This window comes from Photobacterium sanctipauli, assembly GCF_003026495.1.
Classification (GTDB): domain Bacteria; phylum Pseudomonadota; class Gammaproteobacteria; order Enterobacterales; family Vibrionaceae; genus Photobacterium; species Photobacterium sanctipauli.
In genome coordinates this window covers 346,029-403,699 of sequence record NZ_PYMA01000002.1, presented here as the reverse complement: position 1 = coordinate 403,699, position 57,671 = coordinate 346,029, and the positions used below count along the sequence as shown (strand labels likewise).

52 protein-coding genes and 2 tRNA genes (2 of these 54 cut by a window edge) are annotated in these 57,671 nt (G+C 45.9%); 27 read left to right on the top strand and 27 right to left on the bottom strand.

Going from position 1 to position 57,671, the window contains the following annotated elements; translation table 11 throughout:
* Window positions 1–735, bottom strand: the 5' portion of a protein-coding gene (gene punR / locus C9I98_RS05000; RefSeq protein ID WP_107271656.1) for a DNA-binding transcriptional activator PunR. 168 nt of this gene lie to the left of the window's left edge; the window shows 735 of its 903 coding nt (coding positions 1–735); it begins with the start codon at window positions 733–735; its stop codon lies off the left edge, out of view.
* 106 nt (window positions 736–841) lie between these two features.
* Between punR and punC the strand changes: the two genes are divergently transcribed.
* The 5 genes from punC (at window position 842) to artM (ending at window position 5,260) form a co-directional block, all read left to right on the top strand.
* Complete coding sequence (gene punC, locus C9I98_RS04995) at window positions 842–2,053, top strand: purine nucleoside transporter PunC (protein ID WP_036830082.1); 1,212 nt, start codon at window positions 842–844, stop codon at window positions 2,051–2,053.
* 312 nt (window positions 2,054–2,365) lie between these two features.
* Window positions 2,366–3,094 carry an arginine ABC transporter ATP-binding protein ArtP gene (gene artP / locus C9I98_RS04990; protein WP_107271655.1) on the top strand — a complete coding sequence of 243 codons (729 nt, stop codon included), beginning with the start codon at window positions 2,366–2,368 and terminating at the stop codon, window positions 3,092–3,094.
* A 73-nt stretch (window positions 3,095–3,167) separates the two neighbouring features.
* Window positions 3,168–3,899 (top strand): arginine ABC transporter substrate-binding protein, encoded by a 732-nt coding sequence (locus tag C9I98_RS04985; protein ID WP_107271654.1) that lies wholly within the window; start codon window positions 3,168–3,170, stop codon window positions 3,897–3,899.
* 3 nt (window positions 3,900–3,902) lie between these two features.
* Window positions 3,903–4,592, top strand: coding sequence for an arginine ABC transporter permease ArtQ (artQ, locus tag C9I98_RS04980; protein ID WP_107271653.1), 690 nt, complete (start codon window positions 3,903–3,905; stop codon window positions 4,590–4,592).
* Window positions 4,589–5,260, top strand: coding sequence for an arginine ABC transporter permease ArtM (artM, locus tag C9I98_RS04975; RefSeq protein WP_107271652.1), 672 nt, complete (start codon window positions 4,589–4,591; stop codon window positions 5,258–5,260). The genes artQ and artM overlap by 4 nt, the downstream gene beginning before the upstream one ends.
* Before the next feature lie 81 nt (window positions 5,261–5,341).
* Here the strand turns inward: artM and C9I98_RS04970 are convergent, their stop codons facing one another.
* Complete coding sequence (locus C9I98_RS04970) at window positions 5,342–5,674, bottom strand: tRNA-binding protein (RefSeq protein WP_036828611.1); 333 nt, start codon at window positions 5,672–5,674, stop codon at window positions 5,342–5,344.
* 206 nt (window positions 5,675–5,880) lie between these two features.
* Between C9I98_RS04970 and C9I98_RS04965 the strand changes: the two genes are divergently transcribed.
* Both C9I98_RS04965 and C9I98_RS04960 read left to right on the top strand, forming a co-directional pair.
* Window positions 5,881–6,879 carry a substrate-binding domain-containing protein gene (locus C9I98_RS04965; protein ID WP_107271651.1) on the top strand — a complete coding sequence of 333 codons (999 nt, stop codon included), beginning with the start codon at window positions 5,881–5,883 and terminating at the stop codon, window positions 6,877–6,879.
* Between the two features lie 80 nt (window positions 6,880–6,959).
* Entirely contained in the window at window positions 6,960–7,553 is a 594-nt protein-coding gene (locus tag C9I98_RS04960; protein ID WP_107271650.1) for an HD domain-containing protein, read from the top strand.
* A 131-nt stretch (window positions 7,554–7,684) separates the two neighbouring features.
* Here C9I98_RS04960 and C9I98_RS04955 read toward each other — a convergent pair whose 3' ends face one another.
* Window positions 7,685–8,551, bottom strand: coding sequence for a DMT family transporter (locus tag C9I98_RS04955; RefSeq protein WP_051902275.1), 867 nt, complete (start codon window positions 8,549–8,551; stop codon window positions 7,685–7,687).
* Window positions 8,552–8,993: 442 nt separating this feature from the next.
* On the opposite strand from C9I98_RS04955, the gene C9I98_RS04950 reads away from it, so the two are divergent.
* Both C9I98_RS04950 and soxR read left to right on the top strand, forming a co-directional pair.
* Entirely contained in the window at window positions 8,994–9,608 is a 615-nt protein-coding gene (locus tag C9I98_RS04950; RefSeq protein WP_036824099.1) for a LysE family translocator, read from the top strand.
* Window positions 9,609–9,690: 82 nt separating this feature from the next.
* A complete protein-coding gene (gene soxR, locus C9I98_RS04945; protein ID WP_036827721.1) occupies window positions 9,691–10,164 on the top strand; it encodes a redox-sensitive transcriptional activator SoxR in 474 nt (157 codons plus the stop codon).
* Between the two features lie 84 nt (window positions 10,165–10,248).
* Here soxR and C9I98_RS04940 read toward each other — a convergent pair whose 3' ends face one another.
* From C9I98_RS04940 to galE, 5 genes are all read right to left on the bottom strand, one after another.
* Complete coding sequence (locus tag C9I98_RS04940) at window positions 10,249–11,013, bottom strand: DUF481 domain-containing protein (RefSeq protein WP_107271649.1); 765 nt, start codon at window positions 11,011–11,013, stop codon at window positions 10,249–10,251.
* A 199-nt stretch (window positions 11,014–11,212) separates the two neighbouring features.
* The gene (galM, locus tag C9I98_RS04935) at window positions 11,213–12,280 is read right to left on the bottom strand and encodes a galactose-1-epimerase (protein ID WP_036823458.1); all 1,068 of its coding nucleotides are present in this window, start codon (window positions 12,278–12,280) and stop codon (window positions 11,213–11,215) included.
* Between the two features lie 24 nt (window positions 12,281–12,304).
* The gene (gene galK / locus C9I98_RS04930) at window positions 12,305–13,480 is read right to left on the bottom strand and encodes a galactokinase (RefSeq protein WP_036823456.1); all 1,176 of its coding nucleotides are present in this window, start codon (window positions 13,478–13,480) and stop codon (window positions 12,305–12,307) included.
* A 24-nt stretch (window positions 13,481–13,504) separates the two neighbouring features.
* Window positions 13,505–14,560: a UDP-glucose--hexose-1-phosphate uridylyltransferase gene (locus C9I98_RS04925; protein ID WP_107271648.1), complete on the bottom strand. Its 1,056-nt coding sequence runs from the start codon at window positions 14,558–14,560 to the stop codon at window positions 13,505–13,507.
* A gap of 101 nt (window positions 14,561–14,661) precedes the next feature.
* Window positions 14,662–15,672, bottom strand: a complete 1,011-nt coding sequence (gene galE / locus C9I98_RS04920; RefSeq protein WP_036825656.1) for a UDP-glucose 4-epimerase GalE — start codon at window positions 15,670–15,672, stop codon at window positions 14,662–14,664.
* A 688-nt stretch (window positions 15,673–16,360) separates the two neighbouring features.
* Here galE and ebgR point away from each other — a divergent pair.
* The 7 genes from ebgR (at window position 16,361) to C9I98_RS04885 (ending at window position 26,677) form a co-directional block, all read left to right on the top strand.
* Window positions 16,361–17,350, top strand: coding sequence for a transcriptional regulator EbgR (ebgR, locus tag C9I98_RS04915; RefSeq protein WP_036826007.1), 990 nt, complete (start codon window positions 16,361–16,363; stop codon window positions 17,348–17,350).
* Window positions 17,351–17,685: 335 nt separating this feature from the next.
* Window positions 17,686–19,107, top strand: coding sequence for an amino acid permease (locus C9I98_RS04910; RefSeq protein ID WP_036826009.1), 1,422 nt, complete (start codon window positions 17,686–17,688; stop codon window positions 19,105–19,107).
* Between the two features lie 187 nt (window positions 19,108–19,294).
* A complete protein-coding gene (locus tag C9I98_RS04905) occupies window positions 19,295–22,444 on the top strand; it encodes a bifunctional diguanylate cyclase/phosphodiesterase (protein WP_036825840.1) in 3,150 nt (1,049 codons plus the stop codon).
* A 110-nt stretch (window positions 22,445–22,554) separates the two neighbouring features.
* Window positions 22,555–22,890 (top strand): hypothetical protein, encoded by a 336-nt coding sequence (locus C9I98_RS04900; protein WP_036825842.1) that lies wholly within the window; start codon window positions 22,555–22,557, stop codon window positions 22,888–22,890.
* A 610-nt stretch (window positions 22,891–23,500) separates the two neighbouring features.
* Window positions 23,501–24,724 carry a sodium/glutamate symporter gene (gene gltS / locus C9I98_RS04895; RefSeq protein ID WP_036816973.1) on the top strand — a complete coding sequence of 408 codons (1,224 nt, stop codon included), beginning with the start codon at window positions 23,501–23,503 and terminating at the stop codon, window positions 24,722–24,724.
* A 155-nt stretch (window positions 24,725–24,879) separates the two neighbouring features.
* Window positions 24,880–25,119 (top strand): HP1242/YdcH family protein, encoded by a 240-nt coding sequence (locus C9I98_RS04890; protein ID WP_245907087.1) that lies wholly within the window; start codon window positions 24,880–24,882, stop codon window positions 25,117–25,119.
* A gap of 334 nt (window positions 25,120–25,453) precedes the next feature.
* Complete coding sequence (locus C9I98_RS04885) at window positions 25,454–26,677, top strand: L-lactate MFS transporter (protein ID WP_036816967.1); 1,224 nt, start codon at window positions 25,454–25,456, stop codon at window positions 26,675–26,677.
* A gap of 130 nt (window positions 26,678–26,807) precedes the next feature.
* Here the strand turns inward: C9I98_RS04885 and C9I98_RS04880 are convergent, their stop codons facing one another.
* From C9I98_RS04880 to C9I98_RS04865, 4 genes are all read right to left on the bottom strand, one after another.
* Entirely contained in the window at window positions 26,808–27,782 is a 975-nt protein-coding gene (locus C9I98_RS04880) for an alpha/beta fold hydrolase (RefSeq protein WP_036816965.1), read from the bottom strand.
* Window positions 27,779–28,756: a patatin-like phospholipase family protein gene (locus C9I98_RS04875; RefSeq protein ID WP_051901847.1), complete on the bottom strand. Its 978-nt coding sequence runs from the start codon at window positions 28,754–28,756 to the stop codon at window positions 27,779–27,781. Before C9I98_RS04875 ends, C9I98_RS04880 begins: the two co-directional genes overlap by 4 nt.
* Before the next feature lie 296 nt (window positions 28,757–29,052).
* Window positions 29,053–29,129, bottom strand: a tRNA-Asp gene (locus C9I98_RS04870).
* Window positions 29,130–29,171: 42 nt separating this feature from the next.
* Window positions 29,172–29,262, bottom strand: a tRNA-Ser gene (locus C9I98_RS04865).
* A gap of 267 nt (window positions 29,263–29,529) precedes the next feature.
* Here C9I98_RS04865 and C9I98_RS04860 point away from each other — a divergent pair.
* The 7 genes from C9I98_RS04860 to tusE all read left to right on the top strand — a co-directional run bounded on the left by C9I98_RS04860 (window position 29,530) and on the right by tusE (window position 36,460).
* Complete coding sequence (locus C9I98_RS04860; RefSeq protein WP_245907086.1) at window positions 29,530–30,465, top strand: SPOR domain-containing protein; 936 nt, start codon at window positions 29,530–29,532, stop codon at window positions 30,463–30,465.
* Between the two features lie 228 nt (window positions 30,466–30,693).
* The gene (locus C9I98_RS04855) at window positions 30,694–31,911 is read left to right on the top strand and encodes an amino acid ABC transporter substrate-binding protein (RefSeq protein WP_245907085.1); all 1,218 of its coding nucleotides are present in this window, start codon (window positions 30,694–30,696) and stop codon (window positions 31,909–31,911) included.
* A 76-nt stretch (window positions 31,912–31,987) separates the two neighbouring features.
* Window positions 31,988–33,154, top strand: a complete 1,167-nt coding sequence (locus C9I98_RS04850) for an amino acid ABC transporter permease (protein WP_051902010.1) — start codon at window positions 31,988–31,990, stop codon at window positions 33,152–33,154.
* A gap of 13 nt (window positions 33,155–33,167) precedes the next feature.
* Entirely contained in the window at window positions 33,168–34,265 is a 1,098-nt protein-coding gene (locus tag C9I98_RS04845) for an amino acid ABC transporter permease (RefSeq protein WP_107271647.1), read from the top strand.
* Between the two features lie 24 nt (window positions 34,266–34,289).
* On the top strand, window positions 34,290–35,039 hold the full coding sequence (locus C9I98_RS04840; protein ID WP_036818385.1) for an amino acid ABC transporter ATP-binding protein: 750 nt from the start codon (window positions 34,290–34,292) through the stop codon (window positions 35,037–35,039).
* Window positions 35,040–35,331: 292 nt separating this feature from the next.
* A complete protein-coding gene (locus tag C9I98_RS04835; protein WP_036818387.1) occupies window positions 35,332–35,997 on the top strand; it encodes a Bax inhibitor-1/YccA family protein in 666 nt (221 codons plus the stop codon).
* A 133-nt stretch (window positions 35,998–36,130) separates the two neighbouring features.
* Window positions 36,131–36,460, top strand: a complete 330-nt coding sequence (gene tusE / locus C9I98_RS04830; protein WP_036818390.1) for a sulfurtransferase TusE — start codon at window positions 36,131–36,133, stop codon at window positions 36,458–36,460.
* Between the two features lie 54 nt (window positions 36,461–36,514).
* On the opposite strand, the gene yccX is transcribed toward tusE, so the two are convergent.
* Window positions 36,515–36,787 (bottom strand): acylphosphatase, encoded by a 273-nt coding sequence (gene yccX, locus C9I98_RS04825; RefSeq protein WP_036818392.1) that lies wholly within the window; start codon window positions 36,785–36,787, stop codon window positions 36,515–36,517.
* A gap of 217 nt (window positions 36,788–37,004) precedes the next feature.
* Between yccX and C9I98_RS04820 the strand changes: the two genes are divergently transcribed.
* A complete protein-coding gene (locus C9I98_RS04820; RefSeq protein WP_036818394.1) occupies window positions 37,005–38,195 on the top strand; it encodes a class I SAM-dependent methyltransferase in 1,191 nt (396 codons plus the stop codon).
* A gap of 89 nt (window positions 38,196–38,284) precedes the next feature.
* Here the strand turns inward: C9I98_RS04820 and C9I98_RS04815 are convergent, their stop codons facing one another.
* Complete coding sequence (locus C9I98_RS04815; protein WP_107271646.1) at window positions 38,285–39,043, bottom strand: sulfite exporter TauE/SafE family protein; 759 nt, start codon at window positions 39,041–39,043, stop codon at window positions 38,285–38,287.
* Window positions 39,044–39,219: 176 nt separating this feature from the next.
* On the opposite strand from C9I98_RS04815, the gene C9I98_RS04810 reads away from it, so the two are divergent.
* Window positions 39,220–39,900: a YccT family protein gene (locus tag C9I98_RS04810; protein WP_036828287.1), complete on the top strand. Its 681-nt coding sequence runs from the start codon at window positions 39,220–39,222 to the stop codon at window positions 39,898–39,900.
* Window positions 39,901–40,016: 116 nt separating this feature from the next.
* Here C9I98_RS04810 and C9I98_RS04805 read toward each other — a convergent pair whose 3' ends face one another.
* Entirely contained in the window at window positions 40,017–41,249 is a 1,233-nt protein-coding gene (locus C9I98_RS04805) for an EAL and HDOD domain-containing protein (protein ID WP_107271645.1), read from the bottom strand.
* A 906-nt stretch (window positions 41,250–42,155) separates the two neighbouring features.
* Between C9I98_RS04805 and C9I98_RS04800 the strand changes: the two genes are divergently transcribed.
* A complete protein-coding gene (locus C9I98_RS04800; protein WP_036826315.1) occupies window positions 42,156–42,803 on the top strand; it encodes a murein L,D-transpeptidase catalytic domain family protein in 648 nt (215 codons plus the stop codon).
* Between the two features lie 637 nt (window positions 42,804–43,440).
* Here the strand turns inward: C9I98_RS04800 and ald are convergent.
* The 9 genes from ald to C9I98_RS04755 form a co-directional block, all read right to left on the bottom strand.
* Entirely contained in the window at window positions 43,441–44,556 is a 1,116-nt protein-coding gene (ald, locus tag C9I98_RS04795; RefSeq protein WP_036823073.1) for an alanine dehydrogenase, read from the bottom strand.
* A gap of 526 nt (window positions 44,557–45,082) precedes the next feature.
* Window positions 45,083–45,349 (bottom strand): hypothetical protein, encoded by a 267-nt coding sequence (locus C9I98_RS04790; RefSeq protein ID WP_036823076.1) that lies wholly within the window; start codon window positions 45,347–45,349, stop codon window positions 45,083–45,085.
* Window positions 45,350–45,451: 102 nt separating this feature from the next.
* Entirely contained in the window at window positions 45,452–46,099 is a 648-nt protein-coding gene (locus tag C9I98_RS04785; RefSeq protein ID WP_036823081.1) for an HAD family hydrolase, read from the bottom strand.
* A gap of 66 nt (window positions 46,100–46,165) precedes the next feature.
* Window positions 46,166–47,398: an organoarsenical effux MFS transporter ArsJ gene (arsJ, locus tag C9I98_RS04780; RefSeq protein ID WP_107271644.1), complete on the bottom strand. Its 1,233-nt coding sequence runs from the start codon at window positions 47,396–47,398 to the stop codon at window positions 46,166–46,168.
* 87 nt (window positions 47,399–47,485) lie between these two features.
* The gene (locus C9I98_RS04775) at window positions 47,486–48,487 is read right to left on the bottom strand and encodes an ArsJ-associated glyceraldehyde-3-phosphate dehydrogenase (protein WP_107271643.1); all 1,002 of its coding nucleotides are present in this window, start codon (window positions 48,485–48,487) and stop codon (window positions 47,486–47,488) included.
* A 221-nt stretch (window positions 48,488–48,708) separates the two neighbouring features.
* Window positions 48,709–49,203 (bottom strand): phosphatase domain-containing putative toxin, encoded by a 495-nt coding sequence (locus C9I98_RS04770; RefSeq protein WP_036823850.1) that lies wholly within the window; start codon window positions 49,201–49,203, stop codon window positions 48,709–48,711.
* Window positions 49,204–49,258: 55 nt separating this feature from the next.
* The gene (locus C9I98_RS04765; RefSeq protein ID WP_036823852.1) at window positions 49,259–50,017 is read right to left on the bottom strand and encodes a metalloregulator ArsR/SmtB family transcription factor; all 759 of its coding nucleotides are present in this window, start codon (window positions 50,015–50,017) and stop codon (window positions 49,259–49,261) included.
* Between the two features lie 108 nt (window positions 50,018–50,125).
* Window positions 50,126–51,235, bottom strand: coding sequence for an esterase/lipase family protein (locus tag C9I98_RS04760; RefSeq protein WP_107271642.1), 1,110 nt, complete (start codon window positions 51,233–51,235; stop codon window positions 50,126–50,128).
* Between the two features lie 210 nt (window positions 51,236–51,445).
* Window positions 51,446–53,083 (bottom strand): GMC family oxidoreductase, encoded by a 1,638-nt coding sequence (locus C9I98_RS04755; protein ID WP_107271641.1) that lies wholly within the window; start codon window positions 53,081–53,083, stop codon window positions 51,446–51,448.
* A gap of 355 nt (window positions 53,084–53,438) precedes the next feature.
* On the opposite strand from C9I98_RS04755, the gene C9I98_RS04750 reads away from it, so the two are divergent.
* Window positions 53,439–53,705, top strand: coding sequence for an acyl-CoA-binding protein (locus C9I98_RS04750; RefSeq protein WP_036829861.1), 267 nt, complete (start codon window positions 53,439–53,441; stop codon window positions 53,703–53,705).
* 77 nt (window positions 53,706–53,782) lie between these two features.
* Here the strand turns inward: C9I98_RS04750 and C9I98_RS04745 are convergent, their stop codons facing one another.
* The 3 genes from C9I98_RS04745 to C9I98_RS04735 all read right to left on the bottom strand — a co-directional run.
* Window positions 53,783–55,426 carry a hypothetical protein gene (locus C9I98_RS04745; protein ID WP_107271640.1) on the bottom strand — a complete coding sequence of 548 codons (1,644 nt, stop codon included), beginning with the start codon at window positions 55,424–55,426 and terminating at the stop codon, window positions 53,783–53,785.
* Between the two features lie 227 nt (window positions 55,427–55,653).
* Entirely contained in the window at window positions 55,654–57,321 is a 1,668-nt protein-coding gene (locus tag C9I98_RS04740) for a wax ester/triacylglycerol synthase family O-acyltransferase (protein ID WP_036818747.1), read from the bottom strand.
* Window positions 57,322–57,396: 75 nt separating this feature from the next.
* Window positions 57,397–57,671, bottom strand: the 3' portion of a protein-coding gene (locus tag C9I98_RS04735; RefSeq protein ID WP_051901999.1) for a phasin-related domain-containing protein. 76 nt of this gene lie beyond the right edge of the window; the window shows 275 of its 351 coding nt (coding positions 77–351); its start codon lies off the right edge, out of view; its stop codon occupies window positions 57,397–57,399.

Sequence of the window (57,671 nt, the reverse complement as noted above, 5' to 3'; positions counted from 1 at the left end):
TGCCATGTGTTCAGGTACCACACTAATCCCCAACCCTGATTTCAGGCACTGCATCGCACTGTGCCAATTCGGTACCATAATCCGCCGTTGGTTATCCATCAACCATGTGACCCTTTTCGGTAGCACGCGGGACGTATCTTCAAGGCAAATAGCCGGGTAATTGGCTAATTCCTCCGCTGGAATAGGATAATCACACTTAGCCAGCGGATGCTCAGGCGATACCACAAACTTCCATTCGAGAACCCCCATGTCACGGTAATCAAACTGACCGATAACAGGAATAGCCGCCGTTGCCCCAATTGCAATATCCGCCCGACCATCGGAAAGTGCATCCCACACCCCATTAAACACTTCCATGGTCAGGTGCAATTCGATATCAGGAAAATGGCGATAGAAATCTCGCACCATGGTGTTTACTCGGCTTTCGCGCACCACGGTATCTAATGCAACCGAGACACTTTGCTGCCATCCATTTGCCACTCGCTGGGTTTGCTGGCGCAACTGTTCCATTTGTTTAAGCAAACCGCGCGCTTCTTCAACAAAATACTCACCGGCTGGTGTTAATTTCACCTGGCGATGCAAGCGAACAAATAATTCGACAGCTAATCGCTCTTCTATTACACGAACTGTGTAACTGATTGCACTTGGTACTTTGTGCAATTCTTCAGCAGCTGCAGAAAAACTGCCCCGCCGAGCGACAACATCAATAACTTGCAGATCATTGTATGAAAACATATCACATCAAATTTTTTGAAAGTATGTGTTAAATTTTACCGTTTCACAGCGATTAAATCCATCTATACACTTGGCGGCATAGCAAAACAGCAAGTAGATAGTATTTATGAATAACCAACCTTCAAAAATCACCATTTTATGGTTTGCATGTTTAAGTATGCTAGGTTTCCTAGCAACAGACATGTACCTACCAGCATTTGAAGTTATCCGTTCAGATTTTGAAACTTCACAATCACTTATCGGACTTACTTTAAGTATTTTCCTATTGGGTATGGCGCTTGGCCAACTTGTCTACGGACCATTATCTGATCGTATTGGCCGTATAAAAGTATTGATGGGTGGTATGACCCTGTTCAGTGTTGCCTCTCTATTGTGTGCTTTCGCACCAAACGTAGAGCTGATGCTGGCAGCCCGCTTTGCACAAGCTCTAGGCGCATGTAGTGCAACTGTCATCTGGCAAGCAGTGGTAATCGACCGTTACGAAGGCAAAGTGTCTGAGCGTGTTTTCGCCACCATCATGCCATTGGTAGCACTATCGCCGGCGCTGGCACCACTAGCAGGTGCAGCACTGGAAAACCATTTTGGCTGGCGTAGTATTTTCATCTCCCTTGTTGCCTTTGGTGCTGTTTTAGCCGTTATGACGCTAAAAGAAACTGAAAGTGCAGATTTGAATAAAAAACAAGAGAAATTAAGCGTACAACTACGTCGCGATTACCGCCAAATCTTAAGTTCAAAAAAATTCGTGGGTAACATGATTATCTTCGCTGCTTGTTCGGCTGCATTCTTTGCATACCTAACAGGTTCACCCTTTGTCATGTCGGCAATGGGTTACACCGGCGCAGATATTGGCATGAGCTTTGTGCCACAAACTATCGCCTTTATTGTTGGCGGCTACGGTTGTCGTATTCTACTGAACAAGTTTGATAGCCAGCAGCTACTACCTTGGATTCTAAAACTGTTCTTTGCCAGCGTGACTATCATGTTCCTGATTTCGCTGAACACTGAACCTAAAACGATTTGGCCGATCCTTGTACCATTCTGTTTCCTAGCGGTTGCAAACGGTGCTATCTACCCAATCATCATCAGCAAAGCGTTAGAAGACTTTAAGAACTGTAGTGCTACGGCAGCTGGCCTGCTTAACTTCCTGCAAACATCTGTATGTTTCGCGGCAAGTGGTCTTGTATCGGCATTTGCACTGTACGGCTTGATGACGGTGACTACCGCAATGTTCATCACTGGCTTCTTGGCACTGGTTGGCTACGCATTCGTTGTGAAAGCACGTAACGAAGCTAACGACGTTGTTGCCCAAGCGGCATAAAGCCCCAAACAATACCGCTTCTTGCGGCAATGATTGAATACTTATTAGGCTACCTTCGGGTAGCCTTTTTTATGAAAATCCAATAGTAACATTGCTTAACTTTTCACCATGAAATTATCTCCCTAACGACATCCGTTACATATCCCACTACCTCACCGCCATATATCAGGCCATTACACGCAAAAACCACCCAAAAACCGAACAAACATTAAACAAAAATGCAACGCGATAGATTTTTTATACATTTTTCTTGCATAAGGTCTCACTACGGGTAATATACCAATCAAGCGGTGATTAATGCAGTAATTAAGCATGAGTATTCAAGTAAAGAGTGTTAATAAATTCTATGGTGATACGCAGGTTCTACACGACGTGGACTTTACCTGCAACGAAGGTGAAACCTTGGTGCTACTTGGCCCAAGCGGTGCCGGTAAAAGCTCTTTACTAAGGGTACTTAACTTACTGGAAACGGCTTCCAGCGGTGAACTGCATATTGCTAACGAATCGTTCGATTTCAGTCAGTCAATCAACGAAAAGCAAGGGCTGCAGCTAAGACGTAAAGTCGGCATGGTTTTCCAGCAATATAACCTATGGCCTCACCTAACCGTGCTTGAAAACCTCATAGAAGCCCCCGTCAAAGTGGCTGGTATGGAAAAAGAAAGCGCGAAACAAGAAGCCATTGCTATTTTGACCAAGCTGCAACTTGCTGACAAAGCTGACGCTTGGCCGCTACAGCTCTCAGGTGGACAGCAACAGCGTGTTGCCATCGCCAGGGCACTAATGATGAAACCGGAAGTACTGCTATTCGATGAACCAACGGCAGCACTCGACCCAGAGATCACGAACCAAGTAGTCAACATCATTAAAGATTTAAGCGAAACCGGCATTACTCAAATTGTGGTGACCCACGAAGTCGATTTCGCCAAGAAAATTGCCAGCCATGTGCTTTACCTTGAACAAGGGCGCATGGTTGAACACGGAACACATGAGGCGTTTACCAACCCTGCAACCCCAGAGTTTGCTGAATACCTCACTCACTAATTAACACTATTTTGAACCACCAGCATCACAATGCTCACGTGATGCTGCACATAACGACGCACGGAGTATCGCGATGAAAAAGATTTTACTAGCTTCAATCATTGGTTTGGCTGCCACTCAAGCAATGGCGCAAGAAGAAATTAAGTTCGCAATGGAAGCGACTTATGCCCCATTTGAATATATTGACGAGAACAACGAAATCCAGGGTTTCGACGTTGATCTTGCCAATGCGCTGTGTGACGTAATGGAAGCAAAATGTACCTTCCACAACCAACCGTTTGATAGCCTAATTCCTGCACTAAAATTCCGTCGTTATGATGCAGCTATCTCAGGTATGGACATTACTGAACAACGTCTGCAAGCCGTTAACTTCACTGATGCTTACTATGACAACTCCGCTGCTTTCGTATCGGTAAAAGACAAAGTAGAAAGCCAAGAAGCACTGGAAGGCAAACGTGTTGGCGTTCAGAACGGTTCTACCCACCAAAGCTACCTGACTGAGCAAATGGACGGTGTTACCGCTGTACCATACGCGAGCTACCAGGATGCTTTCATTGACATGCAAAATGGCCGTATCGACTCTGTGTTCGGTGACACAGCGGTGGTGGCAGAATGGTTCAAGAAGAATGACAACCTTGCCTATGTTGGTGAGCAAGTGACCAACGCCAAGTACTTCGGTAACGGTTTTGGCATTGCGGTTAACAAAGACAACCAAGAGCTAGTCGACAAGCTGAACACTGCCCTAAAAACAGTGAAAGCAAACGGCCAGTACCAAGCAATTTTTGACAAGTACTTCGGTGAGTAAAGAATGGCGTTATCAGGTTATGCTCTGACGCTTATGGAAGCTGGATGGGTCACCATCCAGCTCAGTCTGGTTAGCGTCGTCGTCGGTTTAGTATTGGCAGTTGCCTTTGCCGCTGGTGAGATGTCGCGCTACCGCGTTATTTCATGGCCGACCACTACATTGGTTACCCTGCTTCGCGGCTTGCCTGAGTTGTTAGTGGTGCTGTTTATTTTCTTCGGCTCAACGCACGTGTTGTTCCTGATCACCGGTGACTTTATAGAAGTTAGCCCGTTCCTATCAGGAGTTATTGCCCTCTCGTTGATCTTTGCCTCTTACGCGTCACAAACTATCCGCGGTGCTCTGAAGGCGGTGCCCAATGGGCAACGTGAAGCGGCAAGCGCATTGGGGATCAGCAAGGTTTCTGCGTTTTTTCGAATTGTCATGCCCCAAGCGGTCCGCCACGCCATCCCAGGCTTAACCAACCAATGGCTGGTTTTGCTGAAAGACACAGCGTTGGTTTCACTGATTGGCGTCACCGACTTGCTAAAACAGGCTCAGTTAACCGCAGCTGCCACCCATGAAAGTTTTACTTGGTATGCTTCTGCCGCTGCAATTTACTTGATCATCACCTTGATCACCCAGCGCGCCGTGAAGGTCTTCGAGAAAAAGTATAGCATCCAAGATGCCGGCCATAGTCAAGGAGCAACCGCATGAATGAACAACATGTCTGGCAATTACTCGATGGCCTAATTGTCAGTATCGAGCTGACTCTGGTATCGCTGCTGGTTGGTTGTCTGTTGGCATTGCTGATGACCCTCACGCTGATCTTACGAACGCCGGTATTGCATTGGCTAAGCCGCGGGATCATCACACTGTTTACTGGCACGCCGCTACTGGTTCAGATCTTCTTGATCTATTACGGTCCAGGGCAATTCGAAGCCGTAAGAGAAAGTGTATTGTGGCACTGGTTTAGCCAGCCTTGGTTCTGTGCGATGCTAGCCCTCGCCTTGAATACGGCAGCCTACAGTACTCAGTTATTCAAAGGTGCATTCAACGCGATTCCGTCAGGTCAGTGGCAAGCTTGCCGGGCACTCGGTATGGGTACCAAGCCAACACTTGGAGTATTGCTACCTTATGCTATCAGGCGTGCGATTCCAGCCTATTCAAATGAAGTTATCTTGGTCTTCAAGGGAACGTCACTGGCTAGCACCATCACCATTATGGACATCATGGGGTATGCCCAGCGCATCAACGCCCAAACCTACGATACATTAATGGTATTCAGTGTGGCCGGCGCCTTCTATCTCGCCGTAAACGGTATTTTAACCTTGGTCTTCCGCCAAGTTGAAAAACGCGCATTGGCATTTGAAACCGCCCGCTAGTCACTCGCGACACAGACAACAAGGCCTGCTTAAAAGCAGGCCTTGTTGTCTGTCATCATACCAATTCCATCAATGATCGAATCAAACGATCTTCACGCCGGCTGGCATTACACGTTCAGGTGTTAGCAGCACGCTTTCAGACTCATCATCCGTTTCGGCACAAAGCAGCATACACTCTGAGGTTTCGCCGCGCATTTTTGCTTTGGCAAGATTACACAGTACCACTACCTGCTTACCCATCAGTTCTTCTTCAGTATAGTAAGGAACAAGACTGGTAACGGTCTGTAGTGTTTTCTCGCCCACATCTATCTGAACAATATACAGTTTATCGGCATTTTGGTGGCGAACGACTTCAATAATTTTACCCACGCGGATATCGAGTTTGGCAAAATCGCCGTAAGAAATGGTGTCCATCTTTTTCCTCACATAGTCTGTATTAGTTAAATATTTACTAAAATTTACTGTCAACGATTACACTATCACCAAAGCCACGTTTTTAAAGGGATCTACCTCTCATTACGGCCGAATTAATTGAAAGATGATTGCGCTAATTACACCCGCATAGTTTAATAGCGGCAATATTTTGTAGATGGACACCAAGGGCATATAGGACAAGACATATGGCTACCATTAAAGATGTCGCGAAACTATCAGGGGTCTCTGTTGCCACGGTTTCACGCGTGATAAACAAGTCACCTAAAGCGAGTAAAGCATCGATTGAATCCGTAACGAAAGCGATGCGTGAATTAGGTTACCGTCCTAATGCCAATGCCCGTGCACTCGTTAGCCAATCAACCAATACCGTCGGTGTAGTTGTTGGTGATGTTTCCGACCCGTTTTTTGGTGTCATGCTCAAAGCTGTTGATAAAGTTGCCCGCCAGCATAACAAGCACATGCTGATCGGTAACGGCTTCCACGAGGCAAAAACAGAACGCGAAGCGATTGAATTGCTGATTAACAGCCGCTGTGAGTCGTTGATCATTCACAGCAAAGGACTGAGCAACCAAGAATTGATCGACTTTGCCGACGAAGTACCGGGCATGGTTGTAATCAACCGCTATATCCCGCAAATTGCCAACCGCTGTATCGCACTCGATAACCACAAGGGCTCTTACCTTGCCACCGAGTACTTGATCAAGCATGGTCATACCCGTATCGGTTACATCAGTTCAACTTACGATATCGAAGATACCCAGCAACGTCGGGCCGGTTACATCGACGCACTTGTGGCAAACGGTATCGAGGTGGATGAGAATTTCATTGAATACGGCACCCCGGATGAAGAAGGGGGTGAAAAAGCCATGACCAACTTGCTGTCAAAAAACTTAGATATGACAGCTATCGCGACATATAACGACTACATGGCTGCTGGCTGTTTGTCGATCATGGACGAAAATGGCATTGCTTCCCCTCAAGATGTTTCAGTCATCGGCTTCGATGACGGTATCATTGCCAAATACCTGAGCCCAAAACTGACCACCGTGCGCTACCCGATCAACATCATGGCCGAGCAAGCGGCGCAACTTTCCGTTCAACTTGCCAAGGGTGAGAAAAGCAACGAATACCCACGCATGTTTGTACCGACGCTGGTAAGGCGACGTTCTGTTTTGGCAAAATAATTATATTAATAATCAATGATTAAAATATAATATGTCGATATGAAAGATGTCATATCAATAACCAAGGAAGAAAGACCCCAATGACCGAGTTAAGCCAACAGCTGAACTTCATTCTTGAGCTTGACCGCTTAAAAGCCGTTTACCGCAAAACAACGGTGAAGCCCGATGGCGACCGCCATGAAAACAGTGCCGAGCATAGCTGGCATATTGCGCTGATGGCGCAAGTGCTAAAAGACTATGTTGAAGAAGAAGTCGATATCACTCGGTCAGTTAATATGTTGCTTATCCATGACATCGTTGAAATCGATGCAGGCGACATGTTTGCCTTTGCCGAGCAGACTGACCACGATGCTCAAGAGCAAAAAGAGTTGGCAGCGGCAAACCGCTTATTTGGCTTGCTACCAGAGCAGCAGTTTGAAGCCATGAAGGCGCTATGGATTGAATTTGAGCAAGCGCAAACAGCCGATGCCCGCTTTGCCAAGGGGATGGACCGTATCCTGCCACTGATTCAAAACATGGCCAACGGCGGCGGCAGCTGGGTGAAGCACAATGTCTCAAAGTCCCAGGTGCTCAAGCGTAACGCCTACCTTGAGCAAGTCACGCCAAAACTTTGGGATTACGCCTGCCAGCAAATCGATCTTGCGGTCAAAAATGGCTGGCTAAGAGACGAATAATCGTCCCCGTCTATCTTAGTCTATTCCTAAAATAGTCTAGCCCTAAAATAGGTTGGCGCTTTTTACGTAGCCAGTAGGCATTCCCTACTGGCTTTTCTATTTACGGTCAATGATATGCTATCAGCACGTGCTTATTTTTTGTTGATGCAATAGACCGAGTAAACCACCAGCACCATCCCTACCCCGTGGTACAGAGTGAACACTTCGCCTAGCACCAAAACGGCTGCCACAGCGGTGATCACCGGGCCGATATTGGCCGTCAAACTAAACTGGGTTGGCGATAGTTCAGCCATCGCCGCGGCCATAAAGTATGACGGGATCACGGTACAAAATATCCCAAGCGTAATACCCAGTATCACCAGCGAATAGCTCCACTCACTCAGCTGGGTGTCTGACAGCAATAAATGACATAAAATCGCGATACCCGCACTGCCCATCCCAATACTGGTAAATAGCTGGCTGCCCATTTTGGCTATATAGCCCTTACTTAAGATCAGGTAACACGCAAACACAAGTGCTGATGCAATCGCCAATGCACTGCCGACCCAAACCTTGCTCCCCATTGATGTCACATCGTGGGCAACAATCAGTGCAATACCGCCATAGCCAATTGCCACAGCTTTCACTGTCGCTTGCGTTGGCTTTTGCCCCGACTTCAACCAGGTGATCAACACCACCAAGCTTGGGAATAAGAAAATCAATAAACGCTCAAGTTGCGCCGAAATATAATCTAGCGCCACAATATCGAGAAAGCTTGCTAGGTAGTACCCCAACACTCCCACCAATGCCGCCTGCCAGCCGTATTGCCTTACCTTCCCCCGCGCCTCAGCACTTTTACATAACCAAACCAGCATAACGAGATAGACCGGCAGCGAACTAAATGCCCTGAGCGTCATAATCGAAGTGGCATCACCACCATATTGATAAGCCAGCTTGATTAAGATTGGCTTGAGTGAAAACAGCAATGCGCCAATAAGGGCATACACAATGCCGCGCATGTACCGAGGTGTGTGCCGCTGATCTTCACTGCTACTTTGGCTCCCACCTTGGCTTTCACCATCTATGGGGACGTCTTGTTGAGAGGCCGCTGGTTGAGAGGCATCTAGTTGAGATTGGTGCGAGGTGTTCATTAACTCATATCCCTGTTAATCGATTTTAAATTGGGCTACGAGTAAAACAGTACGACGAACTGGCTACGTTAACTCGCAGCCAGATACAGTGTTACCTACCGGGCTACAGGCATGTTTTCGAGAAGCCAGAGGTAGATAACAGAAATTTGCATGATGCTCTCCTTGAATGGATAAGAAATAAAATATATAACTTTTTGTTAACAGGCAACAATAATATTGGCAATAGCGTCGATTAGTTGAACAGCGATAACTCAACCAAATCGTGCCCCTTCTGCCAATTCAAGACACATGAAATATAAGGATATTCTTAATGAGCATAGATACTTGGCTTGCTTTCGTCGCAGCCTCACTGGTTCTGACTGCCACGCCGGGACCAAGCATTTTTCTTGGTATCGTGCATGCCATCAATTATGGTGAAAAACGGGTTATTTATACCGCCCTTGGCGATATCTGTGCCAACTTCATCCAAATGGTATTAGTGGCTGTGGGCCTTGGCGTCATTATTGCGAGCTCTGAGCTCGCTTTCACTGTTATCAAATGGCTTGGTGCTGTTACCCTGTTCTACATGGGGATCAAAATGATCCTGGGCGCGAACAAACAAATCAGCAATGACTCGTGCCTGCCAGCAGTCTCGAACGGAAAGTTATTTACCTCAGGCTTTTTGGTTGCAGCTGGCAACCCTAAAGCCATTGTCTTTTTCACCGCTTTCTTCCCACAGTTTATTGACCCGGCACAGCCCCTATTTCCACAAATGGCCATCATGTGCCCAACCATGGCGTTGCTGGACTTTACCTTGGTGCTTATTTACGCCTTTTCGGCAAACAAGGTGGTTAAGCTAGGTGGTGCAAAGCTTATCTTGGTCAACAAAATCAGCGGTGGGCTGCTCGTCGGGCTATCCGGAGCACTTGCAACCACCAGCCGATAGTGGCTAAAAGCCAGCGGAAGATATACAAACCCCGTTTACAGGATTAAACTTAACGTTAAGTTTAAGTAATTAAGTTAAAAAAATGGCCGTTAAGAAGAAATTTTTCACCATCGGAGAAGCGGCGGAGCGCTGCGGCGTTGCCACATCTGCACTGCGTTTCTACGAACAACGGGGTTTAATCCACGCCATCCGCACCAGCGGCAACCAACGTCGTTATCAAGCAGCCACACTCCGCGTTATCTCGATAATCAAAGCTGCGCAACAACTTGGCATCACCCTGGATGAAATTCAAACCGCCATCTCATCCCTACCCGACAACCGCTCACCAACCAAGCGTGATTGGGAGCGACTCTCAAAGAAATGGGCCAGTAGCCTAGATCAGAAAATATTAGAACTTCAGCGCCTGCGTGATAATTTAGGCCAATGCATCGGCTGCGGTTGCCTATCGCTCAAGAGCTGCCGCCTGTTTAACCCTGACGATCAAATCTCGTCACATGGTAGCGGGCCTCGCTATTTAATTGAGGGAAGCCCAGAGGTTGAAGACAAAGCCGAGTAAGTAAGTAGATACTCACCAGCCACTTCCCCACTGACCGTGGCTTCTTTCCCCCAAACTTTAACGCGTCAGCATCAGGCGCTTTGGCTAGAAGTCATAGTTTAGGCTGATGGTGCTATAGATTTCGTCATTGCTTTGATCGGAAGCGACTTCGGTATTGTAGATATACTCTAAATCTAACTGTAACGAGACGGCTTGCATCAGTTGGTTTTTCACGTAGCCTTTAACATTGGTTGAAGTGTTGGCCTCACCGTAATCGGTACTCAGCTTGCCGCCCAGTTCAAATCTGTCATTGATTTTCGCCATGCCTTCGACAAACGCGTTGGCAATTATTTCATCTTCTTTCTTTCCGGGAAAATCAGGATCAAAGTCTTGCCGTTGTGAAAAACGGTAACCCGGACCAGCACCTATCGATAGCTTTCTTCGCTCCAGATCAAGCAAGGTGGCACCAAAACCCGTTGCAATGGTCATTTGCTGACGATAAGTCGCGTACTGGTCATGCTCGTACTTGTTGTTGCCATAAACAAACCATTCACCGTTCACTTGGTGCTTCACGCCGTAGGTCAGGTTATATTTATTCGTACCATCCTCCCCTTCCGGGGCATTCGTATAATAAGTGGAAAACTCTCCCCGCTGCTGCCAGTCCTCTTTATCATGAACCACGGTTGCCCCGGTGTTCACCGACAACGAGCTGGTTGTGGTTTGGGTAAATATAAAACCTAGCTTGGTATTGCCCCGCCATGGGCTTTCGCTGAGCTCTTCCTCGGCTGACACCCACGGTGTGGCAAACAACAAACATAACGCAATAGTGGCAGCCAATTCTGATGTCGGCTTAACAATCAATCTTTTCAATGTGTCACTCTGTCGGTATCAGTACACCCAGTAATTTGGGTATAAAACGGTGTATGAATAGCCAACATTTTAAGAAGCATAAAAATGCAATTGTCAGTGTATTGTTAAACAAAGTGATGAATAACTGTTATTAATTCCATAAAAAAAGCCTGTTAGCATTCGCTAACAGGCCTCTTGAATATTAATCACTTAGAATCAGTTAAAAGGTAAACTGATAAATCGTTTGGTGCTGGTACTGCTCACCCGGTTTCAGGATGCTGTCACCCGGCCACTCTGGGTGATTTGGAGCATCAGGCAGAAACTCTGTTTCCAAACAAAAACCTTGGTGTTTCACTTGCTCACCGTGACGAGCTGGCTCGCCTGCCAGGTAGTTACCCGTGTATAGCTGTACCGCTGGCTTGGTTGTTTTCACTTCAAGCTCAACACGGTTATCAGGTGATACCGCACGTACTGCCACGGCTTTACCATCAGTCACCGAGGTGTTTAGCAAGAAGGCATGGTCATAACCTAACGCCAACTTCTGCTCTTCATCAGTTAAGAAATCTTGCTTTAGGGTTTTGATTTCGCGGAAATCGAAGCCTGTCCCTTCAACCGACTTCAACTCGCCCGTCGGGATACCGTTGGCATCCGTCGGAACAAACTGATCAGCGCTAATGCTTAGGCGATGCGCAAGGCAATCTTCACCTGTGGTGTCACCCATCAAGTTGAAGTAAGCATGGTTGGTGAAATTCACCGGACACGCTTTATCGCACTCGGCAACATACTGAATATCCAGTGCATTCGCGTCAGTTAGCTCGAAACGAACTGTCGCTTTTAGCTCACCAGGAAAACCTTGGTCGCCATCAGCAGACACTAAACCAAACACGATAACCGTGTCAGTTTGCTCTTGTACCGTCCAGCGACGCTTGTCAAAGCCGTCTGGCCCGCCATGCAAGGTGTGTTCGCCTTGGTTGGCTTCAACCTTGTGCTCGCCACCGTCGATAACAAAACGGCCATTGGCAATACGGTTGGCATAGCGGCCAACGGTCGCGCCAAAGTAGGCGGTTTGCATCAGATGCTGTGGCATGGTTGCGTAGCTTAGCAATACTTCGCGATCGGTATTGTCTACCGGCAGTGTACAGCTCAGCCAAGTTGCACCGATATCCATGAAAGTTGCTGTCATACCTGATGCATTACGCAAGGTAAACAGCTTTGCCGGGCGACCATCATAGGCCGCCTCTTGCGTCATGGTTTCGTACAACGAAGCAATATGTGTAGGCAACGTCATCGAATCATTCCTTATAACAGGCTATTACGCCAACACTAGCTCGCCAGCACCTGGCATTGCTTTACATACGTAGATGGTCTCTTTCAGACCCGTCTCTGCTTCGTACTTCGCTGCGATTACCGCTTTCACGTCATCAACAAGTGCAGGTGGTACGATAGAAACAACACAGCCGCCAAAGCCACCGCCAGTCATGCGAACGCCGCCCTGATCGCCAATCACTTCTTTCACTGTTTCAACAATGAAGTCGATCTCGCGTACCGTGATTTCGAAGTCGTCACGCATAGATGCGTGAGATTCTGCCATCAGCTCGCCCATGCGCTTCATGTCACCATTGCTTAGGGCAACCGCTGCTTCTTCAGTACGATCGTTTTCAGTGATTACGTGACGTGCACGCTTCGCAACCATTTCGTCAAGCTCAGCAACGCGATCGTTGAATTGCTCAATGGTCACATCACGCAGTGCCTTAACACCGAAGATACGTGCCGCTTCTTCACACTGCTCGCGGCGAGTGTTGTACTCACTGTCTACTAGACCGCGTTTCTTGTTCGAGTTGATGATCACAACTGCCATGTCTTCAGGCATTGAAACCGCTTTGGTTTCCAGTGAGCGACAGTCGATAAGCAGTGCGTGGTTTTCTTCACCTTCAGCCGAGATTAGCTGATCCATGATGCCACAGTTACAGCCGACAAATTCGTTTTCAGCTTGCTGGCCGTTTAGCGCGATTTCCTGCTGAGAAATAGACAGGTTGTACAGTGTCTTGAATGTCTGGCCAATAACCACTTCAAGCGCAGCCGATGAACTTAGGCCAGCACCTTGAGGTACGTTACCGCTCACTGAGATATCAGCACCACCGAACTCGTAACCACGACCGCGTAGGCACTTCACAACACCCTTGATGTAGTTGATCCACATGCAGTCATTGTCGAAAGTGATTTCTTCAGTTAGGTCAAATTCTTTTGTTTCGTTAGCGTAATCAACAGAAACAACACGAACGATGTTGTCATCACGGCGTGCAGCAGCAACGATTGTTTGGTAGTCAATCGCACATGGAAGCACAAAACCGTCATTGTAGTCAGTGTGCTCACCGATAAGGTTTACGCGGCCTGGCGCTTGAACGATGTGTGTTGCTTTGTAGCCAAGTACAGATTCAAATGATGTGTTTACTGCATCGATCAGTGCTTGTGATTTAGGGTTAGTCATTATTCTATTCCTACTAATTACTGCTTATTGTTCACGGAAGTGGATATCGCTTAGTGCGCGTAGTTTGTCTGCTGCCTGCTCTGCAGTCAGGTCACGCTGGCTTTCCGCCAACATTTCGTAGCCCACCATAAACTTACGTACTGTCGCAGAGCGAAGTAGTGGCGGGTAGAACAATGCGTGTAACTGCCAGTGGTCAGTCGAAGTGTCGCCTTCTTTGAAGAATGGCGCATAGTGCCAACCCATTGAGTATGGGAAAGAACACTTGAATAGGTTGTCGTAACGGCTCGTTAGTTTTTTGATTGCCAGTGCAAGATCGTCACGCTGCTCATCCGTCAAATCGTTCATGCGGCGGATATGCGTTTTTGGCATTAGCATGGTCTCAAATGGCCATGCAGCCCAGTAAGGAACAACAGCAATCCAGTGCTCCGTTTCAACCACGGTGCGAGAGCCGTCTTCCATTTCCGCTTTCGCGTAATCAACCAGCAAGTTGGTACCGTTCTCTTGGTAGTACTTACGTAGGTTTTCATCCTTACGAGAAATTTCGTTTGGCAGGAAGCTATTCGCCCAAATCTGACCGTGTGGGTGAGGCTGTGAACAACCCATGGTCGAGCCTTTGTTCTCGAACGCCTGAACCCAAACGTAATCCTGGCCCAGCTCTTCGATTTGCTCGTTCCAAGTATCAATCACACCACGGATAGCAGGTAGCGGAAGCTCTGGTAGCGTTTTGCTGTGATCTGGCGAGAAACAGATCACTCGGCTTAGGCCACGTGCACTTTCACAACGGAACAACGGGTTGTCAGATTCAGGTGCGTCTGGGGTATCAACCGTCAGTGCCGCATGGTCGTTATTGAATACGTAAGTACCTTTATAATCCGGGTTTGCATCACCAGACACACGGGTGTTAGTCGGACAAAGGAAACAACCGCTATCGTACTGAGTATCATCAGCCACTTCAGGTGTTTCATCAGCACCTTGCCAAGGACGCTTGGCACGGTGAGGAGACACAAGAATGTACTGGCCTGTTAGCGGGTTATAACGACGATGCGGGTGGTCAATCGGGTTGAATGTGTTATCAGACATAAAGCTCTCGATTTATCTCGCTCTAGTTAGAGCACTATTGTTTGGGGTTAAACCGGGAAAGTAAGCGGGGTGAGCCTAACTTTCCCAGTTTAAAATTTGTGTTAGTAACCTTTCGGGTTAGCAGACTGCCAACGCCACGTGTCAGCGGCCATCGCCTTCACATCAAACTTGGCTTCCCAGTTCAGTTCTTTGGTTGCTTTTGATGTGTCAGCCCAGCACTCTGCAATGTCACCAGGGCGACGAGGGCAAAGCTTGTAAGCAATGTCATGACCACATGCATCGCTGAATGCATCAACCATTTCCAATACACTGCTACCTTTACCTGTGCCTAGGTTGAAGATGTGCAGACCATCTTTCTTACCTACCGCGTTCAGTGCTGCGATATGGCCATCAGCCAGATCCATTACGTGGATGTAATCGCGCACACCGGTACCGTCAGGGGTTGGGTAGTCATTGCCAAATACGGATAGGAATTCACGGCGGCCTACCGCTACCTGAGCAATGAACGGCATTAGGTTGTTTGGAATGCCTTGCGGGTCTTCACCCATGGTGCCTGATGGGTGTGCGCCTACTGGGTTGAAGTAGCGAAGCAATGTGATGCTCATTTCCGGCGCTGCGTATTGGATATCACGCAGGCATTCTTCAACCATGTACTTACTACGGCCGTAAGGGTTAGTCACGTTACCCGTTGGGGTGTTTTCGTTAATTGGCACTTCTGCAGGATCGCCATAAACAGTAGCAGAAGAACTAAATACAAGGCTGTTAACACCTGCGCTCTTCATCGCATCAACCAACATCAAGGTGCCGTGGACGTTGTTGTCGTAGTATTCAAGTGGCTTCTCTACCGACTCGCCCACCGCTTTAAGACCAGCAAAGTGGATTACAGAATCAATGCTCTGCTCGCTGAAAATCTGATCTAGGATTTCGCGGTCGCGAATATCACCTTGGTAAAACACGGGCGTTTTGCCCGTCAATTGGTTGATACGCTCTAATACCGCTTCTTTACTGTTACACAGGTTATCTAGGATGACTGGCTCAAGACCGGCTTCAATCATTTGCACGCAGGTATGGCTACCGATATACCCCATACCGCCTGTCACTAATACTTTCATGTCTTTCTCCTGAATGCTCGGCCAACAAACCCAGCATCCGTCTATTCATTTGAACTAAACAGTAGCCTGATGGCGATTCTCTAACTGGCAGTGAGTTTAACAATGGATCCGGATGAATTTCCGTGATCGAACGCACACAAGTGTAAACGTTTTCACATTTTTCATAATAACACCGCGTGAAAAATTTGTGACCCAATTATCAAAATCCATGTATTCGAGAGTGTAAAAGCAAGCAGGAAAAACACACAAGCAATTGATTATTATCATAATAAACTCTGAAGTTACAGATTAAACACTTATCAGGACTAATAATTAACCAAATAGAAAGTCGACCAGTGTAAACGATTTACCTAAATTCATATTTACAATGCTTCTAGAGAAAGACATTGCATATTTTAATGAAAGGAATATAACTGGCGAGATGTTAGTCATTTCAATATGAGCTCACTTGATATACAACCAACCATTAGGGGTGAATATGAAATAGAGACTTAATATTCATTAATTTAATTAAGCTACTATTTTGAACTACGCTCTCGATAATTTTACTAAAACATCATAAAATAGGTATGTTATTTTATTGAATTATCTGCACTCTATAGCCGAGTACCTATCGTAAAGACTGGAGGGCAGACACCGTTAACTTGCGTTTAAGCCCAAGCAGTTAGCGTATTCCCCTGGAGGTACAGTGGCCACATTAAAAGAAATTGCAAACGAGGCAGGCGTATCACTTGCAACTGTTTCACGGGTTCTTAATGATGATCCGACTTTAAGCGTTAAAGAAGAAACCAAGCGCCGTATTTTTGAAATTGCTGAAAAGCTGGAATACAAAGGCGGCACGAACTCTCGTAAAGCCCCGCAAAAGCAGAAGCTTCACTTTATGGCGATCTACAATTATCGCCAAGATATTGAAGTGAACGATCCATACTACCTTTCTATTCGCCACGGTATTGAAACCCAATGTGAGCGTTTAGGTATTCAGCTAACTAATAGCTACGAAGGTAATATTAGTAAAAAAGTAAAACACGTTGATGGTATTTTACTTATTGGCCGTATGGAAGAGGCTAAACTGGCTGATGTTACAGCGCTTAGCAGCAACATTGTTTATGTTGATTACACTGACTATCAAAACAACTTCGACTGTGTTGATATCGATCTAGCACGGATCAGTAAAGAGGTGATTAACTTTTTTACTGAGCAAGGCTTTGATCGTATCGGCTATATAGGTGGTCAAGATGACGCCAGCAAACCGGATATTCGCGAGCAAGCCTTCAGTGAATATGGCATGTTAAAAGGCGTGGTAAGCAACAAGGATATTTACCGAGGCGACTTCACCAGCTCATCAGGCTACAAACTGGCAAAACAGATGCTTGAAGGCGATCACCCTAATGCGCTATTTATCGCCTCTGACTCTATCGCTATTGGTGTACTCCGTGCAATTCATGAAAAGGGACTATCTATCCCGGGTGATATCACACTAATCAGTGTCAATGATATTCCAACAGCGAAATTTACATTCCCTTCTTTGTCGACTTTCCGCATTCACTCCGAGCTTATGGGCTCACAGGGCGTTAACTTATTGCAAGAACGAAGCAGAGACGGGCGCTCAATCCCAATCAGAGTTTACGTACCGAGCGAGTTAAAACTCAGAGACACGACAGTGCAAGAAACGCTATAAATGTAAGCTAATGACTAAAAAGGAAATCGTAGAGTTACTTTTTCCTTTTTCCTTTTTCCTTTTTCCTTTTTCCTTCCAGCTAACGTCTGTATCACCTCACATTTTTTCTAGACTTCCCTTCGTTTTCTGTTACTCCGTTCACAGTTCCATTTACTGAATGTGATCGAGTTAATACAAACCAATTTTTGCGATTTGTTTTACTAAATTTTTAACTAATATAGTGCACAACAAACCGCACATAGAGGCGGTGTGGATATAAACAGAACCAATAACAAATAAGAAGGCTGAAGCGGCTTTCACTCAATAACAAAAAACGTGATACATCGGAGAACCCTATGTCTGGATCTGCACGTGGTACGATAGGCAAGTTTGCCCTGTTGTCGATGACCTTTGCAGCTGTTTACAGCTTTAATAACATCATCAATAACAACATTGAAATCGGGCTGTCCTCTGCCCCTATGTTCCTTCTGGCGACAATCTTCTATTTTGTCCCTTTCTGCTTGATTGTTGCGGAATTTGTATCCCTCAATAAAGATTCTGAGGCAGGCGTATATGCTTGGGTAAAAAGCTCACTGGGTGGGCGATGGGCCTTTATCTCGGCCTATACCTATTGGTTTGTAAACCTTTTCTTCTTTACTTCTTTACTGCCTCGCATTATCGCCTATGCGTCTTATGCCTTCCTCGGCTTTGAATATATCTTCACCCCACTCACCACAGCGGTACTTAGTACTATCTTGTTTGCTATCGCAACACATATTTCTAATCGTGGTGCAAAGCTACTAGGCCCTATTACATCATTAACCTCCTCTTTAATGCTCTTGCTGACTTTCTCTTATATTGCGTTATCTGGGGCGGCAGTGCTTGGCGGTATTCAACCGGCAGACCCAATCACGATTGAAGCTATGACACCAAGCCTGAACTGGACGTTCTTAGGTGTTACAACTTGGATCTTCATGGCAGCCGGAGGTGCAGAATCGGTAGCGGTGTACGTTAATGACATCAAAGGCGGTCAAAAGTCATTTGTTAAGGTCATCATCATTGCGGGTATCTTCATCGGTGCGCTGTACTGCGTGGGTTCAATCTTGGCCAATGTCTTCGTCAGCCGTGAGGCATTGAAGTTCACCGGAGGCTCGGTGCAAGTTTTCGAAGGGCTAGCAGCCTACTACGGCCTACCTGAAATAATGATGAACCGCTTCGTTGGTATCGTATCGTTCACCGCGATGCTAGGTTCACTACTAATGTGGACGGCCACCCCAGTCAAAATTTTCTTCTCCGAAATTCCAAAAGGCATTTTTGGTGAGAAGACAGTGAAACTGAACAAGCAAGGTGTACCAGAACGAGCGGCCTGGGTGCAGTTCTTCATTGTCATACCGCTAATGTTCATTCCAACGCTGGCATCAGACACCGTACAAGATTTAATGAGCACCATCATCAACATGACCGCTGCGGCCTCTATGCTGCCGCCGCTATTTATCATGATTGCTTATTTAAACCTCCGTTTGAAGCTCGACCACTTGCCACGTGACTTCAAAATGGGTTCACGCACAACTGGCTTAGTTGCAGTGTCTATTCTGATTGCCATTTTCACTGTTGGCTTCTTCGCTTCAATGTTCCCAACAGGTGCAGATATCATGACTATCATCTTCTACAACGTGGGCGGTATTGTGATTTTCTTAGGCTATGCATGGTGGAAGTACAACCAATACGAAAAAAGCCTTGGCAAACAAGAGTCGACATTAAAGGCAGTAACAGAGTAAACCCTTCTCCTACAACCCAATAAATGAATCGCCGCAATAGTGCAAAATTCTATTGCGGCGATTCCAATTCTAGCGTCCCGAAATCCCCCATTTCACAAATACCACTAAGGTAGTAAAAAATATATGCAATTAATTGTATTGCATAACTATACTTACCCTTGGGGAGACAGAGTCACATGGATTGAGTATGAGAGCAGCGGTATTCCGTTTTTTTGCATTATTGCTTCCGCTGCTTTTGATAGCAGCGACAACGACATTCTATATTTACAATGAAGACACGAAGCAGATAAAGCGCCAGCTCCAGTCGCGAGAGGCTAATCTTCACCAATCGCTGCTAAATATCACCCGCCTTCACTTTAATCCCGTGATCAACGATTTAGATTACTTAGCTGATATCACCCAAACCATTGCCCTCTCCGGGCTCACGCTTCAAGCGCAAAAAGCGTGGCTCATTGAACAATTCTCTGCTCTTTCTGCCAACCGGCAATATTATGATCAAATCCGGCTAATCGATGAAAGTGGCGATGAGGCCATACGAGTGAACAACCTCAATGGCATCGTTACGGTTGTTGATGACAGTTTGCTGCAAGATAAAAGCCAGAGAGCCTATTTCAAAAAAGCATTCAAGCAAACGGCCGGGCAGATCACCACATCGCACTTTAATCTCAACATCGAAAATGGCGAAGTCGAAGTACCCCATAAGCCAACAATCCGATTCAGCCAGCGTATTGACGTTAATGGGTCCAGTTGGGTGATTACTATCAATTACTTAGGGTTGGGCTACCTGACTGAACTCCACCAGCAATTCAACTGGACGAGCACACAAAACTGGCTAATAGACAATGACGGCCAGTGGTTGATGAACTCAGAGGATCAAGCGACGCTGACTTCTTTGCCATTCCAAGCCGGCATTAACAACAAAGCGTTAAGCTTTAAACAACGTCACCCTACTTTATGGGCCGATCTTCAAAACAACAGTAATAACCAAATCAGATTAGGTGACTACCTCTATACCTATACTCGATTATTTTCACCGCCACAAAATCAGCACAGCGTTAACTCCCCGTACTTAGGCGGGATTGAATTACCCTGGGCGATTGTCACACGCGTTAATCTCACCGATGCGGTGATGAACCTCACCTTTAGCCAACAAAGCCTGATTAAAATTATCATCCTCAGTGTACTGATTTTGACACTGGTATCTGGCTGCATTGTGTTGTCCTGGTATTTACTCCACAACCTCACCAGGCAAAAGCTACTGACTCAGGAGGTTCGAGATAGCGCCCTAAAGTATGAAACCGTCCTCAAGCACGCCCCAGATGGCCTGTTAACGATCCAAAATGACATGACCATCATTACGATTAACCGTGCCGCTATCCAGATCCTTAACTTGCCAGACCAAGATCTAAAAGGCAGGAACCTCCTTAAGCTAATCAAAGGACAGCATACCCGGCAACAGATCGAATCTTTGGTTAACAGGCTGAGTGCAGATCCTCATGAAAGCAACCAAAAAGCATTAAAAGCACGAATAGAGCTAAAGAATATTTCAATGAAGTACATAGAGGTTCTCGCAGCCTCCACTTCTTACAGTACGAATCATGAGATTTTACTCAACCTTCGCGATGTGACCTATTGGATAAAGCGGGAGGAGACCCTCAAAAGCATGTCACGTGCCCTTGAGCAAAGTGACGATGCCATTCTTATTACAGATAGTCGCGGGGTGATAGAGTATGTGAACCAATCCTTTGAGCAAGTCAATCGTGTCAAATCTAAAGACATTCTCGGCACACACTCCAACACCCTTCTCAGAGAAGCATTGGCCAATAGAAATGAAATGCGGGCGGTTCAATCCCAATTGAAGAGTGGGAAAACCGTACAGCGGGTTATCGCGCACCAGCAATGTGATGACAGCATTAAGTACGAAGAGAAAACCATTGCACCAATACGAAACAATAGAGGTAATATCAGCCACTACATTTCTACAGGCAAAGACATTACCGAACGTGTTTTATTTGAGAGCCGGCTTCACAAGCTTGCCCACTACGACTTACTCACCGAGCTACCAAACCGGACGCTATTGCAGCAAAAAATTGATACCTTGACCCAAGGTAAGCACCAGACCAGTTTGGCTTTGATGTCCCTTGATTTAGACCAATTTAAGCAGATCAATGACTCACTGGGCCATGACACCGGCGACAAGGTACTAAAAACAGTGGCGGGGCGATTACTTCACGTTATCCGCTCCAATGATTTTTTGGCGCGGTTAGGTGGTGATGAATTTGCCGTATTGATCTCCCAAAATGCTGAACCCAACGTGATTGCCAATCTTGCTAATCGGATTATTCGCCAACTTAGCTACCCCATGATGGTTGATGGTAACGAACTGTTCCTGACGGCTAGCATCGGGATAAGCCTTTTCCCTGATGACACAGCACAAGCAGAAAACCTCTCCAATTTTGCTGACATTGCCTTGGCAAGGGCCAAAGGAAAAGGTCGCAACCGCTTTTGCTTCTACACCCATGAAATGGGCAAGGAGAGCATCAAGCAAGTACAGCTTGAATCTGAACTGCGAAAGTCCGTCGGCAGTAGCCGTTATGAGCTGTATTATCAGCCCAAGGTCAACTCCATTACCCATGATATCTGTGGCGTTGAAGCGCTACTGCGCTGGAAAGATGAAGACGGCCTCATACAATCGCCAATGACCGTCATTCCGGTGCTGGAGCGCTCAGGGCTAATTATTGAAGTAGGCGAACATTTGATCTACCGAGCATGCGAGCAACTGAGAACATGGCAGGACAAAGGCATTTACCTTAACTTTGCTATCAATATCTCCGCCCGCCAGTTGCTCAACTCAAGCCTGGTTGAAACAACACAAAAGGCCATCATCGAAACGGGCTGCGATCCAAAGCATCTCGAATTCGAAATTACCGAAACAGTGCTCATGTCGGACGTAGAAACCGCATTGGACAGGTTGGTTAAGCTGGAATCATTGGGGATTAAAATAGCCGTTGACGACTTCGGTACAGGCTACTCATCACTGGCCTACCTAAGCCGATTCCCTATTCATATCCTCAAGGTAGACAGAGAGTTTGTGAAGGATCTCCCTTGGCATAAAGACAACATTACCATTACACGCTCTATTGTTGAGCTTGCCCATAACCTTAACATGCATGTCGTCGCGGAAGGGGTTGAATCAGAGTCTCAAGAAACCTTCTTAGCCAGCCTTGGCGTCGAGGAGTTTCAAGGCTACTACTTCAGTAAGCCATTGCCCATTGAAGCCTTCAACAAACAGTACCTCAATGAAAATACTGAAGAGGTTCTCACGGATAATATCTAGCTTATGTGTATTTCAGCATCATCTATTTCCATTTAGAGTGTTGTTCAGATTGCAATTCTAGACATACCGCTATACCGTTAATACAGAGCAAGCATTCCACAGGTACTACTATGAGCTTTAGTGACCACTTAGATAACTTCATCAAACAACGTGATAAGCAATCGCAAGGTCAAAGCCCAAGCTTTAAGCGTAAACACGTTGTACACGATCCGACGAACCAAAGCCTTGCAAGAGAAGCAATGGCAAAGGCGCAGGAAGAAGCTTCTATGCAAGCAACGGTTGAAACCAAGCAAACTCACTATCGTTTGAATGGTCGTTGTGTGACAGAAACCGAAGCATACGCGCAAGAGCAGTTGAAATCTGAGAGTGCGCCAGCCAACCCAGAACGAATTGCCTATATTAATGAGCTAAGAAAGTCCCTTAGGCTTAAAAAACGCTCAAATTAACCCCTCATTTCCTTGTCGCCTATATGAAAGCGTCACATAGGCGACAAACTCTCTCATTTTTTAATCTTTTTCTTATTTTTAATTCAATTTTCCTGGTTGAATTTCGTCCAACACTTAATATTCCACTCTTTTTTAGAGATGTTTACACATAAAAAATTAAATAATTCAAAAAAAATCAGCACAAAAGACGAACAAAATGTGCAACTGAACATCAATTACTGTCAGCTGTATATTTTGCAATCAAGGGAATCTCGCGTGCAACAAATTAATTACATGTATCATTAGTGATAATATTGTAATAAATAAGCATTACAGTATTAAATAGCCTTTGTAAGTCATTGAAGTTAATCACCCTCGCTCACCCCTTCAGTATTCGCTTTAAGCACTTTAAATATTGCTAAACATCAAACACCGCCAACCAATTACAAACAACATCCCAACAACAGAAAACAAACCTTTATCAATTTAGATAATTGGCATCATTTAAATCCATAATACGCACATAACCACAACCCGAGGTCTACACTATTATGATTCTATTGGCAATATAGGCAGCCGTGTTTTTAGGGAGTAAAATTACCTTCTAAAAAAACAATGAAAAGACATAATCATGAACACACTAATTCAAGTAAACGAACTAGAATCGTTTCTAATTGCGATTATTGTGCTTTTTCTTGGCTACTTCATTAATAGCAAAGTTAAGGTATTGCGAAAGTACAATATCCCTGAGCCTATTGTTGGCGGGTTAATTGTCGCGGCAATCATTGCCGTTCTGCACAAGCAAGGTTTCGATATCGAGTTTAAGCTAAGCCTTAAAGACACATTGATGCAGATGTTCTTTGCCACTGTGGGCCTTGCTGCCAGCTTCAAATTGCTCGCTAAAGGCGGCTCACGCGTATTTCTATTCTTAGCTATCGCGACACTCTATATCATTATTCAAAATGCCGTAGGTGTAAGCCTAAGCACGTTACTGGGCCTTGATCCGCTACTTGGCCTTATGGTGGGCTCAATTACGCTCTCCGGTGGCCACGGTACCGGTGCCGCTTGGTCTCAAACCTTTGCTGACATGTATGGCTTGCAAACGCTAGAGCTGGCTTTGGCCTCAGCAACATTCGGCCTGGTGATGGGTGGCATCATCGGTGGTCCAGTTGCCCAGCGCCTGATCAACAAGTTCAGCCTTAAGTCTGAGTTTGGCACGGGTGAAAAGCACCACATTGAACACCCTGACCTGATCACATACAGCGATCATGAAGAAGATCGCATTACCTCGAAAAACACCATCGAAGTTCTGTTTATTCTGCTTCTGTGTGTAGCTGGCGCTTCCTATGTGAAAGTACTGATCGATGGCCTTGGTATTAACTGGCTTCGTATCCCAGATTTTGTTTATGCCCTCTTCATCGGCGTATTCATTACCAACATCTGTGAAACCAGCAAGATCTACAAGATCAATAAAGAGACAGTGGATGCCCTAGGTACGATCTCACTCTCACTATTCCTAGCCATGGCATTAATGAGCCTGAAACTGTGGGAGCTGCTTGAGCTGGCATTGCCAATGCTCCTGATCTTGTCGGTGCAAACAGTGACGCTCGCCGCATTTGCTTACTTCGTGACGTTCCGCCTTATGGGTAAAACCTACGATGCTGCCATTATTGCAGGCGGCCACTGTGGCTTTGGTATGGGGGCAACCCCAACGGCAGTCATGAACATGGGCTCGCTGGTGTCACGCAATGGTCCATCACCGCAAGCTTTCATGGTAGTGCCAATCGTTGGTGCATTCTTTATCGATATTGCCAACTTGGTTGTGCTGCAGACTTACATCAGTTTTATCCAATAAAACCGCTGTAACGCAACACACAACAGAAAAGGCTAGGGAAAACCCCTAGCCTTTTCTGTTTTTGGCATCCCAGCTATTATTAAATATAAAATGACTTGGGTAATTGCCCGGCAACGATTTGTTCACCCCCGTAACGATAAACTATACGGAGTAATATGATGTTAGGTGAAAATCACGCACTCTTCCTTGAGTACCCTGAAATGCACGGTAAGATCAGAGAGCTTAAACAGTCAGATGAAAACTTTAAGCAAATGTCTGACAGGTACCACCAACTAGACCATAAAATCAGAGGCTTAGAAGTCAGCAATATCCCCACCGACGACCACCACTTCAACCAGTTAAAACTCGAACGCCTTCAGCTTAAAGACAAACTCTACAGCATACTCTCTAACTGATCCCTGAAACGTCAGTCTTTATTGCATTTCACTCCACTGCATTTTTGCAGTGGAGTGTGCCGCTATTAACAATATTACAATATCTCTTACACCACCCAAACATCCATACTAAACACTTGATAATAATAAACTTATCAACATTTCAACTTATGAATTAGATTAGAAGCAACAGAAACATTTGTAACAGAGTGTTTCTAACCATTCCTTATTAAAAAAATATTGATAGAATCCGCGCACCTTTAGCAACAATGCAATTTTTGTTGATAAAGACAAAAATTTTTTAAGCTCTGCAGTAACCACTTGAAACTGCACACCTTTAGTGACTGAGACAACAATGACTAAATTCGATAAAGCTAAACAGATCCTGCTTGCAGGCTTCTGTATCAACCTATGTATGGGCATCTTGTATGCTTGGAGTGTTTTCAAGCAAGCGCTAGTTCTTGATATGGGTTGGTCTGATGCAGATGCATCAATGCCTTACTCAGTTGCCGTAATCACTTTTGCTCTTTCTCTACTGGTTGCTGGCGTACTTCAGGACCGTATGGGTCCACGTAAAATTCTTATCTTGGGTACTGTGCTTGTTGGTTCGGGCATGATCATCTCAAGCTTTGCAACCACCCCTCTGCTGCTGCTTATCACTTTCGGCCTAATGACGGGTGCTGGTATCGGTTTCGGCTATGCATGTTTGGCGCCTTCAGCAATGAAATGGTTCCACCCATCGAAAAAAGGCTTGGTTAATGGTCTGATTGCAGCAGGCTTCGGCTTGGCTGCGGTATACCTTGCACCGCTGACGTCGATGCTAATCGAATCTTTCGGTATCAGCATGAGCTTCATGATCCTAGGTGTTGCTATCCTGCTTATTGCTGTTCCACTAGCAAGCACGATCACTAACCCACCTGAGGGTTACCAGCCACAAACACCTGCTAACTACAAAGCAAAAGCAGCTAAGCCAGTAGATATCCAATGGCGTGCAATGTTGAAAACACCTCAGTTCTACTCTCTATGGGTAATGTTTGCACTTGCATCATCTGCGGGCCTGATGGTGATTGGTAACATCACCCTAATTGCTGCACAGCAAGCAAACATCACAGAAGCTGCTTTCTTGGTTGTTGTTCTGTCTATCTTTAACTCTGGTGGTCGTGTTGCTGCAGGTATCCTGGCTGACAAAATCGGCGGACTACGCACCCTAACCATTGCATTCATCATGCAAGGTATCAACATGGCGCTATTTGCAAGCTTCGACTCTAGCTTCACGCTAATGGTTGGTGCTGCTCTGGCGGGTGTTGGCTATGGTACGCTTCTAGCAGTATTCCCAACGCTAACTGCCGAGTTCTACGGCCTGAAAAACTACGGTGCAAACTTCGGTGTGCTATACACGGCTTGGGGTGTGAGTGGTTTCATCGGCTCAGCCATCACAGCTATCGCAATGGGCGCATCAGGTAACTACACCCTTGCATACACAATCTGTGCGGTAATGATGGGGCTTAACGTAGCACTTTCACTTATCACTAAGCCGGTTGATGCAGAAGCACTAGAGAAGAAACTAGCTCACGCTTAATTCTCGACGCGCGCTTACGACATTCAAGCCCCTGCCGTTATGCTGGGGCTTTTGTTTATGGGGTGCGTAAAGTAAAACAACGGCCGACAGCCAATTCGAATTGACCTTTGATTCTGGTATGCCTTCAGGTTTAGGTATGTCGCTGAAAAAATGCCATGGTCTCATTGAGCACTTGATTGCGAAATTCATCCTTTTCCATCAGCAGTTCATGGCGTGCATCTGCTATCACCCTCATTTCACAACCCTCAAGCTTTCTAGCAAAGCGGTATTGGGCGCGATTATCAACCAATGAGTCGCACCCTGCCTGTAGCAACAGTACTGGTACTTTAACCCGGGCAGCATTGCTTAAGCACTGGTTACCCGCCTTCAACGCTTGCCATACCCAGCGAGAGCTTGGGCCGCCCAGTCGAAGTTCAGGATACTCGTTATACAGCCGCTTAGACCAAGAAAATCGAACCGTGCTCTGCGATACCTCATTAGCTTCGAATGGTTCTTCACTATATGGGTGCTGACCAAAGGCGTAGGTGGGTTTAGTTTGATAACGATCGATCAATTTTGTCATTGATACCGCCATCCGCTTCAATGGCATGGGCAGTTGGATACCAAACATCGGCGCGTTTAGGACAACAGCATGGAAGCTGGGGGTAAATCGCGCAAGATACAGGGTAGTAACCGCACCTCCCATAGAATGGGCCATAAGGTAGCGCCGAGGATAACGCTCAGGTTTTACGACATCGCTAATGAAAGTGTTGAGATCGAGTATATAGTTATCAAAATTTCCAATATGCCCTAACTCAGGATCAGACGTTAAGCGTCCCGAAGCCCCCTGCCCTCGATGATCAAATGCATAAACATCAAAACCTTGATGACTCAATTCATAAATCAGCTCTTGGTACTTCCAGAACGATTCATTGCGCCCATTAACTAACACCACACAGGCTTGATTCCCAGCATCAGTCACACTGATCCATCGGATGGGCACACCTTCTGCTCCAGCAAACACCCCTTGGTTGCGCTGTAACCACATATGGTGAATTGCCCCAGTGATCAATTGGGGGAAATTTGCCTCTTGGGTATGAAAAGTAGCACTTATTACCGACTTCATTCCCCTCCCCCCTGCGCATAAGGCTGATATTGATTTGAGTCCTGTACACACTCATTATTCAAATGCCGCCCAATCGTATTCAAAAAATAGCGCCCCGATCGATGCCCTTTTTGGTAGTCAGTATCCAATGCTTCAATATCGCTACCAATCAGTTTGGAAGACAAGGGCTTACGAGGGTGTATCTCATAAATCGTGGCGTCATCAGGTGGGTTGTTCAGAAATTCTTGCGTCTGTCGGTAATTTTTCTCGTGCTCTAGCAACAGGGCTATCATGCTGGCAGCCTTAGTTTTACCCAGCATACGTTGAATATTGGTCATCCAACAATGATCAAAACGCTGCTCAATCGGCACGGTACGCACCACAACAATATGCCGATAGCCTCGGTTATAAGCTTCCTGCACTGGAATTGGCGCACATAGTCCACCATCAACCCATTGTTCCTCGTTGGCGACTACGTGCTGATGGCTAAGCCCAGGAATAGAGCAAGAGGCCTTTAGCGACAGTGTTCTATCGTCACTGGCAAGATCAAAATAAGATGCTTGATGAAAAGCCATGTTACTTGCCGTGGCCAACACTGTTCGGTGACGCATATTTTGGCAACCTCGTTGCCAATCCAGCAATAGCTCGGTTTTAGTCTGTTCTATCAGCCAATCTAAATCCAAGCCTCCGCGCCGAGAAAGATACCGGTAAATATCAAAAAACTTGGCTGTTGTTGTCGCCTCTGTAATCACCCGATAAGCATGATGATGCTGCCCACAAATGAACGAGGCAAGATTCAATGCACCGGAAGAAGTACCAATCAATAATGAAAATGGATTAAAACCATGCTCGAGAAAGGCATCTAATACGCCAGCTGTAAAAATGCCTCTCTGTCCCCCGCCCTCAGTAACCAGAGCGACCTTAGACACCCCGCCGGGGCTGTAAGACAAACCTTCTACATTTTGTACTGCGTATGAAATATGTTTACCCGTCATACGCTCCTCTCTATCGCGAACTGTGTGGCAGAGAAGATAACCCAACCCGATGATAAGTTAAATTTAATCATCATAGACATAAGGTTAAGAACAACTTAACATCAAATTTCACGCATACAAAAAAGCCCCAACTACGCGTCCCGGTCTTTCTGACGAGGCTTCGTTGTAGTGGCGGAACGGCCGGGCTGGCGCTCCATCGGACTCGCGCACGAGCGGGACTCATTCGACCGAAGGGCGAACATCAAATTTAATAAAGACAAAAAAGCCCCGTCATTTCTGACGAGGCTTCGTTGTAGTGGCGGAGCGGACGGGACTCGAACCCGCGACCCCCGGCGTGACAGGCCGGTATTCTAACCAACTGAACTACCGCTCCAATTCTTTGCCAAGCTCGGTAACTAACCCAACTTGTAGAATGTGGCGGAGAGATAGGGATTTGAACCCTAGATACGCTACAAACGTATGCCGGTTTTCAAGACCGGTGCTTTCAACCACTCAGCCATCTCTCCGTAAGTGCGATGCATGATACGGCCTTCACTTTTCCCTGTAAAGACTTTTTTGTCAAATAAACACCAACAGAACAAAATTATACCAAAGCGACTAGCTACCATTCAGGTTTGACATCTATGATGTTGTTTTATAAACAAAAGTGTTCAGTATAAAAAGCAAAACCAATACGTTTACGTTTTTGTGATTCAAGTCAACTTTAACAATGAACATTATTGGCATTTTTATGTTCTTATAACGAAGTTACGGCCTATTGAGTATCTGAATAAATGTTGAATAAGTTGAACGCCACTGCTGTATGCACTGTGTTGCTAATGGCTTCTGCTTCCCCTTCGATTGCAGCTGAACCGCAAACCAATGTAACTGGCTGTACTGCATCGTCACTCCCTTCTGGCTGGCAACGGCTAAACAGCCAATGTGACACAGGCACAGGCTTATGGGGACGTGACCCCCAGCCACATCAGAGTCACTTTTGGCTGCAGTGTAACTACAGCCAAGCCATTCCGGCCAGAAAGTTTTCTAACATCGTCACTCAGGCTTTCCCTTCAGCCAGTTACCTTATTCATGACGGCAAAAGTTATCGTTGCTTGATTGGCCCTTTTGATTCGGTTGAACAAGCAAAAGACGCAAAAGTAAAACTTGCAGCAGCCAAGATCGAAAAAACATTTATACGTCAAACCAAACAGCCGATCGCGATCTCCAGTGCCGGTAAAACTTTGCAGCCAATACTTGCTGCTGTTGAGAATGAACAGGCTCAAACGAAGCCAAGCCAACGTGCTAACGCAGAGCCACCCAAAGAGACACTTATCGAAAATCGTACAGTGTTGGACTCAGCGATTTACTCATTCACCTTTGACAACATTAAGTATTATCAGCCGAAGAATATTCAATCGTCAAAAGACATGCCTCCCGCATTTGTGAAAGAGCATAACCAATACTGGTCACGAGTCAGCATCCAGAACGCAGGCCAATGGTGCCAACGATTTGGCCTACGCCTACCAACCTATGATGAACTCAAACATCTTCAAACATACGGCCAACGCTTCCTGCTTCGTAATCATTGGCCTGTTTCAAACAGTTATTGGTCTGACACCATCAATAGTTACACCGGCGAGATCAAGACACTGAACCTTCGCAATGGCCATTATGATGAGTACCGCCCACGCGCGTTGCTCTATACCACTTGTGTCACTGAAGCGAGTTAATTCCCCCAGCAAATACGGCTTTCCAAACACTTTATTCCCATAAAATGGCACTTCCCGTGCCATTTATCTATCCTGACAACGCCTCACCAAAACCAAGTTGCAAAACTGTTAACTAGAAGTATTTCAAAGTGTTTCTATACTTTTATCAAACCAAAATATTAATGCGCCATTTGGTTTGTACCCATTTTGGGGTTTTCCTCTTTGAATTAAGAACGACAGGACGTAGCTATGAGCAAACCCATAACATACTCTCTCGCTGTTTCATCTCTTGTTCTTGCAATATCTGGCTGTGGTGATTCCGGCAGCAGCCAAGACAAAGAAATGATCCAATCACTACAAACAAAAATCGAATCATTGGAACAACAACTCGCCAGCGCAGGTAGTACCGTAACAACCGAAGCTTCAAGTGATGTAAAAGCATTAGAAGACAAAATCGCCTCACTAGAAAAACAACTCGCTGACAAACCATCCACCAGCTCCTCCTCCACCTCAGCCACACTCGATAAAGTCAAAAACCAAGGTTACGTCCAATGTGGTGTAAGTACCGGCTTACCTGGTTTCTCGAACCCGAACGAGAAAGGCGAATGGGAAGGGCTTGATGTCGAATTCTGCCAGGCTGTTGCAGCGGCAACACTGGGTGATAAAACCAAAGTGAAATACATTCCACTCACCGCCAAGGAACGCTTTACCGCGCTGCAATCCGGTGAAATTGATGTTCTCTCGCGTAACACCACTTGGACGCTACACCGTGATACTGCGCTAGGCATTAACTTTGCAGGTGTTAACTACTACGACGGCCAAGGCTTTATGATCAACAAAGAGTTGGCGAAAGAAGTCGAGAGCGCCACCCAGCTCGATGGCGCAGACATCTGTGTTCAGTCAGGTACCACCACCGAGTTGAACTTGGCTGACTACTTCCGCTATCGCGAAATGGAATATAACCCAGTCGTCTTCGATACCGCTGCTCAAACCGTTAAAGGGTTTGAAGCTGGCCGTTGTGATGCACTCACCACAGACCAATCCGGCCTATATGCTTTGCGCCTAAATCTACAAGACCCATCGTTAGCTGTCGTTTTACCAGAGATTATTTCTAAAGAGCCGCTAGGACCAGTTGTCCGCCAAGGTGACGACCAGTGGTTCAACATTGTGAAATGGACCCACAACACCATGGTTCATGCCGAAGAGCTGGGTGTGTCTTCCCATAATGTGGATGACATGAAAAAGTCGAACGACCCCAACATTCGCCGCTTGATAGGTGAAGATGGCCCTAAAGGCAAAGGGCTGGGACTCAATGATGATTGGGGTTACCAGATCCTCAAACAAGTGGGTAACTACGGCGAAAGCTTCGAACGCACCGTAGGTATGAGCTCACCGCTTGAAATCAAGCGTGGTGTCAATGCACTTTGGGTTGATGGCGGTCTGCAGTACGCGCCTCCTATCCGCTAATAGCAACAAACTGCGGGGATAACCTCCCCGCAGCACTATCGCTCTATTTTGCTTGGCCACAACAGGATGTGATGTTTTGTCTGCTAAGAAAGCAAACCTCTTGTACAACCCGACGTTTCGCTCATTTGTTTTTCAGTTAATTGCCGTTATTACGCTGTTCTTCTTCGTCTATACCATTGTGAATAACGCGCTGACTAACCTAGAGCAACGTGGGATAGCCACTGGGCTTGGCTTTTTATCGCAAGAAGCAGGGTTTGGCATTGGCCTCACCTTGATTGATTACGATGAAACCTACAGCTACGGCCGTACTTTTTTTGTCGGCTTGCTCAACACCGCCCTGGTTTCGGTGCTCGGTATCATTTTCGCCACGATTGTAGGCTTCATTATTGGCATAGCCCGCCTATCATCTAACTGGCTGGTCAGTCGCTGTGCCGCTGTCTATATCGAGGTATTCCGTAATATTCCCCTGCTTTTGCAAATTTTCTTTTGGTACTTTGCGGTACTGCAAGCCCTGCCATCACCTCGAAATAGCATGTCGCTAGGCGAAAGTATTTTCCTTAATGTGCGGGGCTTGTACTTTGCCAAACCCATTTTTGAGCCAGGGGCTGGCTGGATAGCTATCGGGCTAATGTGTGCTATTGCCCTTTCCATAGCTTATGCCATTTACGCCAAGCGCCAGCAAAGGCTGAGTGGCAAGCAATACCCTATATTGTGGGTCTCATTAAGCCTGCTGATCAGCTTGCCAACCATTGCCTTTTTCCTCACCGGTCAGCCGCTTCATTTCGAAGCTCCCGTGCTAAAAGGGTTTAATTTTCGGGGAGGCATTAGCATTATTCCCGAGCTTGCAGCCCTGCTATTGGCGTTGAGCATCTATACCGCCTCATTCATTGCTGAAATCGTCCGTTCAGGGATCAACGCTGTTAGCCTCGGGCAATCCGAAGCCGCTTTGTCTCTGGGCTTATCACCACGAAAAACACTTCGTCTGGTAGTGATCCCGCAAGCACTTAGGATCATCATCCCGCCGTTAACCAGCCAATACCTTAACCTGACCAAAAACTCTTCATTGGCGATGGCTATCGGTTACCCCGATCTGGTGTCGGTATTTGCCGGTACGACCTTGAATCAAACAGGGCAAGCAATAGAGATCATTGCAATGACGATGGCGGTCTATCTTGCACTTAGCTTGTTCACCTCGCTACTGATGAATATCTACAACAAGAAGGTGGCACTCGTTGAACGATAAAGAAGGAACGCCAATGCGCAAGCATGAATTCCAGCCAGACCAACCGCCACCGCCCAACACGGTAGGTTTTGTCGGGTGGCTTAAGAAAAACTTGTTCTCCAGCGTGTTGAACAGCCTTGTCACACTCACCCTCGGGTATTTTGCCATCATGGTGGTTTGGCAAATCATCGATTGGTCATTCATTAAAGCCGATTGGGTTGGCGCAACGCGTGATGCTTGCTCACGGGAAGGAGCCTGCTGGGTGTTTATCAAAGTGCGCTTTGAACAATTCATGTTTGGCTTTTACCCCAAAGAAGAGTTGTGGCGACCGCAGCTGTTTTATTTCAGTCTCGCGGTATTTCTCCCACTCATCGCCTATGAAAAGACGCCCGGCCGTAAGTGGATATGGTTGTTTTTCGTCAATATCTACCCATTTATTATTGCCGCTTTGCTCTATGGCGGTTTCTGGGGGCTCACCGTGGTCGAAACCCACCTGTGGGGCGGCTTGTTGGTAACGCTAATTATCGCCATTGTTGGTATCGTGGTGTCCTTACCCATCGGCGTGGTGCTTGCCCTTGGCCGGCGCTCAGAAATGCCAATAATTCGCAGCCTATGCACGGTCTATATCGAGATTTGGCGCGGTGTACCGCTTATCACGGTATTGTTTATGGCCTCTGTCATGCTGCCTCTGTTTCTCAACGCCGAAGCAGAGACTGACAAGCTGTTCCGCGCCCTTATCGGGGTTGTGCTCTTCAGTGCGGCCTACATGGCCGAGGTTGTGCGGGGTGGCTTGCAAGCCATCCCGCAGGGCCAATATGAAGCAGCCGATGCCCTCGGCCTCACCTACTGGAAAAAGATGTACCTGATCGTGCTTCCCCAAGCATTGAAAATCACCATCCCTTCTATCGTTAATACCTTCATTGGATTGTTCAAAGACACCAGTTTAGTTCTGATCATTGGGATGTTTGATGTGCTCGGTATCGGCCAAGCTGCCAACACCGATCCGAAATGGCTGGGCTTCGCCACTGAGAGCTATGTTTTTGTCGCCTTGGTGTTTTGGGTGTTCTGCTTCGGTATGTCGCGCTACAGCATCTATCTAGAAAACAAACTCCACACCGGGCACAAGCATTAATACCACTAGGGCTAAGGAATCGTTATGAACCAATCATCGGCTAAAGCAATGATCACCATGGATGATGTCAACAAGTGGTATGGGCAATTCCATGTGTTGAAAAATATAAACCTGCACGTGAACAAAGGGGAGAAAATCGTCATCTGCGGCCCATCGGGGTCGGGAAAATCAACCTTAATACGCTGCATCAACCGATTAGAAGAACACCAAAAAGGCAGTATTATCGTGGCGGGGAACGAGCTAACCAGCGACTTAAAAAACATTGAGCTGGTGCGAAAAGAAGTGGGGATGTGCTTCCAACACTTCAACTTGTTTCCCCACCTCACGGTGCTTGAGAACTGCACCCTAGCGCCGATATGGGTGAAGAAGATGCCGAAAAAAGAGGCTACAGAGATTGCCATGCAGTACCTTGAGCGAGTGAAAATCCCCGAACAGGCGAACAAATACCCCGGCCAGCTCTCAGGCGGACAGCAACAACGTGTCGCCATTGCCCGATCGCTCTGCATGACACCGCAAGTCATGTTATTTGATGAACCGACATCAGCATTGGATCCGGAGATGGTCAGGGAGGTCCTGGACGTCATGGTTGAACTTGCCAATGAGGGGATGACGATGATTTGCGTCACCCACGAAATGGGGTTTGCCCGTCAGGTTGCCGACAGGGTCATCTTTATGGATATGGGGGAAATCATAGAAGAAAACACGCCACAGGCCTTCTTCGATAACCCTCAGTCGGATCGTACCCAATTGTTCTTAAATCAGATTCTTCATTGAGGTTTAGCACTAAATGACATGAGACACAGCAACGACGTGCTGTTACATTCGTTTACAACTTAAGCCACAAAGATAATGAATTGTTAAGTATCATTCAGGTCACATAGTTAAACTTAAAGCTAAGCTATCTCGTAAGAATCATTGAGGCTCACAATGATTATTTAAGAGGTAATGGAAATACAAATTGTTTGGGGCTAGCAGCAATATGCTAACGGTTAACTTGCATTTCGGATGGAATGCCCCAATATATGGATCATCAGCAATCACATAACTAACCCCAAGGGGACTATTTATGAACGATCGTATTGTCAATCGTGGCGCAAGTTACGAAAGCGTACTGTCTACTAACAAAGTTTTACGCAACACGTACTTTCTACTTTCACTAACTTTGGTATGGTCAGCTGTTGTCGCAGGTTTTGCGATGGCAATGAACCTACCTCACCCAGGTTTGATCATTACTCTGGTTGGCTTCTACGGTTTGATGTTCTTAACTGAAAAGAACCGTGACAGCGGTCTGGGTCTTGTATTCACCTTCGCGTTAACAGGTTTCATGGGCTATACCCTTGGACCAATTTTGAACATGTACATCGGCGCAGGCATGGGTCATGCCATTGTTCCGGCACTAGGCGGCACAGCGTTGACCTTCATGGCATGTTCTGCATACGCACTAACGACCAAGCGTGACCTGTCTTTCCTAGGCGGCATGCTACTAGCTGGCTTTATCGCGATTATCGTGGCAGTGATTGCAAACATCTTCCTACAGATGCCAATGCTTTCTCTGGCAATTAGCGGCATGTTCGTACTGTTCTCGTCTGCAGCTATCCTACTGACAACACAGAGCATCGTACGTGGCGGCGAGACTAACTACATCTCTGCTACTGTGACGCTATACGTATCTATCTACAACCTATTCCTGAGCCTACTTCAAATCCTAGGCATCATGGGTGGTGACGACTAATCGCTCGTCAAGACTGATATAGCCCAAAAGCGCCGCAAGGCGCTTTTTTGTTTTTGGCTGCTAATAGCCCGAGGGCTTGCAGCTTTTCCCGATAATCTCTATCCTTTGCCCGTTACATACACCGAGGCTTATCATGCTTGAATTCAACGGCAAACAAATAGATACCGATGCCCACGGTTATCTTAAAAATATTGATGATTGGAGTGAGGAGCTGGTTCCGATCCTAGCGGAAGAGGAAGCTATCACCCTGACCGAAGCACATTGGGAAGTGGTTCACTTCGTGCGTGATTTCTACAAAGAGTTCAATACCTCTCCGGCCATACGTATGCTGGTCAAAGCCATGGCGAAAAAATATGGCGAAGAAAAAGGTAACTCTCGCTACCTTTACAAGCTATTTCCGAAAGGTCCGGCAAAGCAGGCCACCAAGCTTGCAGGGCTACCGAAACCAGTTAAGTGCATTTAATGCCACTTCAAAAGCGAGCGCTATGCTCGCTTTTTCATACCTTAAAGGTATAGGCTACATAATCTCGAAACCATCGATATGCCGCCACTCGACTTCTTCTGACTCCACGCTATCTACTCTGGAAGTCTTCGGTCCGGTATTAAGCCAGCGTAAAAGTTGTTCGACTTGCTCTTCATGGCCACACATCAAGACCTCAACACTGCCATCAGGCAAGTTTTTAGCATATCCCGCTAATCCATGCTTCAAACCTTCATGTGCGGTATGAAACCTAAACCCCACACCTTGTACCATTCCTTTTATCAATGCTTTTACGCAAATATGTGACATATCTCTTCCTAAGCCTCAATCTAAGCCATTGGCAGCAGCGCTTTCTACTCAACATCCAAGTTTATTCTAGCCCTCAGCCAATATTAACAGCGTATTGAAATCACGACATCGTAAGCATCCCCTACTACATACCCTCGATCAGGTCATACAGCGGTTGCTTTTCCTCGTTATCATCAACATAATACGCGACCATTCCTACATCCATACTGGGCATGTCATGACAGCTTCAATTTATCTGGTTAAAGGCCGTGAAAAATCTCTTCGCCGCCGTCACCCTTGGGTTTTTTCTCGTGGTATTCAACGCGTAGAAGGCAAACCATCGCTTGGCGATACCGTCGATGTTTTCGATCACAAAGGTGAATGGCTAGCTCGTGGTGCATTTTCACCGCAATCTCAGATCCGCGTTCGTGTATGGACGTTTGACCGTAACGAGTCTATTGATGTCGACTTCTTTGTTAAGCGCCTCAAGGCCGCTCAGGGCTTGCGTGACATTCTGGCTGAACGCGACGGACTGACGGGCTACCGCCTGATTGCCGCAGAGTCCGATGGCCTACCGGGTATCACCATCGACCGCTACCAAGACTTTCTGGTGTGCCAATTGCTAAGCGCTGGCGCAGAAGCTCAGAAAGAGGCGTTAGTAGAAGCGCTTAACATCTGTTACCCAGAATGCAATGTCTACGAGCGTTCCGATGTATCCGTTCGTAAGAAAGAAGGTCTGAAACAACGCACTGGCGTGCTTTCAGGTGAAGAGCCACCTAAGTTTGTCACCATCGAAGAAAACGGCGTTAAAATCAATGTTGATATCGTCGGCGGCCACAAGACAGGCTTCTACCTTGACCAACGCGATAGCCGCGAAGCCGCTGTTAAGTACGTTAACGGTAAGCGCGTTCTAAACTGCTTCTGTTACACCGGCGGCTTTGGCCTTTACGCCCTAAAAGGCAATGCAAGCAAAGTGGTCAATGTGGACGTATCACAGCCAGCGCTTGATACTGCCCGCCTAAATGCAGAAATGAACGGCTACCCGCTCGAAAACGCCGAGTTCCTTAATGCTGATGTGTTTAAGTTGCTTCGCGAATACCGAGACCGTGGTGAGTTATTCGATGTGGTGATCATGGATCCGCCAAAATTTGCTGAAAGCAAAGCGCAACTAACTGGTGCTTGCCGTGGTTACAAAGACATCAACATGCTGGCGATGCAAATCCTTAAGCCTGGAGGCACCTTACTAACATACTCTTGCTCTGGCCTGATGGACAACAACCTGTTCCAGAAGATCATTGCCGATGCCGCACTTGATGCCCACCGTGAAGTACAGTTTATTGAGCGATTCGGCCAAGCGGCTGATCACCCACTAGACAGTGCCTACCCTGAAGGCTTCTACCTAAAAGGCTTTGCTTGCTACGTTAAGTAACGTCCTAGCACTGCAAATGCTCTAAAGACAAAAACCAGCCATTTAGGCTGGTTTTTTCTATCATCACGTATTTTCTACCGTATCGGCCTCTACATCAGCATTGCCGCCGCACTGCCGAACAACGTCATCACAAATAGGAACCACTTTAATGTCTCAGGCTTGGCACTGATGGCAAACTTAACCGCTAGGTGCGACCCCGTCATGTTGCCCACCGCCAAAATAAGTCCGGGGATCCACAATACTAAGTCTTCGACCACAAAAATCCCCAAAGCTACTGCAGTGAAGACCAGCGTGCATAGCATTTTTAACGCATTGGCACGCACCAAGTCATAGCGAAGCGTACCTGCTAGTGCGGCAATAAGTACAAAACCAACACCGGCTTGCACAAAGCCACCGTAAAAGCCTGCGAGGCCCAGCCCCCACCAAGAACTTGGCGTATCCCGAACTTTTCTTGGCTCGGTACCAAGCGCTGGGGCAACCACAGAAGGCTTGAGCAAAATGACCAATGCCATTGCCAGCATGGTGCCAAGTAACAGCGGTTTAATCCATTCTGATGGGGCATAGGCTGCACCTACAGCGCCCAACAGCCCCCCTATGATCATGGGAATCAAAATTGGACCAGTATCTGACGTATCTAGCTTGCCATGGCGCTTGAAACCAACCATGCCTGTCAGCCCTTGCACCACCACCCCAACCCTGTTGGTTGCATTGGCCACTTCTGCCGGCATTCCCATCACCATCAACGCTGGTAGCGTTAGGTTCGACCCCCCGCCAGCGAGCGTATTAATGATTCCTGCTAAAAATCCGGTCACTATTAGCATAACAATATGCAGTAGCGAGATATCCATTTAGATCATTCCTTGATTCTATTATGTGGTTAGGTTAAAAATTTCTACTTAGTTATTAGTACTTTCATTTCGATAGAGGCTATGATTCAGCCTATATTCAGGTAACTAGCGCCAGACTGCTGTGATAAAAATTGAAACAGTCTGTTTGGCATAATCACATTTTTCAAGGAACACCTATGAAACTTCGCACTGCGCTAATTGCGATGGCTGCATGTGGCCTTAGCTTCCCTTCTCTTGCCGATGTAAAGCTTGAGCTACCTTTTCAGGCAGAACTAGTACTTATTAACGGTGTTGAAGCCGAAGGTAACGATACACAAACATTTAAGAATGGTGAGAACCAATTTGCATTTCGCTACGAAGGAACCTACCGCGAAAACGGTGATGATCAGGTTTTCAAATCTGACGTAATTATCGTGAAATTTGATGAATCTGACGAAAACCTAAAACTAGAACTTCCAAGACTTCGCTCTGGGCAAGATGTCCGCAAATTCAACAAATCACCAAACTTCACTTTGGCTAACGGCCAAGGTGAAGCTATCAGCTACCAGCAAGACAAGCTGATCAAGCATGGTCTACAGTTTGGCCGAGACTATGAAGCTGAAATCGCCGCGTATAACCAATCGGGCAAAGTTGCAGCACTCACTTCTGCCGTTGCAGTGGCGACTCTGCCAGCTGCCGCTGCAACCACAACACCAAAACCAGTTCAACTACCAGCAGCCACTTCGCCGGCAAAGCCTGATGAAGCCACAAGCCAGCCTCAGGGTAAGAATGTCCCAGAAAATATGCTGAATTACTGGTATGAGCAAGCGGATGAAGCAACTCGCGCACGCTTTAAAGCTCGAATCAACGCTGAGTAAGCTAGAGGATTAATCCTTAAAAAGCAATAACTAAGAGCCGCTATAGCGGCTCTTTTTTCTACGTTATCGTATTTACAGAAAATGAATATACCCAATTAGTATTACATCATGATTAACTAGTTAACTAAAAAGGTCTCAGTGCGGATTTCTTGCAGCATTTGCCTATATAGACGTGGTAACAGCTCGGATGAAACTCGTTTTTGCTCAGACAGACGCTCTAAGCTTTGCCAATCGGCTTTCTCATAAGCAAGCACCATCTCAATGAAATGCTTCAAGTTACTTTCTTGCCCTTGGAGTGCCAATCGAATGTCATGATGGATTTTCATGGTTTCTATCGCTTCTTCCATGTCTAGCCCAAGCATATCCGGTAGATTCGAAAAGAGTCCGGTTAGGAATGCTCTGTCTGCGATAGAGCGGTTACAACCCGAATGGATGGCAATCAACTCACATAGCCGGGCTCGGCTTACTGATTGCTGATAAATATCTTCGGGGCGTGAATCAGTTAGCTCTTGGGCCGTAAGTAGAGAAACAAACTTCCTCATTTTATCCTCACCCATAAAGCAAACAGCCTGCTTTATCGAATAAATCGTCCCCTCTCTTCCGTACATCACAGAGTTTAAGAAATTAAGCAGCTTGTGCGTCAACTTCGCATCTGCAGCCAGAATATCGGTCAAACCCGCGTAACAGTAGTCTTCAGCCATCACATGCTGGAAAACATTAAGAAGTGCGCCTTCATTAAGCTTATTGGATCGCATTTCAACAAGGTTCTGCTTTGAAAATATATCCCCCTTATAGAAATCCGCTTTACAGCTACGATAGTGGGTAAAGTCGTCATCGGAAGCTATATGGTCGATAATCACCCTTAGCTTGTAAGACTTCGCTTTACGCGTAAGCTGCTCAACAATGTTGAGGTTCTTGCCTTTTGCACTGATCTTGATGTGACTACAGAACTTCAAAAACGCTTCATTGCCGCTCAATAGCGCCCTTTCCCCAATAATGATGGGATAACCAAGCTTATGCCCCACTTTTAACAAAGCCAGCAGCTCATCATCCAGCTTTTCGTTGTGTGCCAGCTCAATAACTAAGCCACGGGACGAGAAAAAGTAATTGAACAGCTTTTCTAATGCCGTTCGCTGGAAGGAAACAATCAGGGTTTTATTCTCAGCGTATTGATTCATTCCCGCTTTAGACAATAACTCATTGAGCTTTCTAGGATCGGATTGATCGTCAAAGATGCTCATCGGTATCGCTTTCAAGCCAGGATTGTCACGGTGCCAAAAGCTAACTTGGTAAGCGACTTTGTTTTTTCTGGCATTATAGATAGGTTGGCGGACAGCAGAATATTCCATGTCAAATTAGCTTCTGGCTTACAGCCTCGGCCACTTTTCCTTGTCTTCTTTACGGGAGCGTTTCCCTAATAATTAATAAATTTATACAAATAGACATAACTACTGTCAATAATTCAGCACCCACAAATACAAAAATGCTATTTATTTGTCATTTTTTACCCATCCAAATACGTCATCACAAGAATCAAGCGCCCGCCCATCTGGTTGATGACACGAAATAAGTCGCTGTAGATTTCACGGGCAAAGATTCAGAACTGGCCCAATGGAACGTATATGGCACCGCCGCTTGTGGGGGATTGGCTACCTCAACACCGATTGGGCATACCGCTACTTCCGAGGCTCGATGGCAGCTGGACAACATTGTGCAATATTTAACCATTAAGCACTAAACTTTAAGCGCAGGACACTTCCTGCACTTTTTTATGGTAACGGCCTTAGCTTTCATCAAATTACAATGCTTGTAGGATCAATTTTCCGCCTTTGGCAACTGACCCAATACTCACCAGAACACATAACACGCTCTTTACTTGTTTATAAAACGAACAGTAAAATGGGATATAGTGCTCATTTTTCATTCAAACGGTCAAAAATCTGATTATTCAATGATTACAAAATATGTCGATACTTTTGTGCCTAATAAACAGTAAATTAGCGTCTTATGAAAAAGATAAAAGATCAAATTAGCATTTTGCTAAACGTAATAGGACAAATTGGGATATAAAAAAACAATCGCTCATAATTCCCTGTAATTGCTGTTTTTTTCAACAAAGAATAAAAACAAAACCCTATTTTTTTGCCTTGACGGTCATATTACCTCTATTTACTAAGGGGTAATAACTCAGATTTTTTGTGATAAAGTCACGTCAACATTAACCAAAACCACACTAAGAATCATTTTTAGGGACAATGAAAAAGCTACTCCACCTTTTATTATTGGCAATGTTTGCGCTGCCACTTCATGTATCTGCAAGTGTCATTAACAACCCTTCTTATACAACTCAATCAAACCCAGACATTATTGTCGAGGATGCTTACAATAAGGCAAACTTAAAAGGGATTGTTGATTATCAAGTATTTAAAGAGGGTTATAACGCCTACTACAATACACCAGGACGTAAAAAACAATTACTTACCATCATTGATTACAGTAAGCCTTCGACTAAAGAGCGCTTCTTTGTTATCGATCTAAAGCGTCACAAGCTGGTATACAAAACGTTTGTCTCTCATGGCGTCAACAGTGGCGGCAAACAAGCGACCAGTTTTTCTAACGTCGTTAACTCGCGTCAGACATCGCTGGGTACCTTTCTGACCGACACAACCTACTACGGTGGCAACGGCTACTCGCTGCGCTTAGACGGGCTCACACCGGGTATCAACGACAATGCTCGTCGACGCTATATCGTGATCCACGGTGCCGATTATGCGACTGAATCGTTCATCCAGCGCCATGGTTATCTTGGCCGCAGCTGGGGTTGCCCTGCGCTACCAACAGAGCTTTCTAGAGAAATTATCGACATGATTAAAGGTGGCAGTGTTATTTACGCGACAGCTTAATATCGGCAGTCGAGATTGTACCTCTCCCCCTAAATTGATTATCAAAAACAGTGATATAGCTTTATTTAAATAAGCCTTATCACTGTTTTTTTATATCTATACTATTACCCTTCCCTTGCTGTAATAACAACAATTCAAACCTAGAGAACAGCGATTTTAACCAGTAGGACAGATCACGTATTTATGTAGGTTAGTATAATCATTACCTGACTAATTAAGTGTACCTATATGTAAATTAAAAAATTACTTATTTCACTAAATAGCTTCAACTTCAATGCGTTAAGTTTATATATATTCTAATGAGTAAACATACCGCTCATTCATAAACGCCTAGCCAACGTATTTACCCCCTTCGTAAGTAATTGTTCCTTTTAGATATTCAATAAGCGATTAATAATTTTAATAACATATACCCAAGCTACTTCAAGGTACAAATTCAGCGATAATTTATAAGCTTGTAGACAAGGTTGTGTTTAAAAAGATCCAGCGGTCCTAAATCAACTAGGGTTTTCCTAATGAGAATGTGTCTGGGCCTAGTTGCTACGATTTCGCCCTATACAAGGACTGGCCGATGCTGCCCGCAGGCAAAAAAATCCCCGCCTAGGCAGGGATTTGAAAAGGTTGGGATTTTCCGAAATTAAGCGATAGCTTGAGCGGGTGCGATATATGGTAGATCCAGCGCTTCGGAAACTTCCTCACATGTAACCTGACCACGGTAAACGTTTAGGCCGTTAAGTAGGTGCTTATCCTCTTCTAGCGCAGCTTTGTAGCCTTTGTCAGCTAGCTTCAGAATGTAAGGCAGTGTCACGTTGTTTAGCGCAAACGTTGAAGTACGTGCAACCGCACCTGGCATGTTCGCAACACAGTAGTGAACAACGTCATCAACAATGTAAGTTGGCTCGCTGTGAGTTGTTGCATGTGAAGTCTCAACACAACCACCTTGGTCGATTGCAACATCAACAATTGCAGCACCAGGCTTCATCTTCTTGATCATTTCAGCAGTTACTAGCTTAGGCGCTGCTGCACCAGCCACCAATACACCACCGATAACAAGGTCAGCTTCAAGTACGTGTTTTTCGATAGCATCTTTGGTTGAGAATACGCACTGTACGTCACCACCGAATTGAACATCAAGGCTACGCAGCACATCAATGTTACGGTCAAGCACGACAACATTGGCACGCATACCCACAGCCATCTGAGCTGCGTTAGCACCCACTACACCACCACCGATGATAACCACTTTCGCAGGCTCAACACCTGGAACACCTGCCAATAGCATGCCGCGGCCGCCTTTTGACTTCTCTAGCGCGAATGCACCAGCCTGGATTGACATACGACCCGCCACTTCAGACATTGGCGCTAGAAGTGGTAAACGGCCATGGTCATCAGTCACTGTTTCGTAAGCGATACATACAGCTTTGCTGTTGATCAGGTCATGCGTTTGCTCTGGGTCCGGCGCAAGGTGTAGGTAAGTGAATAGAATTTGGCCTTCACGTAGCATCGCACGCTCAACCGCTTGTGGCTCTTTCACTTTAACAATCATCTCAGACTCAGCGAAAACCGCTTCGGCTGTTGGCAAGATCTTAGCACCTGCATCGATGTAATCTTGATCACTAAAGCCAATACCTGCACCTGCGTTAGTTTCTACATAAACAGTATGGCCGTGAGCAACTGCTTCGTTAACTGATGCTGGAACCATACCTACGCGGTACTCGTGAACTTTAATTTCCTTAGGTACACCAATAATCATTTTTGTTTCCTTGCTGCCTTGTTTAGAAGTTAGGTACACAATAATGAAAAAAGAATGGAATGTGTGACCGTTTTTTAACTATAAACCAACAAATACCACTAGTTTATTATTCTGCTGTAGCACAATAATCCGTTTTTGAACTTCGTCACACAAGAAAATACCACCTTTAGACCAATAACTAGCAATGAATTTTACCTTTAAGCTTAAAATATAGTGATAAAGACCACAAAACCACCAAAGACCAGACTTAAAACCTACCAGTAAAGCTCGATATTGTGACAAGGCTTTGAAAAAAACAGCGCTTACGGTAAATAAAACGTGAGTCAGCTCATACAATCCAGCATAAAACACTAAATCAAGCTGGTTGGCGTGGTGTTTTATACAAGGAAAAGCGACGCACTCACAATTAACATTAGCGGTATAAAACAAGGAAAACTGAAACACTCTGTTAAATTACAGACAACAAAAAAGCCACCGAGGTGGCTTTTATTTGATGCGCTTCACAGCTAGTGGTCGGGAGTGATAGTTAGTCTTCGTAATCCCAAGGCATATCCGGTAGTGAATTCAGGTTCTCGGTATAGCGCTTAAGATCGAATGAGCCATCATTCTTGGCCACGTCAAATACCTCGATAGAAAGTGCGCAAGCAATCATTTCGATAGCTTCATCACGAGGTGTACCAGTCATCATCAATCTCATCAGCGTTTCTTTCACCTTGATGGGATTGCCTTCTTCCAATTGGTTTTTCACTGTTTCGACTAGCATATCGCCGGTCATGATGTCTTCGTTATCCATCAGCTACCACTCAATTACAGGTATGTTCATCTCCCTTTACTATAACTGATCTTGCTGTCGATCGATAAAATCGCATAGTAAAGGCATTATATGTCCGAAAAATTATGCTACCAACCAATCAGTTTGCTCTGAATACGCGTCCTTTAAGGTTCGATAGCAGTAAGGGGTAAGGCTTTCACCAACAGGGTGAATATCATTGACAACAACCAGCCTCAGGCCTGCAGAGTTTGCCGATTGTGCGCCGGTTAAACTATCTTCAATTGCAACAACTTGGCTCGAGGCCAATCCCAATGTATGGCAAGCGAGTTGATAAATATCGGGAGCAGGCTTGTTTTGCTTTACGTCTTCACCACAAAACACATGGTCGAAATAATCTAACCAACCGTAATGGGCAAGTATGCCTTCGACATAAACTCTTGGTGCACCTGTCACAACAGCCAATGGTAGCTCACCATGTAGGTGCTTTAAGAGATCTACCGCCCCTTCTTTGGCAGGGATCCCTTTCTCAAGAATGGCTTTATGGGTTAATTGCTCCATGTCTGTGACAATAACCGCCGCTTCTACAGAAAGCGAAAATTGTTGCACCAGCGCCGTTGCGACCTTCACCCAGGGCACACCGGCATATTCACGAAGAAAGTCCGCAGCGGAAAAATCTACGCCGAGCGATCCTAGGTATTCACTCCAGTTTCCTGCATGGAAAACCTCAGAATCCACCAACGTACCATCAAAATCAAAACAAACGGCCTGCATTTCTCTCTCCAGAATCATTGAAGGCCGTATAGTATAACTACGCAGGGTCTCAGGCTAGCTCTCTTGCTAGCCAGCTGCCTGCGTTTTCGGGTGGGCTGGCAACCACAAAGATATCAAGGTGGTCATTGCAAGGAATACAAATGAAATCCACAAGCATGCTTCAAGGCCCGCAATTTGATAGACAAGTCCCGATAGGATGGTACCAATCAAGCGCCCCATTGCATTTGCCATGTAGTAGAAGCCAACATCCAGCGATACCCCATCATCTTTGGCATAACTTACGATAAGGTATGAATGCAATGATGAGTTTACCGCAAACACCGCACCAAAGATCAGAAGACCAACCACAATAGTAATTTCTGGCTGCCATGACATTTGCACACCCACCGCCACCATGGCCGTGACTATCGCCAATAAACCCGCCCAACCCATTGCCGATTTTCCATCAGGTACAACACCTTTGGCTTTGCCGGTGATTTTAGGTGCAACGCCCTGCACGAAGCCGTAAGCAATAACCCAAGTCGCAAGGAAGCCACCTACTGCCGTATGATCCCAATCGAACACTTGGCTAAGATACAATGGCAGCGCCACAACAAACCAAACATCACGTGCGCCAAACAAGAACATTCGAGCCGCAGACAATATATTGATGCTGCTGCTTTTCGAGAAAATCTGGGAAAATTTAATCTTTTGTTTTGCTTTACCCATGTCTTTGTCGAGCCAGACCAAACTCATGCCCAACACAACAAGCAGTACTGTCGCCATTGCAACAACGGCACCTTGGAAGCCCACAACCGCCAATAACAAGCCACCAATAAAGAAGCCCGCGCCTTTAAGTGCATTTTTCGATCCGGTGAGAATGGCAATCCACTTATATAGCGCACCTTGTTGATCATTGGGTACAAGGGTCTTGATGGCACTTTTCGCACTCATCTTGTTCAAGTCTTTTGCGATGCCCGAGAGCGCTTGCGCCAACATCACCCATGGCACAGTCAAGTAGGCTGTCGGCACTGCCAGCATTAATAATGCGACAACTTGCATGCCTAGGCCAACATTCATTGTGCGGTTTAAGCCAAGCTTGGCACCAAGCCAGCCACCCACCAAGTTCGTGACCACACCGAAGAATTCATAGAATAAAAATAACGAAGCTATTTGTAATGAAGAGTAGCCGAGTTGATGGAAGTGCAATACCACCAGCATACGGAGCGCGCCATCAGTGATGGTAAAATTCCAATAATTGAAGGTGACTAGCGCGTACTGACGAACGTCTTTGGAAAGATTAGAGAATGCCTTAATCATGACAAATGCTCACTACTATCTTAATTTGTAAGGCTCAGCACTTATTTGCACCGAGCCTTAGTTACTTACAGAAATGATGCGGCGGGTTTAAGCCAGACCCACCTTACGGATCAACTCTGATGTACGGGTCGCGTAGCCCATTTCGTTATCATACCAAGCGTAGACTTTTACCATACGGTCATTCACGACCATGGTTGATTGTGCATCAACGATAGTTGAACGCTGATCGCCTTTGTAATCGATAGATACGAGAGGACGGTCTTCAAAGCCCAATACACCAGCCAGTTCGCCTTCAGCCGCTTCTTTTAGCAGCGCGTTAACTTCTTCAGCCGTTGTATCACGGCTTACATCAAAGATGATGTCAGTAAGCGACGCATTTGCTAGTGGAACGCGAACAGCGTGGCCGTTAATCTTGCCTTTAAGCTCTGGGAAGATCTCAACGATAGCAGTAGCAGAACCTGTAGTCGTTGGAATAAGACTCATGCCACACGCACGTGCACGGCGTAGGTCTTTATGAGGCGCATCAAGAATTGTCTGGGTGTTAGTCAAATCGTGAATAGTGGTGAATGAAGATTGCTCGATGCCCAATTTTTCATGGATAACTTTAACCACAGGGGCGATACAGTTAGTCGTACACGATGCGGCTGTCACAATCTTGTGCTTTTCGGCATCAAACAGGTGGTCGTTCACACCAACCACGACATTCAGTACATCGGCTTCTTTCACTGGTGCTGAAACAACCACGCGTTTCACACCTTGTGCTAAGTATTTGTTCAATAACTCAACTTTACGGTGTACACCGGTTGCTTCCAGCACAACATCACAGCCAGACCAATCAACAGCATCGATATCGCGCTCTTTTGTACAACGGATCACGGTATCACCAATGATCATTGAATCACCATCAGCACTAACAGCGTGATCCCAACGGCCCTGTACCGAATCAAACTCAAGTAGGTGCGCTAACGTTTTTGCATCACCTGCCACATCGTTGATCTGTACAAACTCAATTTCTTCCCAATCAAATGCAGCACGAAGTGCTAAACGACCAATGCGACCAAAACCGTTAATACCAACTTTAATAGCCATAACACAATATCCTCAGAGTGTACTTTGTGTTTATATACGATTTTTCGTATATATGATTTTTCACATATATTAACTATAGCCTACGTCAGTTACCAGATCTTTTTCAGAAAAAAGCCGATCTTTTTTTATCCTATTGATTTTCATTAACAGCAACCTAAGCGACAGGCATAAAAAAACCCTACCGAGGTAGGGTTCTATACATTAAAAATGCTTCAATCGAATTATTTATAATTCTGAATGTAGTCGATGTGAGGTTGGCGCGTGAAAGCACCAGGGCGTAGTGCCTGGATCTGACTGATTGTTGATTCCAGTTCAGCGCCACGAGAAAGCATAATGCGAGCCGCAATCAAGCCAGTACGGCCAGAACCGCCCATGCAATGAATAGCTAAGCCATCACCTTTATCAAGCAGCGCTTGTGCCGCTTTATTCGCTTCTGACCAATTGGCATCAAACTGCATGCCAGGTGCACAATCATCTTCAATTGGCAGGTGGAACCATTTCATCCCCATCGCCTGACAGGCTTCTGCCAGCTTTGTTAAGCCATCATCAGGCAGATCTGTTGGTTCAAGGGCTGTGAATACGGCAGTCGCACCCGCTTCCTTTAGTTGAGTAAGCGACTCTTCAAGGCTCGCTTCTTTTGTACCAGGGCAAGGCGTCAGTAGCAGCTTACCACTGTCAGCAAGGGGTAGAGTCCAAAATGGGTGTGTGTTTGACATAAATAGCACCTGTAATATTGAAATGTTGCTCTTAAAATTCTAGCCCTACCAAGTATCACGCTAATGACTTGGTTGGTTTTCTTCGGTCCGAGATCTGACTTAATTTTAGCTTTTCTTTGTTAATCATCCCTGGATTCCCGTTTCTAACGGTTGCCAGTGTATGCTGCACCCAAACGGGTAACTGGGAAGAAAGTCGATAGAAAACCCATAGGCCTTCACGCTGGGTTTCTAATACCCCGCCATCACGTAGCAGTGCCAAGTGGCGAGATACTTTAGGCTGGCTGACCCCCAGTACTTCAACAAGATCGCTCACGCTTAATGCTTTCTCATCTTCGATAAGCATTAAGATACGCAACCTCAGCGGATCACTCATGATCTTGAATAGTTCAACAGGACCGAAAACCGAACTTTGCTCAGTGCCGTTCAGCATCAGAAACAAACTAATTCGTGCTTTAAGCCCTTCCAAGGTGTCACGAAATGGCTTATCACCCGCCAGCGGCTTAGGATCCTTAAAGTCCCAATGCAACAAGGCATCCGAATCAGGGAATAATGCACATTCGTTGCTGGCTTTATCACAAAGGGTGATCACTGTATCAAAGTGCTGATCTTGCAGATCTTCTGCCGACAAACTGTGCAAATTATCGCTATTGATACCTTCTTCAGCCAACACTCGGTAGACCCGAGGATCAACTTGCTCAGGCTTCATACCTGCACTAAATACCTGATACTGGCTTCCAGCCATATGCCTCATCGCCGCTTCAGCCAACTGTGAGCGCGCAGAGTTCCCGGTGCATAAAAACAGAATACGTTTCATGTGAGTCGCCGTTCGCTATATATGGTAATCATTATATATGAAAAAGCGAATATGAAAACCTCTATTTAAAGAGGCTTATGTGAATAGATGACTTACTCAAAGATAGGGTTAATCTGAAGTCAGATAACCAGCAGGCTGCTCAACGGTATTCAGCAATACCCACTCTTTAACCTTGGCAAACACTCTTGGGTGGTTGAGTAAATCAAGGTGATTAATCCCACCTGCAACCCAGCGGTGATCATCAGGGTAAGATAGTGCCATAATGCCTTTCGTGCTTTCACCAAGGGCGCTGCTAACGGGCACTAAGCCATCCCCCAGCTTTCGATTACTCTCGTCTTTTAAGTTCTTGCCTAAACAGGTTGCCACTGCATAGCAAGCACTGTGACAAGGTAACGCAGGGCGAGAAATAGGCAGTCCCGCTTCTTGAGTTCCTATTTGGTTCTCTTGCTGCCAGTCGGTATGTAAGATGTAGCCCTTGCTCAAATCTTTGGTACCGCTACTTCGGATCTCTCCAATTTTATGAAGAAATTTAAGCTGCGGGATATTGGCGACATGGTCGTCTATCCAACAGGCAAGCTTAGCCAGTGGCGCACCATTATGCGGTGTACCCAACGTTATAAAGGTGCGTAAAACCGACAACCAACCAAGTTGGTTTTCTGCGGCATAATGGCAAGCACTTCGAGTGACCAACCCGCCCATACTGTGGCCAATTATCACCAACTCTGTCACTTTGCATGGCCAAGCTTGGATCAACTTCTCCAACCGATAGGCAAACTCTTCGCCATTAAGTGAAATATGCTTGCCCGTATTGTAGAAGAGGTATACCGGAGTGTAACCGGAGCTAGCAAACGCTTGTCCCATATCTTGGTCTTTACGTGACCACCCCTTGTCTGCCATGCACCATCCGTGTACACAAAGCACGATTCGACCTGTCGCCCCTGGCAATTGCGAGCATAAAACCGATGGCATTTCACTGAGCGTTTGGCTTTGATCAGTAAATACCATTTTTAGCGCAAGTCGGCTGTTTTTCTTCTCGAGGTAGTCACCAATGGCACCATTGAGCACTGCCTGGAAAGCTTCCCCCTGAGGCGGTATAACCCCTTGCTCAAAAAGTTGAGTCACTTTTTCTTTTGCCAACTCTTTGTTCTCAAGCACTTTGCTTGATAACTCCTCTTTGAGGCTTTGAAGCGTTTTGCCAAGGTTGTTTTTATTTATCATACTGCCAGCTTTTCTATGGTTATGTCTTCATATTAAGCATTAACGCTAAGATAGACAATGGTTTTAATGGCCAGATATTTATATCAGATAAGAAAAACAAAAAATAAAATTTAAAAATAGCGGGAACTTCATTATATAAATAAAAATTAGAATTTGCATTCCAATTTAAAAAATTATGCAGCAATGAATTAACATTGCTGCTTAATTTATTTATGCAGCGCAATTATCAACAACGCTTTCCGTTTTATTTTCAGCATTAAGATCTGAAAGAATCATATCCGATGCCTTTTCACCAATCATAATTGTTGGCGCATTGGTATTTCCCCCAACCAATGTCGGCATGATTGAAGCGTCCACCACTCGCAAGCCTGAAATACCATGAACCTTTAGCTTTTCATCAACGACAGCTTCTGGATCACTCCCCATCTTGCACGTTCCGACAGGGTGGTAAATCGACTCTGCTTTCTTACGGATAAATGCAGCCAAATCTTCATCAGATTGAATTGCTTTTCCGGGAAACACTTCGACACCCCGGTAGTGGTCAAAAGCCGACTGTTTCAGGATCTCACGAGATAGCTTTATCCCTTCTACCATCACCTTGATATCTTCAGGATCACTCAAGTAATTGGCGGTAATAACCGGCGGCTCTGCCGGGTCGCTGCTTGCCAAACCAAGGCTGCCACGGCTTTTCGGCCTTAGGTTACAGGCATGCAATGAGTATCCGTGCCTCACCGTTTGCAGAAGATTAAGCCCATGATTATCCAGAAAACATGGCGAAAAATGGAATTGCACATCCGGCTTTTCCAGTTCTGGCGATGTTTTAACAAACCCCCCAGCCTCGGCGATATTGGTGGTGAAGTTTCCCTTCCTAAACAGGATATAATCAATAATCCCCTTTACCGCCCTTAGCAAGGCTACAGGAGAGAAGCCGACGGAATGGAACGTTCGCTCTCGGGTTACAGTCAATGCATCTAAATGATCTTGAAGGTTTTTCCCCACACCAGGTAAATGATGCTTTACCTCAATCCCTAGCGCTTCTAGCTCTGACTGATCACCTATGCCAGATAGCATAAGCAGCTGCGGGCTATTGATTGCACCTCCGCTTAAAATCACTTCCCGCTTAGCATGTATGGTATGGCGCTGCCCGGCTTTCTCGTACTCTATACCGACAGCTGTTTTGCCTTCCATCAATACCTTGGTCGTGAGGGCATCGGTGATAACCGTTAGATTCGGGCGTTGCTCTGCAGGACGAAGATAAGCGACTGCGCTGCTACAGCGTTGGCCGTTTTTCTGCGTGACCTGATAGTAGCCAACCCCTTCTTGCTGATCACCGTTAAAGTCTTGAGTGATTCTGTGGCCAGCCTGCTTCGCGGCTGATAAGAAAGCATCCGACAACGGATTTCGAATTCTTAGATCAGCCACATTCAGCGGCCCTTCTGTACCATGGTAAGGGTTGCTTCCCCGCTCCTGGTGTTCAGATTTCTTAAAATACGGTAATACATCAACGTAGCTCCAGCCTTTGTTGCCAAGGCTTTCCCACTCGTCGTAATCCGTGGCGTGACCACGGATATAACACATCGCATTTGACGACGAGCTACCGCCTAAGGTCTTTCCTCTTGGCCAAAACAACTTCCTTCCCTGTAGTGCTGGCTCTTGCTCGGTGTAATAGCGCCAGTTCATTTTTTTTGAGTGCATCATGCCAATGATACCCAAAGGTACATGCACAATCGGGCTTGAGTCCTTTGGGCCGGCCTCAATTAAACATACACTGATAGCTGGATCTGATGATAATCTATTTGCAAGAACACAACCTGCTGAGCCCGCTCCTACAATAATAAAGTCATACATAGCAATCCCTCGAAATTATCTTATTTGATGCCAGCCAAATAATTATTCCAGTCTTTATTCGTAATATGCTCTCGAATTAATCATAGTGTATTTTAATCAGTCTGTAATTTATACAGTCTATCTTTGTAAAACTTGTCCAAGAAAAATTAAAAGGTGATCCATATAAAACTTTTTGCATTTTATTAAAGACAACAGCTCGTACCAGTGTAAATTGTATTTGTTCAAGGAATAGTGAATCGGCTCCACCATATTAACTAATTTCATGAAGTAACTGTGGCTAAGCATATCGCACAACCTCTTGGTCATAATTTACAGCCACGCTGGCTAGGATAGATATTTATTTAAGGAACAAATCATGGCAGATCTAAAAGCAAGTTTTGAACAAGCTCAAATTGACGTTAAAGCACTCACTAAACGTCCATCAAACGACGAGCTACTTGCCCTTTACTCGCTATACAAGCAAGCAACCGACGGTGACGTGCACGGCAAACGCCCTGGCATGTTCGATTTCAAAGGCGGTGCTAAGTACGATGCATGGGAAGGTCTGAAAGGTATGGACTCTGAAACCGCAATGCAGCAGTACGTGGCAAAAGTTGAAGAGCTAACTGCAGCTTACGCATAATCGCTCGCACATAACTCGATAAACGACAAAGGCCGCATGTGCGGCCTTTGTTTTATAATCAACGGTTTAAATAACAATTAGTTAATCATCATTCTCAACCAACCTTCGCTGTCCCAATTGTGCGTTGTACGAAAACTTTCAATAAGGCCGCGATTGTCATAAAAGTTCCGCTCATCAGAGAACTCGACAACAGGGTTACCTTCACCATCAACTGCAACCGCCCCATCTTCGGTATAGTAATTTGCTTCCCAACGACGGTACTCTTTACACGCTGGAACAAATTCTCCCAATTCACTGTCCCAAGCCGTGCCAACACCAGCAAATACCGTACTCATCACCTGTACAAAATTGTCCAGCTCTGCTGTTGCATTTAGCAACTTGCCGTGGTTCAAACGAACATCAGGTAAAAGATAACCGCTCGTTGCTGACTGGCTTTCTGACAGAACATTGTCGGCTCCCCATGCAGTCACATTTCCGCCATTTTCTGTCGCCTCAAAGCCCATCAGAACACCTTCTTCGGTGCTGTAATAGGTTTCGGTAAACTCATAAAACGGTGGTGCGGTTGGGTTCTGGTAATCAAAAAAAGCACCATGCAACCGTGTGGTATTCAAGTTTTCATGATCTCTCCAGCTTACCCCTTCTTCTACACGGGGCGTTAAAGTATAAGTCGCATCCTGTACGATCATACTTTCTGCCTCGCCTTTACTGCGTGTCATTAAGTATTCAATTTGCGCATCAGGGGCCGCAATGTAATCATTATCAGGTAACGAGGCTAAGCACTGCTCCATTGTTGTAAAACCGCCTTCCGGCACTAGGTGTTGTTCAGGATCAGCGCCAATCAAAACCTCGTCTTTTACCCGGCCAATTAACTCTTTCCGATAATCGCTATATCCCCAAGTGGCCGTTTCTAAGTCAGCGGGATCATACTCACTGTATTCACGAACAGATAATAAAATGGAATAATCCTGATCAAGGTAGTCAGTGCTGCTTTCAACAATGCGAACAGCTTCTACGGGCTCATCCAAGCTTGTATTCATCAATGCGAGCTCTGATGAGTACTCAACAACGCAGGTTTCTTTTTCACCAAATGCCGTTTCGATTGTTTCTTTACCTTTATAGGTTGCATAGAGATTTTCATGCCTAACAGGCTGCTCTGGCGAAAATTGGTCAACCCTCTCAATCCAATATTGGGTGGTTTCGTCAAGGTTCAAATTCATCGGCTGTGTGGAATCAACGTTGGTTGACCACCACCGACTAAATACATCATGCTGACCGAGGTATTGCTGATTATCAGCATTGACATAAGAGTGTTCAAAGCTCGGACTCCATGCGTCAGGCTCTAGATCCGGGTTCGCTATTGTTATCTGGGTCACCTTAACGTTTGTATCGGCCAATAGGCCATTTGGCAGACCGACCCGTTCACCAACATCAATCTCTGACTGTTTATAAACTGTTTTTTCATCATCACCATGATTAAGGCGCGATACTTGATATAAACGCGCATCAACTCGGCCACTAATGCCCTTCGCCGGATTCACGGGAAAACCAGCCAAACTGTCTAAGCAACCGCTTAATGTACTAAGATCAACCGTCACTTCTGTTTCTGGCTGAGTCGTATTATCGGTATCTGTATCTTTATCACTGGCCTCTTGGCTATCGCCACCACATGCAGAAAGCAAAAACACTGTCGATACAGCTAACGCAACCTTGCTTATATTCATAACAACATCCTATTAGGTTTTGGTAACAACCTTCAGGATCGTACAAGCATTAATTCGCTGAATTAACCTGTAAAAACATATTGATAGAAGCACCACAAAACAAACATCAATATAATCAATGTGAATGAGTCAAGATTAACCCATCAGTTGAACAACCAACAAAAAGGCCTATTTAACAATATGTTAAATAGGCCATATTCAATGTCGAACCAGAGAAACGAGATTGATTAGCTCGCTTGGCTTACCTTGTCAGACGCTTGCTCGGCTTCAAGTTGATCTTGATTCTTCGCAGGCGAATCTGGGTCAATATCCACTGTGGTTGATAGCATTTCAGTTAGCTTAGCCAGCTGCCTTTCAAGCTCTTCTACTTTACGCTGCTTCTCTAGGTACAAGCGTTCGAAAGCCTCATCCTCAGGTGTCATTGAATCTTGCGCTGCTTCAACAGCCAACTCAACCGCAAAGGATTTGTCATGCTGGAAATCTAACTGCTCGGCGATAGCCTCAGCTGCGGTATCCATTACCTCTTGCTCGATATCTGCGAAAGCTTCGCACATATAGTCGGTGATAACCTCAAACCCCGGTAGCGATTGATTACATGCCACCAACGAGAAGTACATCATGCCAGCGTTGCTAAAGAAGGTAATGTTCAGTGTTTGGCCCGGCATTAGCAATGACACCGGATACTGTTCACGTACCCTCGCCCCATTGAAATACAACTCCTCACTCACACCCGGTACGTTGGAAATAAGCAAGTTACTTGCCGGCGGGATGAAGTTGTTCAAGCCAAACTTACCACTGATCAAAGAAGCGCCATTCACCAACAGTGAGTAGTTTACGTAGGCATCTGGGGAGATATTCAGCGCTTCATTTTTCAAGTCGGTTGTCGCGTGCTGGATTGCTTCCAGACGTTGCAACGGCGACAAGTGCGGACGGCCCAATTCAACGTGACCAATCGACATTTTATTGCCTTTCGTTGCGTTATCGCCTTTGGCCCGCAGGTTAATCGGCATCATTGCAACAAGCGGCTTACGAAGCGGAATGGCTCGGTCGTTCAGGTATCGATTCAAAGCGATGTCACTGATGGTGAACAGGATATCGTTCATCGATGCACCAGTCACCCGACTAACATGCTTTAGTTGAGCAATAGAGAAATGGCCTAGGCTGACCGCCCTGCTTCTCTTCGGGCTCAAGTTAAACGGGGTTTTCGGTGCTGTAAATGGCACTTTCAGATCACAATCAGCCAAGTTAACCGCTTTTAGCGCCAGTTTGCTACCAAGACGGAACATGGAAGGGATCAACGAGATTTGTTTTGATGCCGTCATGGCCGTTTTGACCACCATATCGGTCAAATGCGTTTCCTCACGGCGCTGGCTTGGTGTTTTGCGCAGATCGCATTGCCAAATTGGCTTGCTGAATGACTCTTCGGCATTGTTTACACAACTGCGGGTGAACAAACTACTGGCTCGCACGCCGTCTGCCATCGAGTGGTGGATTTTTAATACCAATGCCACCCGATCATTTTCCAATCCGCCAATCACCCACACTTCCCACATTGGGCGACTACGATCAAGGACCTGGCTGTGCAAGCGACCAACCACTTGCTGTAGTTGCTGCTCGCTCCCCGGAGACGGCAGCATCGTGATACGCAGGTGATCTTCAAGGTTCACCTCGCGGACTGTTGACCAACTTGGCTTACCCGTCATCGACCAATTCAACTTCCAGTTAAATGGCGGGACAGTTTCAGGTTGCTGTAAGAAGTGGGAATAAAGATCTTGGGCATACGTCGATGCATGCTCCTTAGGTGGTTCCAGGATCACCAACCCGGTAACATGCATCGGTGTTTTGGCTGTTTCAAATGCAATGAAGCTGAAATCCAGCAGAGACAAACTTGGCATATGATGTTCCTTTTCGTTGTTGCTTGGCGATGCATCTGTCTCGATTGCATTTATCGCTAGCCATGAATAACGCTGTTATTTTTCTGCCAATTTCTCAACTGCAGCCTGCAGGCGATCAATTTTCGCTTCTAGATCGCCCATACGATCACGGTCGATACCACAAGTGCTATTCAATGTCTGGTTGAACTGTGATTCGGCACGGCCAAATACCATTTTCTTGGTACTCTGCACACGCTCAGTCAACTCAGTTTCCACTTCGCCACCACGAGAAACCAACTCACCAAACTGCTTGGTCATCATGTGCTGGGCCATGCTCGCCTGCTCATAACCTTTGCTGTAAGCCCCTAGGC

Excerpts from the sequence above, each read along its gene's own strand:
- gltS (WP_036816973.1), top strand. The coding sequence starts at position 23,501 with ATGAACACACTAATTCAAGTAAACGAACTAGAATCGTTTCTAATTGCG.
- C9I98_RS04755 (WP_107271641.1), bottom strand. The coding sequence starts at position 53,083 with ATGTATGACTTTATTATTGTAGGAGCGGGCTCAGCAGGTTGTGTTCTT.
- galE (WP_036825656.1), bottom strand. The coding sequence starts at position 15,672 with ATGAAAGTATTAGTGACAGGCGGTATGGGGTATATCGGTAGCCATACC.
- C9I98_RS04900 (WP_036825842.1), top strand. The coding sequence starts at position 22,555 with ATGAGCTTTAGTGACCACTTAGATAACTTCATCAAACAACGTGATAAG.
- C9I98_RS04875 (WP_051901847.1), bottom strand. The coding sequence starts at position 28,756 with ATGACGGGTAAACATATTTCATACGCAGTACAAAATGTAGAAGGTTTG.
- artP (WP_107271655.1), top strand. The coding sequence starts at position 2,366 with ATGAGTATTCAAGTAAAGAGTGTTAATAAATTCTATGGTGATACGCAG.
- C9I98_RS04985 (WP_107271654.1), top strand. The coding sequence starts at position 3,168 with ATGAAAAAGATTTTACTAGCTTCAATCATTGGTTTGGCTGCCACTCAA.
- C9I98_RS04765 (WP_036823852.1), bottom strand. The coding sequence starts at position 50,017 with ATGAAACGTATTCTGTTTTTATGCACCGGGAACTCTGCGCGCTCACAG.
- C9I98_RS04910 (WP_036826009.1), top strand. The coding sequence starts at position 17,686 with ATGTCTGGATCTGCACGTGGTACGATAGGCAAGTTTGCCCTGTTGTCG.
- C9I98_RS04790 (WP_036823076.1), bottom strand. The coding sequence starts at position 45,349 with ATGGATAACGAAGACATCATGACCGGCGATATGCTAGTCGAAACAGTG.
- galM (WP_036823458.1), bottom strand. The coding sequence starts at position 12,280 with ATGACGTTGCCTACACATATTGCTTCGTTGTACGAAACCATGACGCAA.
- C9I98_RS04860 (WP_245907086.1), top strand. The coding sequence starts at position 29,530 with ATGTTGAATAAGTTGAACGCCACTGCTGTATGCACTGTGTTGCTAATG.
- C9I98_RS04785 (WP_036823081.1), bottom strand. The coding sequence starts at position 46,099 with ATGCAGGCCGTTTGTTTTGATTTTGATGGTACGTTGGTGGATTCTGAG.
- ald (WP_036823073.1), bottom strand. The coding sequence starts at position 44,556 with ATGATTATTGGTGTACCTAAGGAAATTAAAGTTCACGAGTACCGCGTA.
- yccX (WP_036818392.1), bottom strand. The coding sequence starts at position 36,787 with ATGTCACATATTTGCGTAAAAGCATTGATAAAAGGAATGGTACAAGGT.
- C9I98_RS04885 (WP_036816967.1), top strand. The coding sequence starts at position 25,454 with ATGACTAAATTCGATAAAGCTAAACAGATCCTGCTTGCAGGCTTCTGT.
- C9I98_RS04955 (WP_051902275.1), bottom strand. The coding sequence starts at position 8,551 with ATGCGCGGCATTGTGTATGCCCTTATTGGCGCATTGCTGTTTTCACTC.
- punC (WP_036830082.1), top strand. The coding sequence starts at position 842 with ATGAATAACCAACCTTCAAAAATCACCATTTTATGGTTTGCATGTTTA.
- galK (WP_036823456.1), bottom strand. The coding sequence starts at position 13,480 with ATGACTAACCCTAAATCACAAGCACTGATCGATGCAGTAAACACATCA.
- artQ (WP_107271653.1), top strand. The coding sequence starts at position 3,903 with ATGGCGTTATCAGGTTATGCTCTGACGCTTATGGAAGCTGGATGGGTC.
- tusE (WP_036818390.1), top strand. The coding sequence starts at position 36,131 with ATGCTTGAATTCAACGGCAAACAAATAGATACCGATGCCCACGGTTAT.
- C9I98_RS04925 (WP_107271648.1), bottom strand. The coding sequence starts at position 14,560 with ATGTCTGATAACACATTCAACCCGATTGACCACCCGCATCGTCGTTAT.
- C9I98_RS04855 (WP_245907085.1), top strand. The coding sequence starts at position 30,694 with ATGAGCAAACCCATAACATACTCTCTCGCTGTTTCATCTCTTGTTCTT.
- C9I98_RS04815 (WP_107271646.1), bottom strand. The coding sequence starts at position 39,043 with ATGGATATCTCGCTACTGCATATTGTTATGCTAATAGTGACCGGATTT.
- arsJ (WP_107271644.1), bottom strand. The coding sequence starts at position 47,398 with ATGATTAAGGCATTCTCTAATCTTTCCAAAGACGTTCGTCAGTACGCG.
- C9I98_RS04800 (WP_036826315.1), top strand. The coding sequence starts at position 42,156 with ATGAAAAAGCTACTCCACCTTTTATTATTGGCAATGTTTGCGCTGCCA.
- C9I98_RS04840 (WP_036818385.1), top strand. The coding sequence starts at position 34,290 with ATGAACCAATCATCGGCTAAAGCAATGATCACCATGGATGATGTCAAC.
- C9I98_RS04745 (WP_107271640.1), bottom strand. The coding sequence starts at position 55,426 with ATGAATATAAGCAAGGTTGCGTTAGCTGTATCGACAGTGTTTTTGCTT.
- C9I98_RS04845 (WP_107271647.1), top strand. The coding sequence starts at position 33,168 with ATGCGCAAGCATGAATTCCAGCCAGACCAACCGCCACCGCCCAACACG.
- C9I98_RS04775 (WP_107271643.1), bottom strand. The coding sequence starts at position 48,487 with ATGGCTATTAAAGTTGGTATTAACGGTTTTGGTCGCATTGGTCGTTTA.
- C9I98_RS04960 (WP_107271650.1), top strand. The coding sequence starts at position 6,960 with ATGACCGAGTTAAGCCAACAGCTGAACTTCATTCTTGAGCTTGACCGC.
- C9I98_RS04805 (WP_107271645.1), bottom strand. The coding sequence starts at position 41,249 with ATGGAATATTCTGCTGTCCGCCAACCTATCTATAATGCCAGAAAAAAC.
- C9I98_RS04835 (WP_036818387.1), top strand. The coding sequence starts at position 35,332 with ATGAACGATCGTATTGTCAATCGTGGCGCAAGTTACGAAAGCGTACTG.
- soxR (WP_036827721.1), top strand. The coding sequence starts at position 9,691 with ATGGCCGTTAAGAAGAAATTTTTCACCATCGGAGAAGCGGCGGAGCGC.
- C9I98_RS04890 (WP_245907087.1), top strand. The coding sequence starts at position 24,880 with ATGATGTTAGGTGAAAATCACGCACTCTTCCTTGAGTACCCTGAAATG.
- C9I98_RS04750 (WP_036829861.1), top strand. The coding sequence starts at position 53,439 with ATGGCAGATCTAAAAGCAAGTTTTGAACAAGCTCAAATTGACGTTAAA.
- C9I98_RS04740 (WP_036818747.1), bottom strand. The coding sequence starts at position 57,321 with ATGCCAAGTTTGTCTCTGCTGGATTTCAGCTTCATTGCATTTGAAACA.
- C9I98_RS04760 (WP_107271642.1), bottom strand. The coding sequence starts at position 51,235 with ATGATAAATAAAAACAACCTTGGCAAAACGCTTCAAAGCCTCAAAGAG.
- C9I98_RS04970 (WP_036828611.1), bottom strand. The coding sequence starts at position 5,674 with ATGGACACCATTTCTTACGGCGATTTTGCCAAACTCGATATCCGCGTG.
- artM (WP_107271652.1), top strand. The coding sequence starts at position 4,589 with ATGAATGAACAACATGTCTGGCAATTACTCGATGGCCTAATTGTCAGT.
- C9I98_RS04965 (WP_107271651.1), top strand. The coding sequence starts at position 5,881 with ATGGCTACCATTAAAGATGTCGCGAAACTATCAGGGGTCTCTGTTGCC.
- C9I98_RS04820 (WP_036818394.1), top strand. The coding sequence starts at position 37,005 with ATGACAGCTTCAATTTATCTGGTTAAAGGCCGTGAAAAATCTCTTCGC.
- C9I98_RS04770 (WP_036823850.1), bottom strand. The coding sequence starts at position 49,203 with ATGTCAAACACACACCCATTTTGGACTCTACCCCTTGCTGACAGTGGT.
- C9I98_RS04810 (WP_036828287.1), top strand. The coding sequence starts at position 39,220 with ATGAAACTTCGCACTGCGCTAATTGCGATGGCTGCATGTGGCCTTAGC.
- C9I98_RS04950 (WP_036824099.1), top strand. The coding sequence starts at position 8,994 with ATGAGCATAGATACTTGGCTTGCTTTCGTCGCAGCCTCACTGGTTCTG.
- C9I98_RS04905 (WP_036825840.1), top strand. The coding sequence starts at position 19,295 with ATGAGAGCAGCGGTATTCCGTTTTTTTGCATTATTGCTTCCGCTGCTT.
- C9I98_RS04880 (WP_036816965.1), bottom strand. The coding sequence starts at position 27,782 with ATGAAGTCGGTAATAAGTGCTACTTTTCATACCCAAGAGGCAAATTTC.